The organism is Vreelandella nigrificans (assembly GCF_002374315.1).
GTDB classification, from domain to species: domain Bacteria; phylum Pseudomonadota; class Gammaproteobacteria; order Pseudomonadales; family Halomonadaceae; genus Vreelandella; species Vreelandella nigrificans.
Window position 1 is genome coordinate 1 of sequence record NZ_NWUX01000026.1, and the last position, 57671, is coordinate 57671.

The following is a 57671-nucleotide window of genomic DNA, read 5'->3' on the forward strand; positions in this document are numbered from 1 at the left end:
GCCTACTACGTGATGCGGGTGGGCAAGCTGCCGCTGGTGCCGTATCACATTCCAGGCGACCCCAAACTGGGCGATGCGGTGCGGGGCTTAGCGGGTCAACACAGCGCGGTACTGCTGGCCAACCACGGCCCGGTGGTGGCGGGAAAAAACCTCGAAGCCGCGGTGTATGCCACTGAAGAGCTAGAGGAGACCGCCAAGCTCTATCTGCTGCTGCGGGGCGAGAACCCACGGGGGTTAACCCCGGAGCAGGTCGCCGAGCTGGAAGCGCGCTTTCCGAGAGACTAGCGACGCTTGTGCATTCAATAAACATGCCATCAATAACAAGAGCACCGCGATGATTCGATTAGCCGCCAATCTCAGCATGCTGTTTAACGAACACGCCTTTTTAGACCGCTTTGCCGCCGCGGCGAGCGCAGGTTTTAAAGGCGTTGAGTACCTGTTTCCCTATGCGTTTGACGCTGAAGATATAAAGCATGTCTTGCAAGAGGCGCAGGTAGAGCAGGTGCTGTTTAATCTTCCGCCAGGGGATTGGGAGGCAGGCGAGCGGGGCTTAGCAAGCCTGCCAGGCCGCGAGGGAGAGTTTCGTGACTCGGTCATTGAGGCGCTGCGTTATGCCGAAGTACTCAATTGCCCCCGGGTGCATGCCATGGCGGGTTTGCTACCCGAAGGCGCGGATGCTGCCACCCAGGCCGACCACCATGAGACCTACCTGCGCAACCTGCGTTTTGCAGCAGGAGAGGCGGCCAAGACTGGTCGCGACATATTGATTGAACCGATTAATACCCGTGATATGCCCGGTTTTTTCCTATCCCGCCAAGCGCAAGCTATGGCGATCATTGAGGTCATTGGAGCAGACAACCTAAAGCTCCAGTTTGACCTCTACCACTGCCAAATTATGGATGGAGACTTGATTCGCCACCTTGAGCGCCAGTTCGACGCCATTGGCCATATTCAAGTGGCGGGCGTGCCCGAGCGACACGAACCCAATGTAGGTGAAGTGCATTACCCCGCTATTTTTGAGCGGTTAAGGGCGCTGGGGTATACCGGCTGGATCGGCTGCGAGTATCGCCCAAGGGCAGAGACTCGTGCAGGTTTGGTATGGGGCGAACCCTGGGGGCTGACCGCTCAGGGCTAAACAAAGAAACAAAGAAACAAAAATAACAGCGCACAGGAGCACAACAATGCATATCGCGATTACCGGCGCGGCGGGTTTTCTAGGCCAGCGATTGGTGCAACAACTACTGGCTAGAGGTGAGCTTCGCCAGCAGCCAATTACTCGGCTAACGATGCTTGATCAGGTAGAGGCGCCGTTACCTGAGGCGGGGGACGTCTCTCTAGCAGCGCTGGCCCTGGATATTACCGCGCCAGGCGCACTGGATAGCGTGCTGGATCAGCGTCCCGACGTTATTTATCACCTGGCAGCGGTGGTGAGCTCAGCAGCAGAAGCTGACTTGGAGCTCGGCATGCGGGTTAATTTCGATGCCACTCGGGCGCTGCTGGAAGGCTGCCGAGCGAAGGAGTTAACGCAAACACGTTTGATTATGGCCAGCTCGGTTGCGGCCTATGGTGGTGCGCTGCCAGCGGTGCTGGACGATATGACGGCCCTGCATCCACAAAACTCCTATGGCGCCCAAAAAGCCATGTGTGAGCTATTAATCAATGATTACAGCCGACGAGGGATTATCGATGGCCTGGTACTGCGCCTGCCGACGATTGTGATTCGCCCTGGTCGACCCAACGCCGCCGCCTCCAGCTTTGCCTCCAGTATCCTGCGTGAACCCTTAAACGGTGAAGAGGCCATTTGCCCGGTGCCTGTTGAGCTGCCGATGTTTGTTATGTCGCCGGGCAAAGTGGTGGAAGCCCTGATTCATGGTGCTGAGGTGCCAAGCAAATCGTTAGCACCGTTTAGAGCTTTTATGCTGCCAGGGATCACCGTCACGGTGGCTGAAATGCTTGAGGCGCTGCGTGAAACGGCAGGAGAGAAGGCGCTTTCGCTGGTGCGCCATGAGCCTGATTCGCGCATCGAAGCCATTGTAGCTGGCTGGCCCGCGCGCTTTGAAACCGCAAAAGCCAAGCAGCTGGGTTTTACGGGCGATGACAGCTTTAAGCAGATTATTGATGCCTTCGTTACTGAACAACAGTGAGTTCCCGTCCTGCCATTCGCGGCAGGTAACTGCCTGGGCGAACCCCAATGAAGGGTAAATCGCTCCAATATCCACCCTCACAACAATATAAAGAGGGCTTTACTATGAACAAACCCTTTACTCGCCAAGCACTGGTAACCGCCATTAGCGCTATTGCGACGGCAGGCTTTGCAGTTCAGGCGCACGCCGCAACAGAAGTTAGCCTAGGCCACACGCTCTCTTCCACATCCCACTACTCGGTTGGCGCAGACGCCTTTAAGGAGACGCTAGAGCGACTGTCGGGCGGCGAGTTTACGGTGACCGAGCATACCTCTGGGTCCCTCGGCGGTGAGCGTGAGATGATCGAAGGCCTTCAGATTGGCACCGTGGATGTGGTGATTACTTCGACGGGCCCGCTGGGTAACTTCGTGCCTGAAACCTATGTTCTCGACCTGCCGTTCCTGTTTGAGAACTACGACCAAGCCCGCTGTGTGCTGGACAGCGAGCTGGGCGATGAGCTGTTGGAAAAAATGAGCGATCACGATTTGGTTGGTTTGGCATGGACCGAAAACGGTTTTCGCCACTTGACTAACAGCCGCCGTGAAATTGCTACGCCTGCAGATGCTGAGGGACTGCGCGTACGTACCATGGAAAACGCCGTGCATCAGGAGGCGTTCCGACAAATGGGCGCGCGGCCAACACCGATGGCCTTCCCCGAGCTATTCACCGCGCTTCAGCAGGGCACCGTGGATGGTCAGGAAAACCCCATCACCGTGATTGTGGCCACCAATTTTTGGGAAGTGCAGGACTACCTCTCCCTCACTGGTCACGTCTACTCTCCGGCCATTGTGCTTGGCTCGCCTATTCTGTTGGATGGGCTAAACGAAGAGGAACGTGATTGGTTTATGCAGGCTGCTGCAGCGTCAGCAGAAGCCACCCGTGAAGAGGTGTCACGCTTGGAGCGTGAAGGGGTCGCACTACTGGAAGAGAACGGTATGACGGTCAAAACCGATATCGATATTGCACCCTTCCAGCAAGCGGTGGAGCCAGCCTACGAGATATTTACTTCGCAGTACGGTACCGAAATGTTGGAGCGCATTCAGGATAAAGCCAGCAGCTGTTAAGTAACGCTTCTCCCACCTTGGCCTCCGGTATGGCCGGAGGCCGCTTTGGCATGGTGACCTCTTATGCTAGCGGTATTTCTTCGTGTGGAGCATCAGTTAACCCGGCTTGCGATGCTGATTGCAGTGTTGATGCTGGTGATATCGGTGACGCTCAGTTTCTATCAGGTGCTCACGCGGTTCGTATTTAACGCACCTTCCACCTGGACAGAAGTGGCTTCCCGCGCGGCAATGATCTGGTGTGTGTTTATGGCCGCTGCCGCCACCTTTCGGGGTGGTTACATGATGGCGGTGGAAGTTGTTTATAAAGTCGTGCCCACGCGCTTTTTGCGGCTATTAGAAATAGCGATTGTGATGTGCTGCCTGCTGGTGTTGGGGGTGCTGATCCATTACGGCATTCAAATGACCATGCGGGTGAGCAATCAAACCATGTCGGGTATGAATATCTCAATGTCGTGGGCGTATGCGGCGATTCCTACCGGGGCCAGTTTTGCCATCGTTGCTGTCGTTGCGCGGTTATTGGCCCAGCTGAGTGGGCGGGAGCAGGTCGGCCCAGAGAATAGCGAGATTAGTCCTGAGGCAGAACTGCTAGACACAGAACTTCAAGGCACGGAACTTCAAGACACGGAACCTCAAGACACGGAACCTCAAGACAATACGCAGCTACCGAAAGGGGGCCCACAGTCATGAATATGGTTATTGGCCTATCGCTGATTATTCTGTTTACCTTCGGCGTACCGATTGCTATCTCTATCGTCCTGGCATCGATTATCGGTATTGAGTTCTTTACTCGCCTGCCGCTGCTGCTAGTTCCCCAGCAGATGTTTATCGGTATCGACAAGTTCCCATTAATGGCCATCCCGTTTTTTATTCTTGCCGGTAACTTAATGGCAGCGGGGGGGATTTCCCAGCGCTTGGTCGATTTAGCCAAGTCCATCGTGGGGCGAGTGCAGGGCGGGTTGGCGATGTCCTGTGTCCTCACCTGCATGATGTTCGCGGCGGTCTCAGGGTCTAGCGTGGCCACTACCTTTGCTATTGGTGCCATCCTGATTCCGGCGATGGTCAAGCATGGCTATCCCAAACCGTTAGCGGCTTCCATCCAGGCATCATCCGCTGAACTTGGTGTGTTGATTCCCCCCTCTATTCCGCTGATTTTGTATGGGGTGAGTACCGATACCTCTATTGGGCAGCTCTTCATGGCAGGCATCGGGCCTGGTGTGTTGATTGGCTCGGCGCTGATCGTCTTTCTCTATATTTTCTGCAAGCTGCGTGGTTACGGTAAAGACGACTACAAAGATAGCACCGGCTTTATGATCTCAGTAAAGCGCGCCTGGGTCGCCATGTTGATGCCGGTGGTGGTGATTGGCGGCATCTATGGCGGTGTTTTTACACCCACAGAAGCATCCGCAGTCGCGGTATTTTTTGCGCTCTTCGCCGGTGGTTTCTACTACCGCGAGCTAAAAATGGCGGATATGTGGCCCATTTTACGTCAAAGCGTTATCTCCACTGCGGCGGTCATGCTCATTATTGCTGCGGCATCGCTATTTAGCTTTCTGCTCAGCCGTACAGGCTTACCCGCGCAAATCGCCACCCTGGTCACCAATACCATCGATAACCCGATGATGTTCCTGCTGGTTGTGAACGCGTTGCTGTTGATCGTCGGTATGTTTATTGAAACTTCCGCTGCGATCCTGGTGTTGGCGCCTATCCTGACACCCATAGCCATTCAGTTTGGTATTCACCCCGTCCATTTTGGTTTGGTAATGGTGGTGAATTTGGCGCTGGGTATGATTACGCCGCCACTGGGCGTGAATCTATTTGCTGCCTGTGCGGTGGCCAAAATCTCGATTGATCAAATGCTGCCCTGGCTGGTGCGCTTTGTACTGGTGGTGTTGGCGTGCTTGATGGCTATCACCTATATGCCATGGATCTCGATGGGATTGGTGAACATCTTCTACGGTTAGACAAGCTGTGTCTGGCGAAAAAACAGTCACAAAACAAGCATAATAAAAGGAGTGTTAGATGTCACATACGATGACCCTGCCGCCCCAGCAGGCGCTGATAGGCGGGCAGTGGGTAAACACAGCGACGACGATACAGGTCGAAGCCCCCGCTACTGGCGAGCTACTGGCGCGCATTGCCCGCTGCCAGGCTGACGATGTCGAGGCAGCGGTACAGGCAGCACGGCAAGCATTTGCCGGTCAGTCGGGCGAGTGGGCTAGCTGGTCTGCCCGGCAGCGCAGTGAATGGTTGCTGCGCTTTGCCGATGTGATTGAGGTGCACCACGAGCAGTTGGCGGAGCTTGAGTGCGCAGATACCGGTAAGCCGATGACCCAAGCCAAAGGTGATATTGCCGCCTGCGCTCGCTATTTTCGCTTTTACGGTGGTGCGGCGGACAAGCTGCACGGTGAAACTATCCCTTTTGAAACCGACTTCGCCGTGATGACCCTGCGTGAGCCCTATGGGGTGTGTGCCCAGATTATTCCCTGGAATTACCCTGCCCAGATCTTTGGCCGCTGCGTGGCAGCGGCGCTAGCCGCAGGCAATACCGTGGTGCTTAAACCTGCTGAAGATGCCTGCTTAAGCGTGCTGCGCTTGGCGGAACTGGCGGTCAGCCATAGCCTGCCCGCCGGAGCGCTTAACGTAGTGCCAGGGTTTGGCTATGAGGCGGGGGCTGCCCTGGCTTCACACCCTTTTATTGACCACCTCTCTTTTACCGGCTCGCCGGAGACCGGCACCCAGGTTGCCCAGGCTGCCGCTCAGCATCATGTGCCGGTTACTCTAGAGCTGGGCGGTAAATCACCCCAGTTGGTGTTTGCCGATGCGGATCTTGATGCGGCACTTCCAGCCGTAGTACGCGGCATTATTCAGAATGCTGGGCAGACCTGTTCGGCAGGCAGCCGATTATTGGTACAGCGTGACATCGCCGATAGCGTGGTCGCCAATTTGTGTGAGCGCTTTGCTGCTCTGCGCTGTGATACAGGCGAAGCCGATGCCGACTGTGGCCCACTGATCAATGCGCGTCAAAAAGCCAAGCTAGAAGTACGGTTGGCGGCTGCTGAAGCGGATGGTATTCGTGTCGCTGCTAAAGGGCAGCTAGCGGTAAGCGCATCGGCGGGCGGTCACTTTGTGTTGCCTCAACTGCTGACCGATATTCCAGAGGGGCATGAAGTGCTGCGAGAAGAGCTGTTTGGCCCGGTGCTGGTGGTGCAGGTGTTTGAGGATGAAGCCGAAGCGCTTGCCCTTGCTAATTCAACAGATTTTGGCTTGTGCGCAGGTATCTGGACCCGTGATGGTGGTCGTCAGCTGCGCCTGGCTAAAGGTATTCGTAGTGGCCAGGTATTTATCAACAATTACGGCGCCGCCGGTGGTGTTGAACTACCTTTTGGTGGCGTTGGTCGCTCCGGCCATGGCCGTGAGAAAGGCTTTGAAGGGCTGCGCAGCTATACCCGGATTAAGACGATCGCGATTAAACATTAACGGACGCTTCACTCTTAAAGGAGATAACAATGACAATATCTCGCCAGGTAGGCATCGTCGGTGTAGGGTTGATGGGCCATGGGATTGCCAGCAGTCTGTTACGGGCAGGCCATCAGGTTAGTTTTCTCGAGCATCCGGGTAATCAGCCGGTGGAAGATCTTTTAGCCGCTGGTGCCACTGCGCTAGGCTCGGGCCGGGAAGTGGCTCAGAGCGCTGAGGTGGTGATTCTGTGTGTGACCGGTTCGCCCCAGGTGGAAGCGGTGCTGTTTGAACCCAATGGCGTATTAGAGGGGCTAACGCCCGGTTGCGCTGTGGTGGACTGCTCCACGGCACTGCCCAGCTCTACTGAACGTGTGGCTGCCAGAGTAACTGAGGTGGGGGGGCGCTTTATGGATGCAGCAATGACGCGCACGCCCAAGGAAGCGGCTGAGGGGCGGCTTAACTTAATTGTCGGTGCGCCTAAGCCGTTATTTGATGAAACGCTGCCGTTACTACAGAGTTTTGCTGAAAATATTGCCCATGCAGGCGAGGTTGGCGCTGGGCATACCCTTAAGTTGCTGCATAACTTTGTCTCTTTAGGATTTTCAGCAGTGCTAGCCGAGGCTACTGCTGCTTCTCGCAAAGCGGGAATAAGTGATACCGCCTTACTAGAGGTGCTCGGGGCTGGCGGCGGAGGCGGAGTGGTGCTGGAACGGTTACGCCCTTATATCGCTAATAACGACCCCTCTGGTTTTAAGTTTAGCGTCGCCAATGCCAGTAAAGACCTGGGCTATTATCACACCATGACGACTGAACTGGGGGTGGAGGGTTGCGTTGCGGGTGCTGTTAGCCACCTTTATCACTCAGTTGAGGACCAAAGCCTGTCGATTCCAGAGCTAGTTGGTGTACTGGAGCGGCGCTAATGTTGTTTTCCCATAGGCTGCTAAAAACACATCCACGGCACTACTGATCTGGCGATGAAGCTCTTTATCACTAGGGGGCTGGCGAACGCCCATGCGTACTTCTGTGACCAGCATGCCTTGCCACATGCTGCATAGCTGCTCGGCAGCCAGTGTGTGAGCGTCGAGCGTTAAATGGCCAGCGTCGGATAGCCCTTCCAGTTTTTCCTTCAACCACTGCTTAGTGGCCCAGGGGCCTGCCTCGAAAAAGGCCCTTAGTAGCTCTGGGTGCTGTATGCCTTGTGCAGTCATCACGCGCTCAACCGCTAGCACATGGGGCTCTAATAAAAAGTGTACTAGGCTAGTACCGACCTCAATCAGCGATTGACGAACCGCCTCGTGAGTATCGGGAAGTTTGTCTAACCCACGACGAATAGTGTTGGTCTCGCGACGGATCACGCTGCCAAATAACGCCTCTTTGGTCGCAAAGTGGCCATACACCGTGACTTTGGAAACGTTTGCCTCGCGAGCCACGGCTTCCATTGTGACTCCTTCCAGGCCATTGCGAAAAAACAAGCACGCCGCCGCGTCCAGCATCGCGTTGTGCTTCGTCATATCTTTAGGACGGCCTGCGCTACGTTTTTTTTCAGGCGGGTTACTTTGAAAGTCAGTCATCCGGTGAAATCCGTATCAATCGAATAAATAAATATTGAACGCTGGCGTACAAATATTATAGTGAACGGTATCGTTCAAGAATAAACCATTTTGAGGCCACTATGGGCACGCCTTTAAAAACTTCCTGGAATCACCGGCTACGCGGCATGTTAGTAGCGCTACTGATGGTAGGTGTCACCCTTGGGGTGGTCGCTTTCCTGACTAGCCAGCACAGTAGCGCTCAAGGGGCGCGCCAACAGGAGGGTGATAATTCTCTACTACAGATAGCGAGCCTAACACTTGAGCAGGTTGAGCAGCTTCAGCGTGATGTGCGCTTAACAGGACGCGTGGTTGCGCACCAGTCGGTGTCGTTAGCATTCGAGCCAGCAGGGCGTGTCAGTACCGTGTTAGCAGATAGAGGTGATGCGGTTGAAGAGGGGGACGTATTAGCCACACTGGATACTCGTCGCTTGGAGAGCCGCTTAGCTGAAGTGGCGGCGCGCAGTGATGAAGCCCGTGCCAGCCTAGCGCTTGCTCAGCGCCAGGAAGAGCGCGAATCACAGCTAAACCAGAGTAACTTTGCCAGCCGTACTGCGCTTGATCAGGCCCGTACTGATCGGCTGACGCTTCAGGCACGCCTTTCGGCGCTGGCTGCTGAGCGTGACAGCCTTAGCGCAGATTTAGATGACAGTACATTAACAGCGCCTTTTGAGGGGCGGGTGATTGAGCGACATATCAGCGTCGGAAGTCTCGTAGGTAGCGGTACCGCCGCCTTTGATCTTATTGATGCCGGTAAGCTAGAAGCACACCTTGGCTTGCCTGCTCGGCTGGCCGCGACGTTCGTTCCCGGAGAGCCGGTAACGCTCAACGTTAATGGTCACATCGCTAGCGGAGAAGTGCGCGCACGGCTACCACAGGTGGATAATGACAGCCGCACGCAGACGCTGGTGGTGTCGCTGGAACCTTCAACCAGTGCTGTTCCTGGCGATTTGGTAGAGCTGCGCTATGCGATTACAGAGCCAGCCAGGGGGTATTGGGTGCCGTTGGATGCCTTGATCGCTGCTGATCGTGGCTTGTGGAACGTGCTGGTTGCCGAGCCGTTGGAAAATGGTCACTACCGCGTGGCACGGGCAAGCGTGGAGTTACTGCATACGTCTGCCGATCAAGCTTTTGTGCGTGGCACACTGGCGCCCGGTATGCGGCTGATAACCAGCGGTACCCACCGCATTATCCCAGGTCAGCAGGTCACGCTCAGTGAGGAAATAGCTCATGCAGCGCATTGAGTGGCTATTTAACCGGCGCCTAGTGGCGCTCGTCTTGGGGCTGCTTGTCGTTGCTGGTTTATCGGCGATTCAAACACTGCCCCGTGCAGAAGATCCGCATCTTATTGCACGTATGGCAACGGTGCTTGCCCCGTATCCAGGCGCAACCCCTGAACAGATAGAAGCCTTGGTCGCGCGGCCTATTGAGGATGAGCTGCGTACTATTGCTGAAATTAAAGTACTGGAAACCACGTCGCGGCAAGGCATCGCTGTCATCAGTATCGAGTTAGAAGATGAGGTGATCGATGTAACGTCAGTGTGGAGCCGCGTGCGAGACAAGCTGGGTGATGTGGCCCCAACGTTGCCAAGCGGCGTGCATGCTCCTGAGTTACTGGATGACCGGGGCTATGCATTTAGCATTGTCGCCGCACTACATTGGACCCTGGATGCTCCACCTAATCCGCAACTGCTAGAGCGCTACGCCGAGCGCTTGGAAGATCAGCTGCGGCGGGTTACCGGCACAGAATATACCCATCGCTTTGGCGTCGCAGGCGAGCAGGTTGAGGTCATGGTTGACCCTCTAGAACTCAATGCCCTAGGGCTTTCCGTGGGGCAACTTGCCACGCTTATTGAAGCCAGTGATGGCCGTCGTACTGCAGGCGAAGTGGTCTCCGATGGACACCGGCTAACGGTGGGGCTAAGCGGTGAGTTTGGCGCGTTAGACAGGTTGCGCGATATCGACGTAGCGACCCAGCAGGGGCAAACAGTAACACTTGGTGAGCTGGCCGAGCTACGCCGTGGTGTGCAAGATCCGCCAGCCGCGGTGGCCTTACTTAACGGCCAGCGAGCGGTGTTTGTGGGCGCCCGCATGGCCCCAGGCCAGCGCATCGATACATGGGTAGCACGGGCACAGCAACAACTGGCGGCGTTTGCCGATGAGTTGCCCATTGGTATTGAAGTAGAGGAAGTATTTGAGCAGGCCAGCTACACCAACCAGCGCTTAAGTGATGTGGCAGGCAGTCTGCTGCTGGGCTTGGTGCTGGTGGTGGCGATTCTATTTTTGACCATGGGCTGGCGCTCAGCGGTGACAGTGGGGCTGGCCATTCCAGCTACCGCACTACTTACCCTGGCTTTCTTCAAGCCTCTCGGCATTGATATTCACCAAATGAGCATTACCGGCATCATTGTGGCGCTGGGGCTAATGGTGGATAACGCCATTGTGATGACTAACGCCCTTCGCGAGCGCTTCTTGAAGGGGGATTCGGCAATTGCCGCTACCCGGGATGCTCTGCGCCACTTAGCGGTGCCGCTACTTGCCAGCACCTTAACCACCATTCTGGCATTTATGCCGATTGTATTGATGCCCGGCCCCGCGGGGGAGTTCGTAGGGCCACTAGCCATGGCGGTGATGGTTGCATTGGTCAGTTCATATCTCGTGTCGCTGTTACTAGTGCCTGCGCTTTCCCCCATGCTGTTAGCCAAGGTAGTCGCTAAACCGCCAGCATCTAGAGATAGCGCAGCGAGCATAGTAAAGCGAGGCTTTCGCCGTACTATACATAGTGCGCTGCGTCATCCGGTGGCAGCCATGGTCGTTACGTTGTGTGTACCCGTGGGGGGGATTGCGTTGATGCCAACGCTGGACGTGGCGTTTTTCCCTCCGGCGGATCGCGATCAGTTTCATATTGAAGTGCGTCTCCCAACGGCAAGTAGCATGGCCAACACCGAGGAGCTGGCACTTGAGGTAGAAGCGATGATCCGTGAGTTGCCGGGCATTACTCGTGTGTCAGCATTTATCGGCGAGAGCGCGCCAATGATGTACTACAACGTGTTGACCAATGAAGATAATAATCCGGCGTTTATGCATGTCATTGTGGATACAGTGTCATTGGACGTGACTAACCAGCGGGTTCCCGAGCTACAGAGGGCGCTTGATCAACGCTTTCCCCAGGCACAGAGTGTGGTGCGCAAGTATGAGCAGGGACCACCGTTTAAGGCGCCCATTGAACTGCGTGTTCATGGTGACGATTTAGCCGTATTGTCATCGCTGGGGCTGGAACTGGCGGGCTTGATGCACCAACTGCCCCAGGTAACACACGTACGGGCTGGTATGCAGCGCGACCTGCCCAGGTTAACCCTGGATATCGACCATACAGCACTTGGCGATGTGGGCTTAACACCACAAAACCTGGCCGAACAGGTGGGGGCGGCACTATCCGGCCAGCCTGCTGGCCGGGTACTGGAGGACACCCAGCAGTTACCGGTGCTGGTGCGCTATGTGGATGGCTGGCGTACCAGTGCCGAACAGCTTGAAGCACTACGCCTAGTTAGCGATCACGCCGCTGAGGGGCTGCCATTAGCGGCGGTGGCAGAGGTATCGCTTACTCCTGCCTGGAGCGTGATCACCCGCCGCAATGCCGAACGGGTGCAACTCGTGCAGGGCTATTTAGTTGCTGATGCACTGCCAGCGGTCTCCATGGCTCAGCTAGATGCCAAGCTCCAGGCCGCGCTAGATAGGGGAGAGGTTCGTCTTCCTGCTGGCTACCGTATTGAAACCGGTGGTGAAGCTGCCGAGCGTGATCAGGCCGTGGGTAATCTGCTTGCCTCAGTGGTGCTACTGGTGATTGCCATGGTGGCCACCGTGGTGTTGGCGTTTAACTCGTTTCGCCGCGCCGCCATTGTGTTTATTGCCGGTGCTCAGGCCATGGGAATGGGCATTGTGGCGCTGCTGCTCAGCGGTCATGCATTTGGGTTTGTCATTATCGTTGGCATCATGGGGCTGGTGGGGGTAGCCATTAATGCCACCATTATTATCATTGCCGCCTTCGATGATGACGCCGCCGCTAGGCAGGGGGATATTGACGCTATGCTAGCGGTCATCAGCGGCCCTACTAGCCGGCATATTATCTCGACGACGATTACCACCTTTGCCGGGTTAATTCCGCTGATGGTGGCTGCAGGCGGCCTGTGGCCACCTTTTGCGCAAACCGTTGGGTTTGGTTTGCTGTTGGCAACGTTAGTGTCGTTTTTCTTTACCCCAGCGCTTTATCGGCTGTGGGTAGCAAGTGTGCGGTAAGGAATAAACCAATTTGTTGGGTTAACCAAGCACCTTTGGCTCGAAGTGCCAAAGGTGCTGGTGCCATTTTAAGAAAGCCACTTACTTGAAAAAGTCTGCGTTTAAGCCGGATCGCGATCGATGGCAAATGCTGACCAAGCCTGGCGTACCGGCATAATTTCCAGACGGTTAATGTTGATGTGCGGTGGCAGTGTCGCAAGATAAAAAAGTTGCTCGGCAATATCTTCCGCTTGTAGCGGTGTTGTGCCGCGATAAAGTGCTTCAGACGCTTCTTGATTGCCTTTGGTTCTGACCAAGGTGAACTCGGTTTCCGCCATGCCGGGGGCCAGATCGGTGACACGAACACCCGTGCCTAACAGGTCGCAGCGCAGGTTATAGCTGAACTGCTGAACAAAGGCTTTCGATGCCCCATATACATGCCCGCCCGGGTAAGGCCACTGGCCCGCCACTGAACCAAGATTGAGAATACTCGCGCCTTCGCTGTTTTTGAGCAGGAGCGGCAGTGTCGCATGGGTGACGTTAACTAACCCGGTGATATTGGTATCGATCATCGTATGCCAATCTTCCAGCGCGACTTTTTGCGATGGTTCTGGTGCGAGCGCCAAGCCAGCATTGTTAATTAGGCACGTCAGCGGTAGAAACGCTTCCGGTAGGCCGCTTATAGCGGCTGTCACCGCGTCACTGTCGCGTACATCCAACGCGATTGTCAGCACAGGCACTTGTTGGCTTAACTCTTTCTCCAGCGCATCTAAACGCTCCTGACGGCGACCGGTGAGTATCAATGACCAACCTGCTTTGGCAAACCGCTGGGCCGCCGCTTTCCCAAATCCTGAGGTGGCTCCAGTGATAAGTACACTAGGCATTACGGTATCTCCGTATTAGTTAACGTTTTTAAACAAAAGAAGGGATGTGGGAGTCCCTCCTTGTTGATCTCATCGTCAAGCGGCGCAGTGCGTTACGTCGACCGTGCGGCGGTGACTACTTCTGATGCTGCCCCTTGTTCCTGAACGGCATCTGCCAATAGCTCAGCGGTAATTGCGGACAGTGTCCAGCCTAAGTGACCATGGCCAGTGTTATAGAATACTGTGGGCAGTTTGCCTGGGCCAACTTTGGGCAGCATATTGGGCAGCATCGGCCGGAGGCCCGCCCAGGGTACCACGCGGCGGGTACTCACGCCTGGGAAGCACTCCTCCACCCAGCGAACCAGTGGGCGGATGCGGTCGTTACGTATATCACGATTCGAACCGTTAAATTCAGCGGTGCCGGCCACTCGGAAGCGGTCGTGCCCCAGGCGGCTGGTGACTAGTTTGGTTTCATCGTCGAGTAGGCTGACCGTTGGCGCAGCCTGTTGAGATGCATCGTCATCTAGCTGCACGGTAATTGAATAGCCCTTCACCGGGTAAATATTGACCCGGTCACCTAGTTTAGCTGCAATCGCCCGGCTGCCAATGCCTGCGCACACCACCACGCTATCGAAGCTCTGGCGAATGGTTTCACTGTCCACTGTGGCGCTTACCCATGCCCCACTCTCATCAGCGCCAATGTCATTAATTTGATGGCCATAATTAAGTGTTACTCCACGCTTGGCCGCTGCTTGCGCTAAGCCATTAGTGTACTTATGGATATCGCCTGTGGCGTCACTTTCGGTATAAAAACCGCCGTGGTAACTGCCCGCTAGTGTTGGCTCGATGGCGCGCATCTCATCGGGGGTGACCGCCCGGCGCTCTAAACCGCCTTTGCTGAGCAGTTGTGATACCTTAGCAGCGTGGTCATAGCCTGCCTTGTCGCGGTAGATATGCAGAATGCCTTTCTGCTTGAGGTCGAAATCGATTTGCTCATCTTTTGCCCACTGGAATAAGTGCTCGCGGGCAGCAATGGCGAGGCGGGTGGTTTCCGTGGTGTTATCGGCGTAACGGGGAATGGCAGCAATAAACTCGGCAAACCAACTTAGCTTGTGCCAGCTAGGGCGGGGGTTGACCAGTAGCGGTGCGTCGCTTTTCAGCATCCAGCGCAAGCCTTTGATCACCGTTGGCCAGTGGTTCCATACCTCGGCATTTGAAGCTGATAGCTGTCCGCCATTGGCGAAGGACGTCTCCATCGCCGCGTAGCGATGCTTTTCAAAGACGGTGACATCAAAGCCACGTTTAGCAAGGGCGTAGGCGCTGGTAATACCGGTGATACCACCACCAATAACGGCAATGCGTTGCATAACTCTCTCCAGATTGTATGAGCGTCGGGCGATATGCCCAGCCATTCAATGGCAAGGCATACCCCTTCCGTCATGGAACCTGAGAGATTCACGCATCAATTGAAGCGCTTGCTCCTTCGGTGGGCTGAGTGACGCAGTCATCAACCGCTCTTCGGAAAGTGATGGTGATAGCGGTCCTGTTGCCTGAGAGTTTCCGGGGCTGTTGCTCCTTCGGCGCTGGCGTCATCCTTGTGAGATGCGCCAAGCTCTCCCGCTATTACGCTAGTTGACGTTGTAACGCGTTATCCAGTGTAAAGGAATAGGGCGAACGTCTTAGCGTACTGACAGCATTATTTTGCTAGTGGTGTGATTTTGGTCGAAAATGCCCCAAACTTTATAGCGACGGATAAAACATATGCAGATAAACGGATTTTTTAATGAAGCGGGCCAAGTGATTGGCGATGTCATTCGCACGGTCGTCGAGTTTTTGTTGGCGATATTTACCAATTTTTTCGGTGCGCTTGAAGAGTTTGTAAATGGGTTGAGTCGGTCGTTAGGCTTTAACGCCTCTTTCTTCAGCATTCTGGTGCTGGTAATAGGCCTGTGGATACTGTGGGGCGGGGTTAGAGCGCTGCTACGAGGCTCTCTGTTAGGAGCCATCGTACGAATTGTGCTGGCGCTGGTGATCTTGTCGTGGCTGATAATGTAGCCATATTCGATAGCCTTTTTAGGACTAAGGGCTACTACTGTTTTAAAGGCAGTCTAGGGTCACGACCTTCAAATACAAGAATAGGAGTAACATGTGAAGCAATATGCATTGGTTGCCTACGACTACACTGATGATGGCGCCTTGAACCGTCGTTTGGCTTGCCGGGAAGCGCACCTAGACGGCCTGCGCAGCCTCTATCGGTCGGGTAATTTTGCCAGTGGCGGAGTACTTCTGAACGATGAAGGCAAAATGATCGGCTCAAATGCCCATTTTAAATTTGCCAGCCGAGAAGAGTTAGAGGATTGGCTGGCGCAAGAGCCTTATATGACAGGGAATGTCTGGGAGCGTGTTGATATACGTGAAGTCAAACTATTTGACCCTTCCGTTTAGCTCTTCTAGCTAGCCCTTCTAATCAGTATGACGACTGAGCCTAGGGATTGTTTATAAAATAATAATGGCTCACCCTTTTTCTAGCCTTGATTAACGCTGCTATGCGCTGTTGATGATTAATTGTTTTTCTCTTGAGCCGGTTTCATCCGGAAAGTGATCGATTGTCATTTGCTTATTTGGTGCATTTTGTCATCATTTGCACTTATTTTGTGCAAAGCGAGTGTAATGAAAACTTATCTTGGCAAAATGCGTGGGCAGCGCATTAAACGCGCTCGGGTAGGCTGGCAGGATGCGCTGTGGTCATGGATTGGGGCCTTCACTGGCATGGCGGTTATTTGCTGGTTAAGCTCGGCGTGGTTGTCACAGCAACTTCTTATCGTAGGCTCCTTCGGCGCAACATCGGTGCTCATCTACGCGGCCCCTGAAAGCCCTTTTGCCCAGCCAAGTCATGTGCTGTTTGGCAGTATGCTATCGGCGAGCATTGGTGTTGCGTGTTACCAGCTGTTGGGGGCGTCACCGCTCTCAATGTCACTGGCGGTATCACTATCGGTATTGGGTATGCAGTTGACCCACACCGTTCATCCGCCGGGAGCAGCGGCGGCACTAATTGCCGTGGCAGGTGGCGGCAGTATTCACCAGTTGGGCTGGTGGTACCCGCTATTACCGATCGGTGCAGGCAGTGTCGTGATGTTGGTAATCGCCATACTGGTCAACAACCTTGCTCGGCATCGCCGTTACCCACGCTATTGGTGATGTTAAAAACGCCCCAGCTGCTTTTCCAGCGCGAAAATATGCATATCTTCCACACCTAGTTCACGTAGGGCGCTAGCAAGATTGAGTAAGTACTCTTTATTGGAGCCGCTTGGGCCATGTGATAGAGCAATCTGATGTGCCATCTCTGATAAAGGCGCCTCACCCAAAAATGCTGGGTTATCCTCGGTAGCGAGATAGATCAGCCCCTGCGTTTGTCCCGCGTCGTGGCCTTGGCTATCAAGGAAAGTGAGGGGTGTGACCTCACGTAAATAGCCATTTTTCTCACGTACATCGAGTGGTGCCAGCACCTCCGGTGTAATACGGTAGGCCATGCCGTGGCAAATTGAATCCTTAGCACGAATCAGCGTTGCCACCCGCCCTGGTGCTTCAGGGGTGCCGCGGTGGTCATGGGAGCCTTGCCAAAATCGGCGCTCCCAGCCTTGAATATAAGCAGGGCGGCGCTCTAAGTAAGTAAAGTCGGCTTTCCAAATCAGCGAGCCGTAACCAAACAGCCAAATTTCATCGTGGCCGTCGAAATAGGTCATCTGCTGGTTGAGCTGTGTGGTATCAAACATAGCTATCAAGCATCATGGGCATAGTGCCATTGGGTTAGAGCACCCATCCTACCATGTCACTGGTGATGACTTCCTTGACCTCTTTGGAGAATAGGCAATGCGCGCTATTTTTCTTGTCGATAACGGCTCACTACGGCCTCAGGCAACCCGCAACCTGCGCCGCGTGGCGCTTGCGCTCAGCGAACTGATAGGCGAAAGCGTGCAGGCGGCCTCGTTGCTGCACTCCAATAAGATTCCCGCGGAAGAGGTTGGTGGTGTTCCCGCGACCACCCTTGGCCCGGCCGCGGAACGCAGTGCTGAACAGGGGGCAACGGAGATTATCGTGTTGCCGTTCTTCTTCGGACCCAGCAAAGCACTAACTGGTTACCTGCCAGAGCGCATGGCAGCGCTGCAGGCGCGTTTCCCCCAGGTATGCGTTCGTGTGGCCCAACCGCTGGTGGATGAGCGGGGCAATAACGACCTGCGCTTAGCCAAACTGCTGGCCGACAACGTGCGCGACAAGCGCCAGGCTGGGACGACGCCACTCGTGGCACTAGTGGATCATGGTAGCCCGATTCCTGAGGTGACGGCTGTGCGCAACCGCCTGGCTGGGCAGTTAAGTGTGCTATTGGCAGATGAGGTGCGCTGCGTAGCGGCGGCATCCATGGAGCGCCGTGAAGGCGATGAATATCGCTTTAACGAACCGCTGTTGGAGCACTTGCTGGATACACCGGAGTTCCAAACAGGCCCGGTGATCTTAGCAATGTTGTTTCTCTCGCCGGGGCGTCATGCAGGTGAAGGTGGTGATATTGCTGAGATTTGCTCTGCTGCTGAGCAGCGTCACCCTGGCTTGAACACCAGGATTACCGGATTGGTTGGAGAGCATCCTGGTGTGGTTGATATTCTCCATACGCGGCTTCGTCAAGCGCTTGATGGAGAACGCTTTCTGCTGGAATTACCTGCTTTGCAAAGCCACTCTCATTAGGCGGGAGGTGTAACGTTGTCCAAAGGCGCGTAGAATCGCGGGCCTTTGCAAGTGCAATTACACCGTTAACCAGGGCTGAAATCTTGATCGCAACCGCCAACATCACCATGCAGTTTGGGGCTAAGCCCCTGTTTGAAAATGTTTCCGTCAAATTTAATAACGGCAATCGCTACGGTTTGATTGGCGCCAATGGTTGCGGTAAGTCCACCTTTATGAAAATTCTGGGTGGTGAGCTTGAGCCCTCTTCCGGCCAGGTAATGCTCGATAGCAGTACGCGGTTGGGTAAGCTGCGCCAGGACCAGTTCGCTTATGAGAACGAGCGCGTCATCGACACGGTCATTATGGGTAATGCCGAGCTATGGAAGGTTGCCGCCGAGCGCGAGCGCATCTACTCTCTGGCCGAAATGAGTGAAGCCGATGGCATGGCGGTGGCGGACCTTGAGGTGCGTTTTGCCGAGTTAGACGGCTATACCGCTGAATCTCGCGCCGGTGAGTTATTGCTGGGGCTTGGTATTCCTATTGAGCAGCATACCGGCCCGATGAGTGAAGTAGCCCCAGGCTGGAAGTTGCGCGTACTGCTGGCTCAGGCGCTATTTTCTGACCCTGATGTACTGCTACTCGACGAGCCCACCAACCACCTGGATATTAATACTATCCGTTGGCTGGAAGATATTCTCAAAGCGCGCAGCAGCACGATGATTATCATCTCTCACGATCGCCACTTTTTGAATAGCGTGTGTACGCATATGGCGGATCTGGATTACGGTGAAATTACTCTGTTCCCTGGCAATTACGACGACTACATGACAGCGGCCACTGCTGCCCGTGAGCGCCAGCATTCGGATAATGCCAAGAAGAAAGCCCAAATTGCTGAGCTACAGCAGTTTGTTAGCCGCTTTTCGGCCAACGCTTCTAAGGCCAAACAAGCCACCTCACGGGCGCGTCAGATTGATAAGATCAAGCTAGAGGATATCAAGCCTTCCAGCCGTATCAGTCCGTTTATCCGCTTTGAGCAGAACAAAAAGATCCACCGCAATGCCGTGAACGTTGATTCGGTCACTAAAGGCTACGACGATGAGAAGCCGCTTTTTGAGCGTTTCTCGATGACGGTGGAAGCGGGCGAGCGCATAGCCATTATCGGCCCCAACGGCATTGGCAAAACCACGCTGCTGAAAACTCTGGCAGGTGATTTGCGTCCGGATGTTGGTGAGGTGAAGTGGACCGATGCCGCTGAAATTGGCATGTTTGCTCAAGACCATACCGATGACTTTGCCGTAGATGCCACGCTGTTTGAGTGGATGGGGCAGTGGACCAAAGGTGGCGAGCAGGTAGTGCGCGGCGCCCTGGGGCGGATGCTGTTTTCCAGCGACGATATTGGCAAGTCAGTAAAAGTTATTTCCGGTGGTGAACAGGGGCGGATGCTGTTTGGCAAGCTAACACTCACCAACCCTAACGTGCTGTTAATGGATGAGCCGACCAACCACTTGGATATGGAGTCTATTGAGGCACTCAACTTAGCGCTGGAAAACTACCCTGGCACGCTGATGTTTGTGAGCCACGACCGAGAGTTTGTTTCATCGCTAGCCACGCGCATTATCGATATGCAGCCCGATGGCATTGTTGACTTCAGTGGTAGCTACGATGACTACCTGCGTAGCCAGGGAGTTGTGTAAACGGCTAGTCAACAATCTGCGCGTAGGTTTCTGCAGTGGCTGATTGGTGCTTGGTATCCAATACATTGGCATTGAAGAGTGTTGCTGCTTCTTTGGCAAGCTCAACAAAAATAACCATTTGCTGGTTGCGGCGTTTACGCAGTGGCGGCTTGACGATTAGGCTAATACCTTTGATCGTTTCGCTGCCATGTTCATCTCTGAATAGATCAGGCAATTCGCCGGGTAAAAACGCATTGGCAATAGTAATGGGGTTGGCAGGTTGCTCCCCATCAATTAAGTATATTTTTTTAAGTGGGTCGTAGTGGGCGTTTTTTTCACGCAACCACTCAGTAAGGCGCTCGTCTGAACTGTTACTTGGCTGATCAAAAATAATAAAGAGTGAGTGCTGTTTCACATTGTTAGTGCGCTTGACCGGTGAGGATGGTTCGGGTTGCTCCGGAGGGCGGTCTACTTTTATCGTTTTGGGAGCTGCGGCTTTCACTTTTGCTGCGCGCCGTCGCTTTTGCCAGGGCACAATCACATAAATAAATATAGCGGTTGCCATGGCGCCTAATATCAGTGATGCGAAGGCTAGCAATATGATGGTGGTGGTGCGGTCCATATTCTCAAAACCCTTTGTTTTTAATCAGCGCTCAGGCCTGGAGGGCGCCATGCAGAGGCGTTCAGCCATATTAAGTGCGCCGTGCTGCAATGACTATCAGCAAGTAAAGTATGCCCCATGCAATAGGAAAAGCGATATCTGCCGGTGCCCATGAGGGCTTGCACAGCTCGCGGTACCAGCCGCCATCAGGGCGAAAGCGCGCACCGATGGAAACCGTAATGCCAACAAGCAGCAGCGATACCAAAAGTGCAAAGAGCGAACCGAGCATGGCCCACCCATATGTAAAAATGGAAGAATCAATAGCCTAGCAGTGAATGTTCACTGGGCCTATGCTACTTGCCCTGCAAGGGGTGTACCGAGATATGTAATCAAAGTTTACCGTACAGCCTCAACGCAGTATCGTGTAATCAACAGCCTAAATAAAGCGCTCCTCATGAGATACGGTTCTTCAACAGCTGATGTTGACTGTGCTTTCCTTGCTAATGCAAGTAGCGCTGCTTGGCACCGACATCTTGCCAGCCTAGTGTACTCTACGGGCCAGCGAGATTTTCCCGCTCGGCTGGAGCAGGTGCTACGCGCGGTAACGGGATTCGATACGATTCTTATCAATACCTATAAAGGGCGTAACAGACCGCTACTGATACACGATGACTACCCAGCGGAAAATCGCCAACAGGCGATCGACCGTTATCTCAGCGGGGCCTATTTACTGGATCCATTTTTTACGGCTATAAGCGATGGGGTCGATAATGGGGTGCATCGCTTGCGGGAGCTGGCGCCAGACCGTTTTGAGTCTAGTGATTATTACGCGCACTACTATCGTTCGTTAGGGTTGGTCGATGAGGTAGGTCTCTTTGTGCGTATCGGAGAAGATGTCTTGATGGTGGTGTCATTAGGGTTTCAGGCCGATGCTCCTCTTAAGCGTCGCTCTCTGCAAATATTGAGAAATGTGGCACCGCTGGTCGAGGTCTTGCTAATAGAGTTTTGGAAATGGCAGGGCGCGATTTTCCAGAAAACTCTGGAAAAAGACGCCCCGGTGGAAGCTGCCTTTGCAAGTTTTGGCCGTGAGCTACTAACGGCGCGTGAGCAAGAGATTGTACGCCTGCTGTTAGCGGGGCACTCCACCAAGTCAGCGGCTCGAGAGCTTGATATCAGTGACGGAACCGTAAAGGTACATCGCAAACATATTTATCAGCGTTTGGATATTTCCAGCCAATCGCAGCTTTTTCAGCTGTTTCTTGAGCACGTGGCGTTGATTTCCCGGCAATTGAGAGGTTAGCGCCACCGTTTCCTTATGTTTGTAGCGACATCCAGATGGTTTTGATCTCGGTATACTCATCAAGCGAATGAAGCGACTTATCCCGCCCGTTGCCTGATTGCTTAACACCACCGAATGGTACTGTCATATCCGGCCCCGCCCAGTTGTTTACGTACACTTGCCCAGACTGGAGCTTGCGTGAAACGCGCATCACACGGTCAATATCCTGACTCCAAACCCCCGCTGCCAAGCCGAAGTCACTATCGTTAGCGAGCGCAAGCGCTTCGTCTTCGTTATCGAAGCCAAATACCGCTAGCACCGGGCCGAAGACTTCCTCACGACCGACCGCCATATCAGGCGTAACGTCATCGAAAATCGTGGGTGGGATAAATAGCCCAGGGCCGCTAAGCGGTTCTCCACCGGCTCTTAGCGTAGCTCCCTCTTTCTGGCCCTGGTGTATATAGTCGAGCACTCGGCGGTATTGGGTCTCGTCCACCATGGCACCCATAAAGCTTTCTGGGTCTAGTGGATCTCCCGGCTGCATTTGCTCGGCGGCTTTTACCACTCGGGCCACAAAATCTTTACGGATACTGTTTTCTACCAACAAACGAGAGCCTGCAATACAGACCTCGCCCTGATTGTGGAAGATAGCCGTTGCGGCATGCTGGGCAGCTTTGTCGAGATTCTGGCAGTCCGCAAAGATGATGTTGGGGCTTTTGCCTCCGCACTCTAAATAGACGCGCTTCAGATTTGACTGCCCTGCGTACTGCATCAGCTGTTTGCCGACCTGTGTTGAGCCGGTAAAAGCGAGGCAGTCGACTTGCATGGAGAGCGCCAGCGCTTTACCTACCGTATGACCATAGCCGGGCAGCACCTGAAAAACACCCATGGGCAGGCCCGCTTGCTGGGATAAACTAGCAAGGCGCAGCGCGGACAGCGGTGATTTTTCTGATGGTTTAAGGATGACGCTATTACCTGCTGCTAAGGCAGGGGCGATTTTCCAGGCGGTCATCATTAGCGGGAAGTTCCACGGCACTATTGCCGCAACGACACCCAAGGGTTCACGAACGATAAGCCCTAAATTGTTATCACCCGTGGGGGCAACTTCACCATAAAGTTTGTCGATGCTTTCCGCGGTATAGCGCAAACAGCTGATGGCTCCGTCGATATCACCCAAAGCGCTTGAAATAGGCTTGCCCATATCGAGCGTATCGAGCAGTGCCAGTTCATGCTTGTGGTCCTGCATTAAGTCAGCAAGCTTAAGAAGAGTGACTTTACGCTGTGTCGGTGAGCGCTGCGCCCAATCGCCCCGTTGGAAAGCTTCTCGGGCGGCTTGAGCCGCGAGTGCAGCGTCAGCGTCGTCACAGCTTGCCACCTCGGCTAACACCTTTCCGGTAGCTGGGTTAATCGTGGTAAGCGTGTTGCCACTCTGGGCATCCATAAAGCGGTCGTTGATATACGCACGGGTTTCGAAATCGAGCTTTTCTGCCAACGCTTGCCACTCGGCCTGGTTGGTTGGGGGGGTCATGCGTTAACCTCCAGGCTGTTGGCGTTTGCGATAAGGGCATCACAGAGCGTTTGTGCGCCGAGCGCGCAGTGCTCCGGTGTGGAATACTCCGCCTCGTTATGGCTAATACCATCACGACAGGGAATAAACAGCATCGCAGTGGGGGCTACCCGAGAAACGTAGACAGCATCGTGACCTGCGCCACTCATCATACGGCGGTAGGGAATGTCCTGGCATTTGGCTGCTTTTTCAAGCGCGGCAACACATTGCTTGTCAAATTCAACCACGGGAGATGCCCAGGTACGCTCCAGATCCACGGCTACACCAAACGTATTGGTAATGTCTGCTAACTCGCTATGAAGACGCTCTTCGAGTGTGTCTAATTGCGCTTCCACGACATGGCGAAGGTCAACGGTCAGGCTGACCTTGGCAGGGATCACGTTGCGGGAAGGCGTATCTATTTCAAGGCAGCCAAAAGTTACCTTGGTATCGCCGCTGGTATCGTATGCCGCATGGGTGTACAGGCGGTCAATTAACCTCGCGGCGGCGGCTAGTGCGTCATGGCGATAAGACATTGGGGTAGTGCCCGCATGGGCTGCACTACCTTGGATCGTCAGATCAAACCAGCGCATACCCTGTACGCCTGTGACAATCCCAATTGCCAGCTCCTCTTCTTCAAGCACTGGGCCTTGCTCAATATGTAGCTCAAAAAAGCTGGCTAGTTGCGGCTCTCCAATAGGCAGGTTGCCTTTAAAGCCCGTCTCTTCAAGCGCTTGCCCAAAGGTAACACCATTGGCATCCTGCCTAGCTAAAGTTTCCTCAACTGCGAAAACACCCGCATAGGTACCAGACGCTACCATGGCCGGTGCAAAGCGACTGCCTTCCTCATTGGTCCAGACGATAAGTTCAAGCGGACGTTCGGTGACTACATTGTGATCGTGCAGGGTGCGCAGCACTTCTAAGCCGGCCAGCACGCCCAGAACACCATCGAAGCGCCCGCCTTTGGGTTGAGTATCTAGATGGCTGCCTGTCGCCACAGGTTTAAGGTCGTTACGCTTACCCGGTCGGCGGATAAAAAGATTGCCGACGCCATCAACACGAACTTGGCAGCCAATTTCTTCACACCACTCAATCAATAGGTGCCTACCGGCGGCATCCTCCTGGGTGAGCGCCAAACGGTTACTGCCGCCGTTGGGGGTAGCGCCGATCTCTGCCATCGCCATTAAACTTGACCAAAGTCGCTGACCATCAATAGCAATCTGCATGGAATCCTCTTCTTATGCTTATAGGGTGATCTAAAGACTTTCACCTTAGGTGCCTAGTCGATAAGTCGATATACCCCAATGGGGATATATTCCTGGCATTGCCTACCCCGCTAGCCTGTGAACTCGCCTCAACAACGGCTTCCTAAATAAGCGAGGACAAGACGATGACAAATAACAAGACTTCGGTAACCTACGACGCACAAGATCTTTGGCAAAAAGATAGAAATCACTTTATCCATCCTTTTACGGACTTCAGCCTCTTCCATGAAAAAGGCTGTGATTTGATTACCAACAGCGAAGGGATCTATGTAGAGGATGTCCGTGGGAATCGCTTTATCGATGGCATCGCTGGATTGTGGTGTGTCAATGTAGGACATGGTCGTGCTGAGATAGGGCAAGCAATGGCTGACCAAGCGACCCGAATGGCTTATTTCTCAACCTTTAACAACCTCTCTAACGCACCTGCCACTGAGCTTGCCGCCAAACTGGCTGAACTTGCTCCTTCCCACTTGAACCATGTGTTCTACAGTTGTGGTGGATCAACGGCTAACGATGCCACTATCCGTTTAGTGCATTACTACTTCAACCGCTTGGGCAAGCCAACCAAAAAGCACATTCTGTCACGTAATAACGCCTATCATGGCACCACCTATATGGCGGCAAGCCTTACCGGCATTGCGAGTAACAACTGGGAATTCGATACGCTCGATCACTTGGTAACGCATCTTAGCGAGGCTAACTGCTACCGCCGCCCTGAGGCAATGACGGAAGCCGAGTACTGTGACCATCTCGTTGATGAGCTGGAAAGTGCGATTGAGCGCATTGGCTCGGACAATATTGCAGCGTTTATCGCAGAACCCATTATGGGGGCTGGCGGTGTACTGATGGCTCCTCAGGGGTATCATGCGCGTATGCAGGCGGTATGTCGTGCCAACCATATTCTTTACATAGCAGATGAGGTGGTCACCGGTTTTGGCCGATTAGGGCATTTCTTTGCCTCTGAGGCAGTGTTTGATACCCAGCCTGACATTATCAACGTAGCGAAAGGTCTCTCTTCTGGCTACGCTCCGCTTGGCGCCACGCTGATATCTGATGAGTTATATGCTGTCCTGAGTACTCCCCAGGGTCTTGGCGGGGTGCTGAGCACTGGCTTCACCTACTCAGGACATCCGGTCAGTTGTGCGGCAGCGCTTAAAAATATTGAGATTATTGAGCGTGAAGGAATTTGTGAAAACGTACGTGATGTTGGACCCTACCTTGAACGCAAACTCAAAACGTTAGCGGTCCACGAAACAGTTGGTGATATTCGTGGCAGTCATTTCATGATGGCGATTGAAAACGTCGCTGATAAAACCACCAAAGAGCTGCTACCCGTTGAAGCACGTGTGGGTGACCGCGTGGCTGCCGAGGCACAAAAGCGTGGTTTAATTATCCGCCCAGTTGGTCACCTCAGCATTATCTCCCCGCCCCTAATTTGGTCTCGCCAGGTAGTCGATGAGGTTGTGGCCATTCTCGATGAGGCGTTTGCCGCGACCACGCTCTCTCTTAAAGCAGATGGTTACCTGTGACGATAAGTGTCAAGGCGGGTACGATTACGCCCGCTTCGAGTCTTAATACAACGATAAAGAGACGCGGCCAATGGAAGATTATGGAGTTTTAAGCCTAATACCTACCCTGGTTGTCTTGGTAATGGCGATTGTCACCAGGCGTACTATCGAGTCACTCCTTGCGGGTGCCATTGTCGGGCTATTGATGTATCAGCCTCTTGATATTGTCACTCAAGGCTCGGATATCCTATTGGATGTACTGGGCAATGAAACAGTAACCTGGATTATTCTAGTCTGTGGGCTTTTCGGTAGTTTAATTGCACTGCTAGTGAAAATGGGGGGTGTTTTAAGCTTTGGTAATACGATCACGAAGCGCATTCATAGTCGACGCCAGAGCCTTTTAGCAACTTGGGTATTGGGCCTGATCATCTTTGTCGATGATTACTTGAATGCCTTAACTATCAGTGCCTCTATGAAAAAGGTGACAGACCGCTTTAATGTGTCGCGGGAAAAGTTAGCGTATATCGTCGATTCTACGGCAGCGCCAATCTGTATTCTGGTGCCTTTTTCAACCTGGGCTGTTTTCTTTGCGGGTTTGCTTGAAGACAACAATGCTGCTGGCAATGGTATGGGGCTGTATATCGAGGCAATACCCTTTATGTTCTATGCGTGGGTGGCAGCTGCACTGGTGCCCCTTGTTGCAATGGGCTGGATTCCCAACCTGGGGCCGATGCGTGCCGCCGAGGCCCGAGCTGCGGGCGGTCAGCCTCAGCCAGAAGGGGTAGAAGAGAATGCCCTTGAAGTGGGCAATGAGTGCACTAAACACCCTCACTTAATCAACTTCTTACTCCCCATCGCGACGCTGATTTTCTTTACCTGGTACTTTGAAATCGATATTTTACGGGGTGTTATTGTAGCGCTTGTTATCACCTTATTATTAATAGCAATTCAGAAGCTTTTAAGTTTTAACGATACATTCGATACAGCCCTTGATGGTTTTAAAGCGATGATTATGCCACTGGGAACCTTGGTAGCGGGATTCGTTTTGAAAGAAGTGAACGATCTGCTGGGGTTGACTGACTTTGTCATTGCCTCTGTGCAGCCCTTAATGACAGCCAATATGTTGCCTGCAGTTGTATTTATCACTATGGCATTTCTTGCCTTTGCCACCGGTTCCTTCTGGGGAATATTTATTATTGCAATGCCCATTGTGCTGCCGCTAGCCAGTGGCATGGACGCCCATATGCCGCTGGTGGTGGGGGCTTTAATATCTGCTAGTGCGTTTGGTAGCCATGCCTGTTTCTATGGCGACTCAACAGTACTTTCTGCTCAAGGAGCAGGCTGTACACCAATGGCACACGCACTGACTCAGCTCCCCTATGTGCTTATTGCGGCTACGATTGCAGCAGGCATTTTTATGTTGGTAGGTCACCTATGAAACACGCTACGACACAACCTAAGTATGGTTCTGCTCAAATGAATACGCTGTTAACTCCTGCCTCCCTTGGCTACTCGATGCCTGCCGAATTTGCACCCCATGAAGCGTGTTGGATGCTGTGGCCGCAGCGCCCAGATACGTGGCGTTATGGTGCAAAGCCAGCTCAGAGAGCATTTGTTGACGTTGCAATTGCCATTGCAGAAAGCGAAACAGTCCTCGTGGGTGTCAACGATGAGCAGTATGAAAATGCCCGTAACCAACTTCCTGCCCATATTCGTGTCGTCGAGTTATCCAGTAACGATGCCTGGATGCGTGATGTAGGACCTACCTTTGTGACTCACCCTGACGGGCATCTTGCTCTGATTGATTGGGAATTTAATGCCTGGGGCGGCTTGAAAGAAGGGCTCTATTTTCCCTGGGACAAGGATCGCCGTATCCGTTGCAAGATCAGCGAAATGCTTGGCATCCAGCGTTTTGAAGCTCCCCTTGTTCTGGAGGGGGGAGCAATACATGTAGATGGTGAAGGAACCCTGATCACGACAGAAGAGTGTTTGCTGAATCCTAACCGCAACCCTGATATGAGTCGCGAAACAATTGAACGCTGGCTTCAGGAGTATTTGGGGATTAGTAAAGTTATTTGGCTCCCCCGTGGGTGTTATCTAGATGAGACCGATGGCCACGTAGACAACCTGTGCTGTTTTGTTGCGCCTGGGCAAGTAGCGTTGACATGGTGTGATGATGAGCAGGATCCCCAAGGGATAATCTCAAGAGAAGCGTTAAGCGTGCTGGAAAATGCAACGGATGCCAAAGGCCGAAAGCTAACGGTTCACAAGTTGCCGATACCGGGGCCACTCTATATTGCCGAGGATGAAGCCAGTGGTTTAGACCGTCTCAACAGTTCACACCCTAGGCTGCCAGGAGACCGAATGGCGGGGTCTTATGTGAACTTTTATATAGGCAATTCCGTTGTGGTGATGCCGTTGTTAGACCCTCGTCACGATGGCGAAGCTGAGAACATACTCTCGACACTCTTTCCTACTAAGAGAGTCATCGGAGTGCCTGCCCGTGAAATACTGCTTGGCGGAGGCAACATACACTGTATTACCCAGCAGCAGCCACGCGTATAGCTATGCTCCCCCCAGCAAATCAGCTGGGGGGAGCACAAATCCGTTACCCAATGCGATCGTAGCCGTTATCCATAAACGGATAATCGGTGTAGCCCTTTTCATTACCGCCGTAGAACGTTTCATGGTTCGGCTCGGTGAGTGGTGCATTCACTCGGAAGCGTTCCGGTAAGTCAGGGTTGGCGATATAAGGACGGCCAAAGGCCACGGCATCGGTGGTATTTTGGTTAATGCGCGTTTCCGCGCGTTCTGCGTCGTAGTTGCCGCAGTAAATCAGACTGCCGTTAAAGCGCTCACGCATTTGCTCCCGAAAGCCATCAGGGAAGGTAATGTCACCACCAATCCAGTTAGGCTCGTTTAAGTGTAGGTAGGCTAGGCCGCGTTTTGATAACTGCTCCGCTAGGTAGAAAGCCATGGCTTCTGGCTCATCATCCGTTAGGCCGAACAGTTCGATAAACGGTGTCAAGCGAATGCCCACACGCCCTGCACCGAACACCTCAACCACCGCATCGACCACTTCCAGTGGGAAGCGGGCGCGGTTTTCCAGCGAGCCGCCATACTGGTCGGTGCGCTTGTTGGTGCCAGTAGCCAAAAACTGATTAAGTAGGTAAGCGTTGGCCGCATGCACTTCTACCATATCGAAGCCTGCGCGTTTGGCGCGAGCGGCCGCTTGGCGGTAATCATCGACAATGCCGGGGATCTCTTCAGTTTCCAGTGCGCGGGGCGTGCTGGTAGGGTGCTGGCCAGCCGTCCCGTCTTCAAATTCAACAAAGCACTGAGCGCCTTCTCCTTTTAACGCGCTAGGTGCAACAGGCCGTTGCCCATCCGGTTGCACCATTTCATGGGACACGCGCCCAACGTGCCACAGCTGCAGCGCGATACGACCACCTTTGGCATGTACCGCATCGACAACGCCTTTCCAGCCCGCTTCTTGTTCATCTGTCCAAATGCCTGGCGTATACACATAACCCTTGGCTGTGGGGGAGATGTTGGTTGCTTCACTAATAATCAGACCTGCGCCTGCCCGCTGGCCGTAATAGGCTTCTTGCATGGTGCCTGGCACGCTGTTGGGTGTGCGCGAGCGCGTTAGAGGCGCCATGATGACGCGGTTAGGGATTGAAAGGCTACCTAGCTGAATGGGGGTGAAAAGCGTGTCATACGCCATGAGCAAACTCCTTTTAGGAACGGTCAATTAAATCGCGGCGATCAGAATAGACCAGTTTACTATAAATCATCAACCATTATGCTCTGTACAGGTTATGAGGTTATTGAAGCCAAAACAGAACCCCGCCTATGAAATGAGGCGGGGTATAAGGTGGGAGTTAAATTCGCTGCCAAGGCCAGCGGCGCTTGGCGGGGGTGTCGATCTGCTGCAGCGCAGAAGTAAGCGGCAACATAATGGCACCTAATTGGCGATAGCAGACCGCACTGTTGAGCACTCCTGGGCACTGTTTGAGTAGCAGGTCGCACTGCTGGGAGGCGATATAGAGCTGTTCGGTGACGGTTGGGGCAAACAGCGGCTTGGACTGTTGGCTGCAGCGAGTGAGCTCCCGCGACAACATGGAAAGCATGCTGGTATCCATCCAGCAGGGCAGCGGGTCTTCCAAGCGGCCAGCAATAGAGTGCTGAACCGCTTCAAAAGAGGTGCGCAAAAATATGACCGTTTGGCGAAGTTGCCGCTGCTCGCTAGTCATCCCACTAGTCCCTCACGCCTGACTGTCTATTTAATAAATAAAGATAGTGTTTCTCATTTGCATCTATAGTGACGATAGCGCTACTCAATAGATGTGTCAATGCAGGGACTATGAGAGGGGCTATATAGGGGGCTATACGAGAGGCTATGAGCGCGCCTCAAACAGCTGCCAGTCGTTATTGGTCAGCGGTTTTGCTCCGTTTTCAGTCACCACCACAGTGTCGCTTATGCCAACGCCCCACTGGCCGGGCACACGTAGGCAGAGCGGCAGGTGAAAAACCATATTGGTTTCAAAAGTACGGGCCTGCCCTTTGGCGATAAAGCCGGTGCCCTCTACCCAGCTAGGCGGAAACTGCGCTCCCACGGCATAGCCAAAGACACCGGAGAAAAAATACTGATCACGCTGGGGGGCGAGTAGGGCATCAGCCGCCTGGGCGGCAGCATCAAAGGTATTGCCTGGACGCATAGCATCGCAAAGCGTTTCAAACAGTGAGCGGCAAAGATCCCGAGTGGCGGAGAGAGCCGGGCTTGGAGCGCCTGTCACGGCAGTGCGCATCATGGGTGCCGTATAGCGTTGATAAGCGGAACCGAACTCTAAGAAGACCGGTTCGTTAGGCTGTATTACACGCCGCTTATGATTGACGTGAATCACGCCAATACGGTGCCCGCTGGTCACAATTGGCTGCAGGCTCATGAACTCGCTGCCATTTTCGAGCAGCGCTTTGGCGCCCACGGCGGCAATATCGTTATCGGTCACGCCGGGGCGGATGCTCTGTATTGCGGTCTCTAACCCGAGTGCGGTGATTCGTGCGCTCTGTTGCAGCATCTCAAGTTCAGCGGGGCTTTTTATAAGTCGAATCGCATCGACCACTGCGCCAGCTTCGCTAAAGCGTTCACGACCAATGGTCTGCATCAGCGTATCGATCACCCCAAAGCGCAGCCCACTGCTCCAGCCATCAATACCAATTTTCGAGCAAGGAGAAAGCAGGTCTGCCAGCGGCGTTATGATTTCATCCAAGTTTTCCCAGCAGTAACCGATGATCTCATCAACCCGGGCGGTGACTACCGCCGCACCGGTTTCAATCGAGGCGACTTGTAGCACTAGCCGCGCTTGGGTGCAGACTAGGCAAGCGTGCACCGAAACTTCAAAGGTATGGTAGCCAGAGAGGTAATTAATATCGGCGGGGTCGGTAAGCAGTAGCGCATCTAGCCCGCGCAGTGCCATTGCATGGCGCACCTTGTTTAGACGCATTTGATATTCATCAGGTGCAAAGGGCAGCTCGCTTTGTGCGAGCGTTCCGCTAAGAGCGGTGCGGTAGTGTTGATAATCCATAGTGGTCTCCAGTGGGGACTACGGTGAGTATAGGCAGGAGCTAGCGTTACGCCTCTGCCTTTATCAACGCTGGTAGTAGAAGTGAGTGATGTCTCAATTGTGCTTGGTAAGGCGCCGTCATCAGTTCGTGCAAGAACTCGCATTTTATAGGGGGCATAAGACAGTGTGTTGACTCTTTCCAGTGCAATGATTGCGAGTTTAATGTGTGCCTGTTGCTTTTTTAATAACACTTTCCTCTCGATAAAAATGCTTTCTTCCCATAAAAGGCTGGTGGTTGCAGTTCCTTGCGAATTGGTACGCCGGCCTATATGATCAGGTTGGTTAAAATAATCAACAATAGGAGGGTGGCGAATGCAACCTCAAGCGTCTTCTGGTCATGTTGCCTCTTACTACGCGGCATCGGCCAACTCTGGGCCACAAAGGCCGCCGCTTAGTGGCGATGTGGAATGTGACATCTGTGTGGTGGGGGCCGGATTTACCGGTATTTCGGCGGCACTGCATCTGGCTGAACGCGGTCACCGTGTAGTGGTGTTGGAGAGTGTGGCGATTGGCTTCGGAGCGTCTGGGCGCAACGGGGGGCAGATCGTTAACAGTTATAGCCGTGATATAGATGTTATCGAGCAGCAGAACGGCGCTGAGACCGCTCGAGCGCTGGGTGCCATGGCGTTTGAGGGTAACCAGATTATCCGTCAACGTATCGCCCAATATGATATCAACTGCGACCTAAAGGAAGGCAATCTGTTTGCTGCTTGTAATAAGAAGCAGTGGGAAGGCTTAAAGGAACAAAAAGCTTTGTGGGAACGCTACGGCCATCAGGAGTTAGAGCTGTTAGAAGGCGATGAGGTCCAGCGAGAGATAGGTAGCGAACGCTATGTAGGCGCGTTGGTGGATCACTCCGGTGGGCACTTACATCCCCTCAATCTGGTGTTGGGGCAGGCCGCTGCATTAGAGGCTCTGGGCGGCAAGATTTTTGAACACTCTCCCGTGACGCGGTTGGAGCACGGTGAGCCGGTGACGTTACATACGCCCCAGGGGCGAGTGACTGCCCTGCGCGTCGTTATGGCAGGTAATGCCTATATGCAAGGGTTGTTACCCAAGCTTGAAGGCAAATCGATGCCGTGTGGCACCCAGATCATTACGACTGAACCTCTGTCTGCAGAGTTAGCGACGCGACTACTGCCTAATGACAAAGCAGTGGAGGATTGTAATTATCTGTTGGATTACTATCGTCTAACCGCTGATAACCGTTTGCTGTATGGCGGAGGAGTGAACTATGGCGGGCAGGAATCCGCTAGCATTGAAGCGGCCATTCGGCCAAAAATGCTGACGACTTTTCCTGAGCTAAAAGATGTCCGCGTTGATTACGCCTGGAGCGGTAATTTTCTGCTGACGCTCAACCGTTTGCCGCAATTTGGGCGTATTAATAGCAATGTCTACTATGCGCAGGGATACTCTGGCCACGGGGTAACGTGTTCGCATCTGGCAGGCAAGTTAGTGGCAGAAACCATTAGTGGCGAAGAGGCGCGTTTTGAAGCCTTTGCGCAGATTTCCCATTTGCCAATGCCTGGTGGGCGGCTGTTACGCGTGCCGCTTTCTGCTATGGGAGCGTGGTTCTATGCCATGCGGGATCGGCTGGCGGTTTAGCACCGATTAGTTTGATGATTGCTTGGAAGCGGGCTGGCGAATAAGTTTGTCAGCCCTTTTTTATTTGCCATGGACGCTCACGGATAACACGGAATAAAAAGCGAATAGAAGGACGGGACAGTAGGGCAAGATAGCAGGGCAAGGCAGGCAGAAGTAACAAGAGAGAGGCGGCAAGCACCTCTCTCGTTTCTAACAACTCATACGTTTCTAACAGTTCATACGTTTCTAACAAAGCTCATACGTGGCGCAGGTACCAGTCGTATTCCATCGTGCTAACCTCACGCATGGCTTCGGCGCGTTCGGCGTGGCGGTTGGCGATAAATACATGGATGAAATCCTTACCAAACAGTTCTCCGAATATGTGGTTGGTGCTCAGCAGGTGCAGCGCCTTAGTCCAGCTATTAGTCAGCTGGGCGGGGATCTGTTCATAGGCATTGCCAGTAATTGGCTCAGGGGGCTGGCGCTGCTGGGTCAGGCCGTAATGAATTGATGCCAGCACGGTGGAGAGGAGCAGGTAGGGGTTTACATCGGCGCCGGCTACACGGTGTTCAATGCGCCGTGCATCTTTTGAACCAGCAGGAACACGGACTGCCACTGAGCGGTTGTCATACCCCCAAGTGGGCGCCATGGGCACGTAGTACCCTTCCTGGAAACGACGGTACGAATTGAGGTTTGGGGCCAATAGCGCCATGGAGTCCGGCATTAATTCTAGTAATCCGCCCACTGCGTGTTGCAGCGCTTTATTGTCCAACGGGTCATCGCCGTTTTCAGCAAAGATATTTTTCCCATTTTCATCCAGCAGACTGATATGAACATGGGTGCCACTACCGGCTTCCTGGCCGTAAGGCTTAGCCATAAAGGTGGCTTCAAAGCCGTGCTGCAATGCCACTCCCTTGATTAGCCGTTTAAGCAGCACTGCATAGTCACAAGCGAGCAGTACATCATCAGTGTGAATCAAATTAGCTTCAAACTGACCGGGAGCACACTCTTTCAGCACAGTATCCAGTGGCAGGCCCTGGACTTGAGCGGCACTTTGCAGGTCATCGATAAACTCGGCGTACTCATCCAGCTCCAGCACGGAGTATAGCTGGCTTTGGGCGGCCCGTTCACCGCTGCAGGGTGATTTCGGTGGCTGGATCAGATTGCGTGTGCAGCGCTGCCGATCGACGAGATAAAACTCCAGCTCAAGCGCAACCACTGGTGTTAAGCCAAGGCTCGAAAGTTGCCCCAGAATACGCCGTAAGATCTGGCGAGGATCGGCGAAGAAAGGTGTGCCGTCCATTTCTTCCATGGTCAGTAATAGCTGGCCGTAGTGCTTGTTATTTATCCAGGGAACTGAGTGAAGCGTGCCGGGGATGGCGCGACACAGGCGGTCACCATCGCCACTGGAAAGCCCCAGCCCCGTTTCTTCCACAGTGTTGCCGTTGATATCCAGTGCAAACACAGAGGCAGGCAAATAGATGCCTTTTTCGAACACCTTGCCGAGGTTATCGGTAGGAATACGCTTGCCACGGATGACGCCATTGAGGTCACTGATCAACAGGTCAATACTGGTGATATCCGGATGGCGCTCCAGAAAAGCTGAGGCTTCGTTGTAAGTATGATGGGCAGTAGACATACGTTAACCCTTGTTTTTGTGCTGTGTTAGTTGTGACTGGGTGGTAGTGATTTCGCTAACAGTATCCTTGCCCTGGTTGCATCTCGTGTCAATTATTTAATAACAAAAATAATGATAACTTTCCCTCTCGGATGTTTGTTTTTACTTTATGCCTTTATTTATCAGTTATTTATAACTTTTTTGCACAAAAATAACGATTTGTTGTTGGAAAATAAAACAAGGCGCGCTATGTTTGGGTGATCGTTGAATAAAACATAACAACCGGCAAAGCGTATCTACTTATGCAAGTAACTCATTCCCCGCGCCCTTTGGTGGGTGTTATCGCCTGCTGCCGAGAGGTGGAAGGCCACTCAGCTCAGATAGTGACCGATAAGTATCTGCAGGCGCTTTATCACTATGGCATCACACCTGTGATCCTACCTGTACTGGCTGCTGATATGTTGACGCCTGAGCAACGTGCCGAGCAGGCCGTTGCGCTATTGGGCAGCTTGGATGGCTTGGTGTTAACCGGCAGCTATACCAATGTTTCTCCAGGTCGCTATGGCGCTGAGCTAGCCCCGGAAAATACTCGCAGCGACGCACGGCGCGATGAAGAAGCGCTTGATTGGGTGCATGAGGCAGTCCGACAGGCGTTACCCCTGTTTGGTATTTGTCGTGGGTTTCAAGAAATGAACGTGGCTTTTGGGGGCACGCTGCACCAGGCCGTACAAACACTGCCGGGTATGCTCGATCACCGCGAGCCGCCTGCTGACGATATGGCCGGTCACTATGCGGCCTCTCACCGGGTGAAGATTCGCCCTGGTGGTGTTTTGGAGGCGCTCTATAGCGGTGAGCATACTGAGGTGAATTCACTGCACCAGCAGGGGATTGACCAGCTTGCGCCGGGTTTGGAAGCAGAAGCCTGGGCACCGGATGGGTTAGTTGAGGCGGTTTCCGTGCGCGATGCCGCTGCGTTCGCGCTGGCTGTCCAGTGGCACCCGGAGTGGCGCTCCAAAGAACACCCCTTTTATGACGCACTGTTTCAGGGGTTTGCTACGGCATGTCGTCAGCATCGTAACCAACGTGACGCCCAACTTGCTGCCTGCTGAGCGCTTGTTGCAATGATTTGATCAGGAGCCTACCTATGCAGACCCAAGATTACCAAGCGCTGGATCGCCAACACCACCTTCACCCGTTTACTGATTTTAAATCACTTGGTGAAGAAGGCACCCGTATCATCACCCACGCCGATGGGGTTTACATTTATGACAGCCAGGGTAACCGTATTCTTGATGGTATGGCGGGCCTTTGGTGTGTGAACCTTGGTTATGGGCGCCAGGAACTAGTTGATGCTGCCACTGAGCAAATGCAACAACTGCCGTACTACAACAATTTCTTCAAAACCACCCACCCTCCCGCAGTGAAGTTAGCTGCCAAGCTAAGTGAGCTGGCACCTGAGCATATCAATCATGTGTTCTTCACCGGCTCAGGCTCTGAATCTAACGATACCGTGTTGCGCATGGTGCGCCGGTATTGGGCACTCAAAGGCAAACCAGAAAAGCAATGGATCATCTCGCGTAAAAATGGTTATCACGGCTCTACAGTAGCGGGAATGAGCCTTGGGGGTATGGCGCCGATGCATGACCAGGGTGGCCCTTGTGTGCCAGGGATTACGCATATTTGCCAGCCTTACTGGTTTGGCGAAGGGCGCGACATGAGCCAGGAGGAGTTTGGCAAACAGTGTGCTCAAGCGCTTGAAGATCAAATTCTGGCATTAGGTGAAGATAAAGTAGCGGCCTTTATTGCAGAACCTGTGCAGGGGGCGGGTGGAGCGATCATTCCACCGGATAGTTACTGGCCTGCGGTGAAAGAGGTGTTGGCCAAGTACGACATTCTATTGATTGCTGACGAAGTCATCTGTGGTTTTGGTCGTTTAGGTGAGTGGTTTGGCAGTACTCACTATGGGCTCAAGCCTGACCTGATGCCAATCGCCAAGGGCTTGTCGTCGGGCTACCTACCCATTGGTGCTGTGCTGGTAGGAGATCGTGTGGCCGACACGCTAATCGACGAAGGCGGCGAATTCTTCCACGGCTTTACCTACTCCGGCCACCCAGTCTGCGCTGCTGTGGCATTGAAAAACCTTGAGTTGCTGGAAAGCGAGCGAGTGGTAGAAAAAGTTCGTGATGAACTGGGGCCTTACTTAGCTAAACGTTGGCAGGAACTAGCGGAACACCCTCTGGTAGGTGACGCCCGCTCGCTGGGTTTGATTGGCTCACTGGAACTGGTGGCCGACAAGCAAACCGGCGAGCGTTTCGATAAATCTCTTTCTGTCGGCAACTTGTGTCGTGATTTCTGTTTTGACAGTGGGTTAGTTATGCGCTCTGTGGGTGACACCATGGTGATTTCACCGCCGTTAATTATCACGCGCAGTGAAATCGATGAACTGGTGAGCAAGGCACGCTTAGCTCTCGATAAAACCGCTGCAAAGCTAGCGATTACATACCCAATGGAGAGTGCATGATGGTAACTGATAGCCCCAAAACATTAGCTGACTGGCAGGCGTTAGCAGCGACACTGAACTTGGAGACACGTGCCTTTATTGATGGTGAATTTGTGCCTGCCGTGAGTGGCAGCACTCTGACCAGCATCAATCCCGCCACGGGTGAAACGCTGGCAGAAGTAGCCAGCTGTGATACGGCAGATGCTGAACGTGCCACCCAGGTGGCTCGTGCTGCTTTTGAAAGTGGCGCTTGGTCGCGCTGTGATCCAGGTAAGCGTAAACGTGTGCTGCTACGTTTGGCAGAGTTGGTGAACGCTCACCGTGACGAATTAGCGTTGCTGGATACGCTGGATATGGGTAAACCAATTTCCAGCTCCCAGGGTGATGTGGCGGGTACCGTTGCCTGCTTGCGTTACCAGGCAGAATGTATCGACAAGCTTTACGGTGAAGTAGCTCCGACCGGCGATGGCGCGCTGGGGCTGGTACTGCGCGAGCCGATGGGTGTAGTGGCCGCTATTGTGCCGTGGAATTTTCCACTGATGATGACCTCTTGGAAGATTGCTCCTGCACTGGCGGCGGGCAACAGTGTCATTCTCAAGCCATCAGAAAAATCACCGCTTTCGGCATTGCGCTTGGCGCAGTTAGTCCAGGAAGCCGGCATCCCTCCAGGTGTCTTCCAAGTGTTGCCAGGTTATGGCCACACAGTGGGCAAAGCGCTGGCGCTTTCCATGGAAGTGGATTGCCTAGCCTTTACCGGCTCTACAGGTGTGGGTAAGCAACTAATGCAGTACGCCGGGCAGTCCAACCTTAAGCGCGTTTTTCTGGAGTGTGGTGGCAAAAGCCCTAACATTGTTTTCGCCGACTGCCAGCAACTTGATGCGGTGGCTCAAAGCGCTGCGGCCGCAATCTTCCACAACCAGGGAGAAGTGTGTATCGCGGGGTCACGTCTGCTGGTAGAAAACAGTATCCGTGAAGATTTTGTAGCCCGTGTGGTAAAAGCCGCCGAGCAGATGCAGCCGGGAGACCCCCTCGACCCGAACAGCTTTATGGGCGCCATGGTCGATGAAGCGCAGTATCAGCGAGTACTTGACTATATACGTCTGGGGGTAAGCGAAGGCGCGGCACTGAAACTGGGTGGAGAAGCTAGCGCTTCCAAGGGCTATTTCTTGCCTCCTACCATCTTTGACAACGTCACCCCCGAAATGCGTATCGGCCGAGAGGAGATTTTTGGGCCGGTACTGAGTGTTTTCGGCTTTGATAGTGAAGAGCAGGCAATTGCGCTGGCCAACGACAGTGATTATGGCCTTGCGGCTGGGGTCTGGAGCCAGGATATCGACCGTATCATGCGGGTGTCCCGGCGACTGCAATCTGGCCAAGTGTATGTGAACAACTGGGCCGGCGTCGATCAGACAGTCCCCTTCGGTGGTGTCAAACAATCGGGAAATGGGCGTGATAAATCGCTGCACGCGCAGGAGAAATACTGCGAAGTGAAAACAGTGTGGATGTCGCTGAGCGTTTGACGTACCTGAGTGTTTGATGTACCTGAGCGTTCGACGTACCTGATTTAGGGGCGAAGCTAAATTTAACATCCCCCTTTTTGATTGATTCAGCAGAAACGCTAAGTGTCACAGCAAACGCGGTGACACTTAGTAGCGGGTTCCCCTTGCCTAAAAACTGTCGAGAAACACGTGTAACAGTGAGGTGAGTGGCGATCGCTGCGTAGCAATGATTTCTAAATGGTAATAACAACATTAATAAAAACATTAACAACATCAATAACAAGCAAATATTAGTGAGGACACTATGTCGACCAATAGTACCACTAAGGAAGACCAGGAAACGCAGGACATCCCCAGGCCTAGCCTAACAGCAGCCATGATACCGATTGTGTTTATGGCAGCATCGTTGGGGCTTCTAATCGGTTATTTCGAAACCGATCCGCATTTACCACTGTTCCTAAGTGCTGTAGTGGCAGCCGCTGTAGCACTGGCGACGGGCTGTCGCTGGAAGCAGCTCGAAGTCGGCATTATGCGTTCCATTGGCTTAACCACTCAGGCAATTGTGATTCTGCTGATTATTGGCACGATTATTGGCTACTGGATTGCAGGTGGGGTAGTGCCCACTATGATCTATTACGGCCTAAGCATTTTGGCACCGGACTACTTTCTAGTCGCAGCCTGTTTGATCTGCTGCGTTGTGTCTTTGGCGGGCGGCAACGCCTGGACAGCGGCGGGTACTATCGGTATTGCGCTGATGGGGGTGGGAGAAGGGCTGGGCATCAACCCCGCTATGGTGGCTGGAGCCGTGATTTCTGGCGTTTATTTTGGCGATAAGATTTCTCCGCTTTCTGAGACTACTAATATGGCGTCTGGTGTTGTGGGCGTGGATCTGTTTGAGCATATTCGCTATATGCTTTACACCACCGTTCCTGCAATCTCTGTTGCGCTGGTGTTGTACACCATTATTGGCTTGAGTATGACGCCTTCTGGTGATGGAGCCACGCAGGTGATTGAGTTGCAGCAGAGCTTGAACGAGCTATTTATTATCAGCCCCTGGCTGCTGCTGGTACCGGCGTTGGTGATTGTGATGATGGTCAAGAAAGTACCCGCGATTCCTGCACTTTCAATCGGCTCATTGATGGGATTTATCTGTGCGATTGTGATTCAAGGAGTGCCGCTGGGTGATAGTTTTACTATTTTTGTGGAAGGTTACGCGGTAGACACGGGCAATGAAGCGGTGGATGAGCTGCTGACTAACGGCGGTGTTGACTCCATGATGTGGACTGTTTCGTTGATCATTATTGCCATGAGTTTTGGTGGGATTCTTGAGTCGGCAGGTTTCTTCCGCACCATCGTAGAAAGTTTACTTAAACTGGCCAAAACCACTGGCAGCCTGATCGCCACGACTGTGGCTACATCGATGACTGCTAACGTGGTGGGATGTGATCAGTATTTAAGTATTATTTTACCTGCCCGTATGTATGCCAGCGAGTATAAGCGCCGTGCGCTTAAACTTAAAAACCTGTCTCGCACGGTAGAAGATGCCGGTACCATGACCTCACCATTAGTACCTTGGAATACCTGTGGTGCCTTTATGTTTGCCACGCTAGGGGTCAGCGCCTTCAGCTATGCGCCTTATGCATTTTTGGCGCTGCTAAGCCCGGTGTTTGCCATTATTTATGGCTTTACTGGTTTCAAAATTGCCTACGAGAATGAGTCTGCACGCGATGAGCCAGCTAGCGAGCGAGCTGCTTCAGGAGCTTGACGAGTACTCTTTGTGTGAAAATGCATTTATTGACAGCTTGTGTTGAGTGTTTGTGTTTAAAGCTTGCCCCACCATGGTGGGGCTTTTTTTGCGCTATGATAGGCACCATTTTATCGATAAGTTGCAATACCGACGCATAGCGTCATAGACAAGCCAACAGGTAGGCAAACCAACAGGGAGTGAATCAGGCATGACAGATGACGTAGGTGAGCGGCTGCGCTCCTTGCGCAAGCTGCGCGGGATTTCGCAGCGTGAGCTGGCAAAGCAGTGTGGGGTGACCCACTCCAGTTTGTCGCTGATTGAGCAGGGAAAAGTGAGCCCGTCTGTCAGCTCTCTAAAGAAAATTCTCAACGCCTTTGCCATAAGCGTTGGAGATTTTTTCACGATGGATCTTGATAATCAGGAGCAAATTTTCTATTCGCCTGACGACTTGGTGGATATTGGCTCAGATAATATTACGTTAAAGCTGGTGGGGGCCAACCGGCCTAATCGAGGGCTGGCGTTTATGATTGAGCACTATCCGCCGGGAACCGATACTGGTCAGGAAATGATTGCCCACCACGGTGAGGAAGCGGGTGTTGTTCTGGAGGGTGAAATCGAGCTGACGGTAGGCTCCTCGGTGCGTCGATTAGGGCCCGGCGAGTCGTATTATTTTAAAACCAACGTACCACACCGTTTTCGTAACATTGGCGATGTAGGCTGCAAAATTGTTAGCTGCGCAACACCTGGTCAGGCATTTTAAGATGGTTTTGATATCGTGGGGTTGGTTACCGTTGCGGTAATACTAGCGGGTTAATAAGAATATGCCTTGCAGGAAGTAAAAAACGCCAATACCGGTAATGATCCAACGAGTCCAGGTACGAAAGTTGGCATCGGTTAGGCGCTGCAAAATGCGGTGGCCGGTATGGGTGCCGAAAATTGCGAACGGTGCGGCCAGTATAACAATGCTCCACTCTCCAGCACTTAGCGCCAGTGCTGAGCCAAGATAAAAGATAATCTTGATGCTGTGAGCAACCACCTGGATCATCGCCTTAGTGGCGACAACCTGTCGGCGATCCATCTGGGAGCGCACAAAGGAGAGGTCAATCAGCGGCCCGGAAACTCCGGCGGCAATGGTCAACCCGCCCGCTGCTATACCACAACATAGCGCATGGCTGGTGCGGTTGGCATCCAGATGAAACCAGCCCTTGGGCATCCATACCAAAATCGGCATTAAACCAATCAACAACGATACGGTAGTGACATTGGCGCTGTAGCTAAATAGCAGCAACAGCCCCGCAGCGCTCAGCACACCTAGCGTCATCAAGGCAACGATACGCCAGATGATAAAGCGCCGCGAAAGCCACGCCCGTGACCCATTTGCGGTGAGCTGAATAACGCCATGTACCGCCATTGCAGTACCAGCAGGAAATATCAGTAGCAGAAACCACAGCAGTACTAGGCCGCCAGCCATGCCGAATACACCAGAGAGTGCCGATGTGAAAAACACCACACTAACCAGGGCCGCTCCAATCAATAGTGGCATTGGTGGTGTCCTTAGCTACGACAAAATGGCCCAAATTGATAAAAGCGACGACACTGGAACTCTGCTTCACAGCTATTGAGCTGGGCTTGGTAGCGGTTGGCTCGCGCTGATACCTGACTAGCTGCGCGTAGTACATGGGGTTTATTACGGTAGGTGCCACGTTGGTAGCCGCCTGCACCTTCATGGTAGGCGTAGTAAAGGTGCTCCGGGTTACTCAGCGAGATACCCGCCTGCTGCTGCGAGCGACGGTTATACCAGCCAATAAAGTCGGTGGCATACTTCATATGAGTACGCCTTGCAAAGGTGCTGCCAGCTTGATCGCGATACTCGGCCCAAACAGGGTCTTGCGCCTGAGCGTAGCCTCTGGCGGAGGAGGGACGAGGGCCAGGGATAAAGCCTAAGTAGCGTTTTCGATCAGGGCGAACGTGGCTACGAAACGAAGATTCCTGCTGGATAAACGATATCTGGGTAGCAATCGGAGTGCCCCACTTGTCTTCTGATTCTCTTGCGTAGTCGTACCAACTGGGCTGTTCGCGAAAGATTTCGCAGATATTACTCTGATCCGCAGGTGGGTTTGGTGAAAAAGTGGCGCAGCCAGAAAGTAGCAGTACAAAGCTTAAAATTACCCATAAACGCCATGTCTCTGGAGCGGACGAGTAACGTGTAGCAAAACTATCAACAGGGCAGTACATGGCAAAGTCCTTGTGAGTAAGTCCTTGTGGGTAAGTCCTTGTGAGCAAGTTCTTATAAGTGAGATCTGGTAAATCAATTGTTATCAATACACTTGGCGTGGCGCTCAACATCCCCTCTATGGAAATTCCCCCTAGCGTAGCAGGCTCTCTAAGCAGCGGCGTAGCCGCTGGGCTTCACGTACTAAGGTTTCACCTGACAGCATTCCTACGCCCATCACCAAACCGACTCGCGGATCTGTTTTAGCGCACACGGGACTGAGTGGACGAACAATTAAGTGCTCCTTCATCAGTGCCTGGGCGAGCGCAATGTCATTCACTCCCGGTTCAAACTCAATGCATAGGCTTATCGCACTGCAGGGAGGCGATACATAGCGCACCCTGGGCAGTGAACGTAGCTGGTCATGCAGCACTTGCTGGCGGCCTAAATAATCCCGCTGAATACGGCGGCACCAAGCGTCTAGGTCGCCGTCAAACATGAATTGTGCCAGCACGGCTTGTTCCAGCATGCGCCCTTCGCGGAATAGTTCGCTACGCAGGCGATTCATTGGGCCTGACAAGTGGTGCGGTACGACTAAATAACCAAGCCTTAGCCCAGGAAACATCATCTTGGAGAACGAGCCTGCTAGCAAGTGACGCTCGGAGGTGGCTTCAAAGAGTAGGTTGGTGTGGTCATCGCGGGTGAACTCATAGTCGTCTTCGACAATATACGTAGGCGCTAAGGCCTCGCATAAACGCTGCTTATCGACAGCACTGGTGGGCACGCTGAGCGGGTAGTGGTGGGAGCCGGTTAAGTAGGCAAGGGCGATATTGTTGGTGATCTTCGGTAATACGTGTCCCTTATCGGGTAGCCACGCCAGCATTTCAATATTCAGCCCCGCACCGGTAAACACATTTCTCGCTCCCCAGTAGCAAGGAGACTCCATAGCCACCGTATCGCCCACATCAGTCAGTGCCATTGCGCATAGTTCAATACCGTTATGGGTGCCGTCGGTAATGATGATCTGTTCAGTATCACAGCTGATGTTGCGCCAGCGAGCCAGAAAGTCACGAATAGCACGTTTAAGCGGCCCGTATCCACCGGTGGAGTATGAGAGCAGTAGCGCATTTTGCGGCACGGTGACGCTCGCATAAAGCTGTCGCCACTTACGCATTGGGAACTGTGCGATATCAGGAATGCCGGGTACAAAAGCTCCACTTTGTACCCGGCTTGCCCCCGGCCCCTCGAGCACCCTTTGGGCACGCCGGGAAAGCTGGGTATTGGTGGACGCCAATGCCATTGGGGCTGCTGGTTTACAAGTCCAGGTGCCCTGACCGTGGGCGGTTTTTAAAAGTTGTTCGCTTAGCAGCGTAGCTACCGCTAGCGCCAGCGTTTGGCGTGCCACATTGATCGACTCCGCCAGTACCCGGTGGGAGGGCAGCCGCAGCCCGGTGGGCCACTGCTCGGTGATGGCTTGGCGTAGTGCCTGTTCGATTCGTACCTGTTTACTCAGGCGCTCTGGTTGCAGTGCATAAAGTTGTACAAATTGGTGCAAGACTTGCTTGCGATCCATGTTGGGCCTCTACTTTTTGTGTTAAGCCCGCGATGGCGGGGCACGTGGACAAAAGTATTATATAAAAGCCGCACCTCTTTGGTGCGTTTGAAAAGTGGTCTAGTTGAACATAAAAGTGGTGCATTCGTATTCTGCGCGCTGCCTGCTAGCGTGTCGCTATTCCGTTAGCCGGAATCAGGATACTGCGCCTCAGAGCGCCAACGACAACATCCAATAACTTGCAGGACTTCGTGCTATGACCACACCCTCTTCTGAACAGGATAAGCTTGTCCGGGTACTCGCCCGCGGTGACGTATTAGCCCTTGCCTTTGGTGCGATGATTGGCTGGGGCTGGATAGTTCTCACCGGCACTGCCATTCAATCTGCTGGCAGCCTAGGGGCTGTTATAGCGTTTATTATTGGTGGTTTGGCGATCATCATGGTGGGACTTACCTACGCGGAGCTGGCATCTGCCATGCCCAAAGTAGGCGGAGAGCATGTCTATAGCTATCGTGCCCTTGGTCACTTGTCCTCTTTTTTATGCACCTGGGCAATTATTTTAGGCTATCTGAGCGTCGTGGCATTTGAGGCCGTTGCGCTGCCCACCGTGATTGAACACCTCGCGCCGAATTATGCGGTCGGCCACCTGTGGACTATTGCCGGTTGGGAAGTAAAGGCCACCTGGGTCGCTGTTGGTGTCGGTGGTTCACTCGCCATGATGATCATCAACTACTTTGGGGTCACCACCGCTGCGCTACTGCAAAAAGTAGTTACTGGCATGATTTTGCTGGTTGGCGTGATGTTTGTCACTGGGGCGTTGTTCGAAGGCGAAACCATCAACATGATGCCGCTGTTCACACAAGCGGATACTGGTGTGCTAGCAGGTATCGTAGCGGTGCTTGTCATGGTGCCGTTTTTGTTCGTAGGATTTGATGTTATTCCCCAGGCCGCCGAAGAGATCAATTTGCCTTACAAGGCGATCGGCAAAGTGTTGATGATGTCGGTCATTCTGGCAGTGGTGTGGTATGCGTTGATCATTTTGGCCACTAGTCTCGCGTTAAATAGCGCAGAGCTCTCAGCCAGTACACTTAGCGTAGCCGATGCAATGGGTAGCCTGTTTAACGCCCCTTGGGCCAGCAACCTAATGGTATTGGCGGGCATTGCGGGCATTATCACCAGTTGGAATGCCTTCTATATCGGCGGCTCACGGGCTATTTACGCCCTGGCTAAAGCCGGCATGCTGCCCGCGCCATTCGCTAAGCTTCACCCGCGCTATAAAACACCCACCAACGCCATTTTTCTGATGGGGATTCTCTCCTGTATCGCGCCCTTCTTTGGTCGTCCGGCTCTTGTGTGGATTGTCAACGCTGGTGGCCTGGGCATTGTAATTGCCTACCTGTTTGTGGCGATTTCCTTTGTGGTGTTGCGGGTGCGTGAGCCAGATATGCCTCGCCCATTCCGTATTCGCCACGGCAAGTTGTGTGGAACGCTGGCGGTGGTGCTTTCCTTTGGCATGGCCTGCCTTTATCTGCCGGGTAGCCCTGCCGCGCTGAGTGGCGCGGAGTGGTCAATCTTTGCTGGCTGGTCACTGCTGGGCGTTGGTTTATACATCCATGCGCTGCGCACCTATGGTCGTGCCTACAGCGATAAACACATGCTAGCGGATTTCTAAGCCACCCAATACCTTCAAGGAGCATGCTATGAGCTTTATCGAACAGTGGTTGCACGATGCCGTCCCAGCCTTGGTTGGGGAAGAGTGGCGTTCAGGCAAACAAACCTTCGCCGTAGATAACCCCGCTACAGGCGAGACGATTGCCCGAGTTGCCGATTTAGGCGCCGATGATACTCGCGACGCGGTAGCCGCAGCGTATGCCGCAGGGCCTGCCTGGCGAGCAACGCCAGTGAAGCAGCGCTCAGCACTGCTACGCCGCTGGTTTGAGTTGATTAACGAACACGCCGACGACTTGGCCCGCCTGATGACATTAGAGCAGGGTAAGCCCCTGGCGGAAGCCAAAGGTGAAGTAACCTACGGCGCGTCGTTTATTGAGTTTTTTGCCGAAGAAGCCAAGCGCATGGCCGGGGAAACGTTGCCCAGCCACGGCACGGATAAACGCCTGTTGGTACTGCGCGAGCCGGTGGGTGTTGTCGCGGCAATTACCCCCTGGAACTTTCCGCTGGCGATGATTACCCGCAAGTGCGCACCGGCTTTGGCTGCTGGCTGCACCGTGGTCATCAAACCTGCTGAAGCCACACCGTTAACCGCGCTTGCCGCCGCGTATCTTGCGCTGGAAGCGGGCCTCCCCGCGGGCACCATTAACGTAGTGACCGCATCAAAACCAGCAGCAGTAGGTGAAGTGCTCACCACAGACCCACGGGTACGCAAAGTATCGTTTACCGGCTCGACCCCTGTGGGCAAACATCTGCTCGCCCAGTGCGCCAGCACAGTGAAGAAAACCGCCATGGAGCTAGGTGGCAACGCGCCCTTTATCGTGTTTGACGACGCTGATGTGGATGCTGCGGTTAATGGCGCCATCGCCTCCAAATTCCGCAATGCCGGGCAAACCTGCGTATGCACTAACCGCTTTCTAGTGCAGGACGGTATTTACGATACGTTCGTCAGCAAGCTCACCGAGCGTGTTAAGGCGCTGACGGTGGGGGATGGCTTAGCCGAGGGCAGCGTTATCGGCCCGCTGATCAACCAAGCGGCGGTAGATAAAGTACAGCGCCATGTGGACGACGCGGTCAATCAAGGTGCGCGGCTGCTGTGCGGTGGCAAGCCCCATGAGGCGGGCGAACGCTTCTTTACCCCCACAGTGCTGGCGGATGTCACCACCAAAATGGCGGTGGCCGACGAAGAGACCTTCGGCCCGGTAGCGCCGGTGTTCCGTTTCCAGCGCGACGAAGAGGCCATCCAGATGGCCAACGATACACCGTTTGGTTTAGCGGCCTACTTCTATGCCACTGACTATCGTCGCATTTGGCACACCATGGAGCAGTTGGAGTACGGCATGGTCGGCGTTAACGAAGGGATGATCTCCACCGAGCTGGCGCCGTTTGGCGGTGTGAAAGAGTCTGGGCTGGGCCGTGAAGGCTCTCACCACGGTCTTGATGAATTTACTGAACTGAAATACGTCTGCGTTGGCGGCCTTTAAAGGGAATGATGATGAATAACCAAGAATTGAACGAACTGAAAAATCGCTATGTGGCCAACGGTGCCGCCACGCCAACAACCCAGTTTGCCGAGCGCGCTGAAAATGCCGAGTTGTGGGATGCCGATGGCAACCGTTGGATCGATTTTGCCGGGGGGATTGGCGTATTAAACCTAGGCCACCGCCACCCAAAAATTGTCGCGGCAGTAGAAGCGCAGCTTAAAAAAGTGATGCACACCAGCGCGGCGGTGATCTCCTACGCCCCTTACGTGCAGCTGTGTCAAAAGCTCTGCGAATTAACTCCGGTACGTGGCCCTGAGCGTAAAGCGATGCTGGTCAATACTGGTGCCGAAGCGCTGGAAAACGCCGTGAAGATCGCCCGTGCCGCTACTGGCCGCAGTGGCATTATTACCTTCGATGGCGCCTTCCATGGCCGCACCATGATGACCTTGGCCATGACTGGCAAGGTGCTGCCCTACAAGAATGACTTTGGCCCGATGCCGGGCGACGTGTTCCGCGCGCCGTTCCCCAACCCGCTGCACGGTATCAGCGAAGAGGCGTCGCTAAACGCTATTCGCACGCTGTTCAAAACCGATATTGCCCCGCACCGCACGGCGGCTATCGTGATTGAGCCGGTACAGGGCGAAGGCGGTTTCTACATAGCTTCACCGGATTATCTGAAAGCGCTGCGGGCGCTGTGTGACGAACACGGCATTCTGCTGATCGCTGATGAAGTACAGTCGGGCTTCGCCCGCACCGGTAAGCTGTTTGCCCTCGAACACAGCGGGATTGAGGCGGATATTCTGACCACCGCCAAGAGTCTGGCCAACGGCATGCCGCTCTCAGCCGTCGTCGGTACTGCCAAGGTAATGGACGCCTCTGGCCCTAACTCCCTGGGTGGCACCTACAGCGGCAACCCGCTCTCCTGCGCCGCAGCGCTGGCGGTGATCGAGGTGATTGAAGAGGAAGATATCCTGGCCCGCAGCGAGCAGATGGGCAAAATGCTGGCGGAGCGTTTTGCGGCATGGGAAGAGCGTTTTCCTGCTGTTGCCCACGGCCGCCAGCTAGGTGCCATGGCAGCCTTTGAGCTGCTCGATAGCGAAGGGAAGCCTGATACAGCGCTCACCGGCTCGCTCTGTGCCAAAGCCCGCGAGAAAGGCCTGATCCTGCTTTCTTGTGGCTTCTACGGCAACAGCATCCGCATTTTGGTACCGCTGACGGTTTCTTCTGCAGTGCTGGAAGAGGGCCTGGGCATTATTGAGCAGTCCCTGGTCGAACTTAGTTAATACATACTGCTAGCAATCCTCTAACCCACCCTCGTCAAACAGCACAAACTGTTGGCGATGGGCGGGTTTTTAAATAAATAATTTATTAACTAAGACGTACTGGCGTGTCGGTTTGAATGGGCAAGCCAAAGAAAGCTGATGCTGGCGAGTGCCAAAACAGACAATAAACTAAAAACACTTGGATAGTTACCGAGCCAAGAGTGCAATGAGGCGAACAGAGGCAAGCCGAATAACACACCACTGTAGGTAAACACCAGGCAGCCTGCCGCTGCATCTGCAACACGGTTTTGGGGAGAGAGTTGTGCAACCTCTGCCATAAATACACCGTTCCAGCCTAGGCTGGCAAAGCCTGTTAAGCACAGAATAGTAACGACCAGAATGTTTGGCCAAGACGCTGACATAGAGGCAATCAGCATACAGCCTAGAGCCGTCGTGGCTGCAATGATCAGAAGCGTCAGAAAACGGTTTCCCTGCCAATCACCTAGCCACCCCCAACTAATGCGTCCCAACACTCCACTTACCTGAAGCGCTGACATTACCAGCCCCGCATCTACTAAGCTAAACGCTAAGTCTTCTACCAATAAGGCGACGGTAAATGCGGATATTGAAAGCTGGATAGTCGCGAAACAAAGGCTCAAGAGAGCCACATAGCGTAACGAAGGATGCTGCCATACTAACGCGACCCCAGTGAATGGTCGTGATAGCCAAGGTGTTCCTGGTGTTCGCTGGTCATCCCAATGGGATAGGTTGGGTTGTAGCAACAAAATGCCAGCCACAGCCAACGCACCATAAAGCCAGAGACCTGCCTGCCAGCCCAGTGTGACAGCTATTAGCGGTGCTGTTGCACCTGCCAACACTCCCCCTAAGGGAACGCCTGTCTGTTTGATGGAAAAGATAAGCCCGCGGTACTGGCTTGGTGTGAAGCGCACAAGTAACAATGAGGCGGCTGGGTTAGTCAGCCCGTAGCCAAGGCCGGCAACAAGCGAAGCGATAGCAAACGAAGGTAGTGTTGGTACCGAGAGTAATAGTGCGCCGCTGCCTAATAGGGCAAGTGAGAGCTGGCTTGTTCGGCAAGGTCCCAAGCGTCTTGTTAAGGGCCCACCGATCAGCGATGACAAAATGGCACCACCGAAAACAAGGCTAAGCTGAAGCCCGACTGCCGAAGACGATACTCCCAGAGATTGAGCCAATTCGGGAGCGATGGCAGCCGGATAAAGCGCTATCAATGAGGCGTAAGCTAGAACCAGGGTGGTGGAAAACACCACCGCAAAAGGGTGGTGTGCTATCTCTCCAGGGGTCTTCACATTACTAACACCTCATTCAGATTGAGCTTCTCTCTGTCCGCTAAAATAGCAGAGGTGTCGGTAATGTCATGCCTATCAATTTAACGAACAGCAGCCATACCACGATGCCTACCAGCGGAGGAACTGTCGCGAGTGTTTTTAGTGATGCATTAGGCGCTAATACAGCAACCAGTATTGCGTTAAACACCACGGTTGAAACAACCAGCCCAATGTTAAGCACAGAGAGGAAGTAAAACACCGCACCTATTAACATCACCGACACCGACATCCCGACGGCTACTAGGTCATGTTGTTCGGCATTGGGCGTTCCCAGGTTGGCTAGCCGCTTACGGGCGGTAAAGATGCCGATGGCGCCCAATATCCACACGCCCGACGCAATCAAGAAGTAATAAGCGGTTTGCGGCATGATATAGGAGGGGACCAAAGGGGCTGGCCTCCAGGCGCCCAGCTGTATATGGATTAGCCCTGCGATCCCAAGAGATAAAACAACCACCGCGGCCAGTAGCTCTTTAACGAGAGTATGGTTCATTTTTTAGCCCTCAGTGCCAACGTGAAGAGCAGAATCAAAACGAAAGCAGCTATATAAAAGCCAATCGCAATCGGGCTCTTCACTAACACCCACCAATCGCCGCCTCCCATAATCATTGACTGGCGAAGCGCTCGCTCTGCACCAGGGCCGATAATAAAGCCGAGTACCAAAGGCGCTAAAGGAAAGCTCAATAGCTTCAGAGTAATGCCCAGCAAGCCGGCAAAGAGTAATACCCAAACATCCATGGTCGAGTTATTGGCTGCGTATGTGCCAATAATCGCTAAAATAAAGACAGCGGGTATCATATAGCCAGGCTGGATCATGGCTATGCGCGAGTAGTAGGGCAGCAGCAGTTTACCGAGCACCAGGTTGACCAGGTTAGCAAAAATCAACGTGAAGAATAGTGCATAAATAATCTCGGTATTATCGCTTAACAAGCTTGGCCCTGGTGTCATACCCATCAATATAAAGGCGGCACCGAAGAGCGCAGCTGTTGCACTACCTGGAATCCCAAAGGCAAAAAGAGGAATAAAGGTAGAGCCTGCGGTAGCGCTGTTGCCTGATTCTGCACTGGCGATCCCTTCTAAAGAGCCTTTACCAAAATCTTCAGGACGCTTGGAGAAGCGCTGGGCAAGACCATAGCTCATGAAAGCCGCGAGTGATTGACCAGCGCCAGGGAGCGCGCCAATAAAGGTGCCAACCGCCGCTCCGATGTAGGTCGCCTTTAACGTGAACTTAAACTCAGCCCAGGTCAGTTTATCTTTGCTTATGTCATAGCCTTGCAGCAGGCTGGCCTGATTGGCGACATCATCCATTATTTTGTCGACTTTACGCCGCCATAACTTAGCACCTTGAAAAACCACTTCCGAAATTGCAAAGATACCGATCAGTACAGGAATCAGGCTTAGCCCGCCTGCCAGCCCTGGAATACCAAACGTCATACGCACAGCGCCGGTGATGGGGTCGCGCCCGATCATGGCCAATAAAATACCGATGGCTGCAACGGCAAGACCCTTCGCGACCACACCCTGGCTAAGAGCAGCAATAAGAATTAATGAAAACGCATAAAGAGCAAAAAACTCAATGGGGCCAAAGGTCAGAGCAATAGCGGCTAGTGGTACAGCTATAAAAATTAATACCAAATCACTGGTGGTATCACCAATGACTGAAGAGTACAGCGCGGTATGCAATGCTTTACTGGGCTTGCCTTTGAGCTTGGCTTGATAGCCATCAATACTCGTTGCAGCTGCGCCTGGTGTACCTGGTACACCAAAGGAAATAGCTGAAATTGAGCCACCAAATAGGCCTCCTTTGTAAATACCTACTAGCAGGCCCATCGCCATGGCAGGTTCTAAGAAAAAGACAAAAGGCAGCAGGAGTGCGATGGCCATATCGCCTGAAAGGCCGGGTATCGCGCCTAGGGTGATGCCAAGCAGAACGCCTAGAAAAACATACATCAACACGTAAGGGTGAAAGGCCAACTGACTGGCCTGAATAATAAGATCAAGCATCAGCGCTCTCCGGCGAAGCTCTAATATAATGAAATAACCCCGGTAGGTTACCGGGGTTAGAAGCAGAGTTATTCTTCGTTAATAGCGGCTAATACTTCACTTACGCGTGCTGTTGTGTCGCGATAGATAGCCTGAGCGCTTTCCAGCCCTTGCACGTTATTTAAACCAGCGGAAGCTTGTGCACTCATGGTTTGTGCGGTGTCGGTCTCAAGCCCTTTCATGATGCATTCAGAAAGTTCTTGTTGAATGGATTCAGGGACTGACGAGTAGGTGTAAACCAGCAGTGGTGCTTCAAAAGAGACGTCGTAACCCGCTTCTTTAAAGGTGGGAACGTCAGGTAGTACGTCTGAGCGCTCTTCTGCAAACACACCTATTGCGGTAACTTCACCAGAATTTACATTAGAAACAATCGAAGGTGGGAGCGTCATGCCTAAATCAATGTGCCCACCGAGAATCATCGTGCGCGTTTCACCCCCTCCAGTTGTGGGTAAATGCACATTTTGAATGCCGGTTTCCATCTCGAGCATTACTAAGGGTAAGTGAACTAAACTAAGTGGATCCGCATGACCAAATACTAATGAGTTGGGCTGAGCTTCAGCGAGTTCAATCCACTCTTCTATGCTCTGGATTTCGTGGTCGGCTTTGACGTAAACCGTCGGTTTCCAATCGGTAAGATGGACAATCGGTGACCAGTCTTCGACCTCCCAATCTGTCTCTTCTGTTAGCGTTTGGGTAATGGTGGCTGAGTAATCCGCCATCAAAATTGTGTGGCCATTGGGCGTTGCATCCGCAACAAACTGCAAGCCTTCCATACCTCCGGCTCCCGGCATGCTGACTACATCAATACGGGTGCCACAATGCTCTGCCGCATTGGCGGCAATAATGCGGGCAGTGATGTCTGTACTACCACCGGCACCATAGGGCATCACAATACGAATAGGGTCATTTCCAAGGCTTGGGCTACTATCAGCAGTAGCAAGACCAGCGGCACATGTCAGAAAGGCAGCGCTTACAGCAGTGGCAATCTTGGCTCTTTTAATTTGCATATTAGTTTCCCTGCTTTTTTTGATTTGTCATTGTGTTGCGATTAATAAATTTGTTGGGTTGTCGATTTAAAAGCAACACTTGCTCAACAACCATAGAAGTTCGTCAAGCCAACGTTTTGTCAATTTCGATGGTTTTAATGTCAATATCAATGTTTCTTGAGTTTGTGTTTTTTGATAAATATCAGCAGGTTGTAATATTTGGATATTGTTTTCACTGCATTGGGTGCAATTGAGATGATGATTCTACTGTGCCTTAAGCACTCGGCAGTATTATTTGATATTTTTGTAGTGTGAGAACTAAAGGGGCTGAGTGCTTATTTGTTTAACGGGCTAACTAAGTTGCTGCTCTTATTTTATTATTAGTTTCATTGGTATTAGTTTCGTTGGTATTAGTTTCGATTGTCATCGTCAAACAGCGCAATCTGCTGGAGAGGGGGGAGCATTTGCGCGGAAGTGCTATACATTTCGGGAGGTATATATACAAACTCCAGGCCTTTTGGGCCCGGAGTGTAAGGTAGTGCTAGAGAGTGTAAGGTAGTGCTAGAGGTGGGTGATACGTTCATAGCCTAGCATTCTGCAGTGCTTGCTCTTCGATGTCTCGGTCTACTGACGAAACATAGTACTCGTCATCAAAAGCGCCCTCAGGCTCCTTGAGCCATACAAGGCAGATAAGCCAGCTGATAAATGCGCCGGTGGCGATGATGTAAAAAAACTGCGCCGGTGTGACAAACGTAAAGATGGTTAAGTAGACCACGGCGCCAACATTGCCGTAGGCACCCGCCATACCCGAGATCTGTCCGGTGATACGGCGCTTGATGGACGGAATGATACCGAAGGTCGCCCCCTCAGCCCCTTGCACGAAAATCGAGGTGCCGATAGTCACGGCAATCGCCAGAATCAACGGCCAGCTCGAATTGAGCATGCCCATTAACAAGAAGCCAATGCTAATGCCAAACATGTAGCACAGCATGACGAAACGCCGGTTGCCCATACGGTCAGAAACCATACCACCCATGGGGCGTGCTACCAGGTTAACGAAGGCAAACGAGGCTGCAATCATGCCAGCAGTGGCGGCATTCAGCCCCCAGGTTTCTTCAAAGAACATGGGCAGCATCGACACCACGGCCAGCTCAGCGCCAAAGTTGGCAAAGTAGGTACTGTTAAGTGCTGCTACGCTGTTGAAGGAGTACTTATCGTCCTCAGGTACCCCCTTGCGCAGGATCGGTAGATTGACTCGCAGGATCTGCACAATCTGATAGATGACAATCGCGGCAATGACAAGATAGGCGATAATGGCATTAGTGACCGATAAATAGCCCATATACTGAATACGCCAGACCAGGATAGCGAGCACGCCGACCAGCGGGATCGTCCAAATGATCAACTTGATCATGTCGCCCCAGGAGCTCACTTCCATGGCGGCGGTTTTGCGTGGTTTGCGGTGGGAGTTGATATCTGGACCATCAGTGATCGCAAACCAGTAGTAGACACCGTAAGCCGCCATCACGATAGCGCTCTGGGCGATGGCCCAGCGCCAGCCATCGGGGCCGCCATACATGCTAAGCGCAATGGTCGGCAGCGACATGGCCGCTACAGCAGAGCCGAAGTTACCCCAGCCAGCGTAGAAGCCCTCTGCGAAGCCAATATCCTTGGGCTTGAACCACAGCGCCGTCATGTGGATACCCACCACGAAGCTGGCTCCAATCGAGCTTAATACCAGGCGTGCCACTAGCAGTTGCGTCATGCTGTTGCCGAAAGCGAACGCCAACGCTGGTATCGACATCGTCACCATCAGCACTGAGAACACCCGACGTGGGCCGAAGCGATCTAGCGCCATGCCAACAATAATACGGGCAGGTATCGTCAATGCCACGTTACATATGGCGAATAGTTTGAGGTCTTCTGGCGTTAGCCAATCGACACTCTTGAGCATGCTTGACGCCAAGGGCGCCATATTGAACCACACGTAGAACGTGATGAAAAAGGCAATCCAGGTCAGGTGCAAAGCCCGAATTTCAGGGCTGCGGAACTTGAATACAGCGGAAACTTTCATGGTCGTATCATCCTGTGTCCCAAAAGGTTATTAAGTGAGCTGGTTAAGGGCTGGGGAGGATCAGTAAGGGACACTCTGCTCGCCGGGCTAAGAACGAGCTGACACTGCCGAAGGTCATGTAATCGAGTTCATCGACGAAGTAAGTCAGTGATTTGGCGATGATACCTCCGTCCGGTTGATGGCTATGGCGAGCAATCACCAGCAGATCTGGCGAGATTTTTCGAGTTGCTTGAAGCAGCATCTTGCGGGCATCACCCTCTGCCAATAGCAGCTCGGTGTGAAACCCTTCGCCGGTAGCAAACGCCACACCCTCTTGGAGGTATTGCTTTAACTCATCATGCTCTTGCTGAAACAGTGCTTCGTTGTTATCGGTAGCGTCGAGTGGGTTCTCCACTACACCAACGAGTACCAGTAGGGGTTGGTTGCAACGAAACATATCCACGACCTGAGCAAGGGCCAGCTTGGCGTTTCGCGAACCGTCATAGGCGATCATGATTTTCATGGTGTCCTCCCGCACGGGGGTAGGGGGCAAGACCCGGAGGCTCAGCTCCGGGGATAAAAAGGTTGGTTGTGTTCAGGGATTCTTAACGTAGGCGTTTTTGCGCAGGTAGAACCACCAGTTGATAACAAGACAGATGGCGTAGAAGATGGCGAAGCCGTACATGGCAAGTTCTGGTGTGCCGGCTTGAATTTGCTCGCCCATCACCCGCGGAGCGATGAAGGCGCCATAGGCAGCGACGGCAGACGTCCAGCCAAGCACTGGGCCTTTCTGCTGCTGGTCAAAGATCACGCCGATACTGCGAAACGTAGAGCCGTTACCGATACCACTGGCGGCGAATAACACAATGAACAGCAGTAGGAATAGCCAAAAGAATTGATTGGGGTCGGTGGCGTTATAGGCTTGCATCATCACATAGCCGGTGGCGATCGAGGCGACCACCATGATGGCGGAGATTATTTGGGTGACGATAGAACCACCCACTTTGTCGGAGATCCAGCCGCCTAACGGACGGATGAGGGCTCCAACGAAGGGGCCTATCCAGGCCCAGGTTAAGGCGCTGGGTGCTTCCGGATTGGCCACGCGAATCAGCGTGCCATCGGCAGTCGCTTCCATCATATTGCCGAAGATAACGTTGATGGAGAGCGGTAAGGCAGCAGAGAAGCCGATAAAGGAGCCGAAGGTCAGAATGTAGAGGATAGTCATTGACCAAGTGTGTTTATTGGAAAATATCGCGAACTGCTTCTGGATATTGGGCTTGATGTCGCCGGGAATCAGGCGCAACAACACTAGGGTCAGCACGATCGTTAGCGGCAAAGCAATCCACATATTGAGCCAGCTGAGTGCTAGCACACCGATGATAGTAGTGACGATGCCGATGCTGTAGAGGCCTAGAATCTTGCTGAAAGCCGCCAGTGGTGTACCAGGGTTGGGCGTAATAGTGCGTAGATTGTTCATGCCGAACCAACCGGCGAACGCTAATGGGATCAAAAATACGAGCCAGATAAAGCCGGCATTCTGAATCCAGGTATCGGTACCTGCTTCGATACGACCGATCAAGGTACCGCTGGCGCTTTGCAACTCCATCGGAGAACCGGCAATAGCACCGAAAATACCGACGGTCATTACCAGTGGTATCACAATCTGCATCGTGGTGACGCCGAAATTGCCGAGGCCCGCGTTCATGCCTAAGGCATAACCTTGCTGCTTGCTGGGGTAGAAGGTGGAAATGTTGCTCATTGAGCAAGCAAAGTTACCTCCGCCGATACCCGAAAGTAGTGCCAAAGCCTGGAATACCCAGAACGGTGTGCCTGGATTCATTAAGGCAATACCAGTACCTGCTGCGGGGATCATCAGCAGTGCAGTAGTCAGGAAGATAGTGTTACGCCCGCCAGCGATGCGGATCATAAACGATGCCGGGATACGTAACGTGGCACCCGCTAGGCCAGCAAGCGCCGTCAGGGAGAAGAGTTGGCTAACCGTGAATGCAAAACCCAGGTTTTGCATTTGGGTGGCGATCATTCCCCACATCATCCAGACGGCAAAGCCCATCAGCAGGCTGGGAATGGATATCCATAGGTTACGGTTAGCTACCTGTTTGCCTTGCTGTTCCCAGAATTGGGGGTCTTCTATATCCCACTGCTCAATGTCAGCATTTCTTTTGCTCATGGCGGTTTCCCCTTGGCATTAATCCTTTCTGCGTTTAGCAGTTAGAAGGCAAGATACGCTTGGGAAGATAATTGAGAAACCGCGAGAAATAGCTGGGAAATCAGCGGCATACCCCTTGAGAGGTAGTCGCTGATAAGGTGAAGCTAATTGATTTTAAAAACAAAAAAATAGAACGGGGTAAGGTTAAGTCACTGAAAAAGTACCCTGCGAGTCTTTGGAGGTAACCACACAGAGTTGGCTAGCGATCGATGCCTTCCTGCACTGCC

The 57671-nt window shown here is 53.2% G+C and carries 51 protein-coding genes and 1 riboswitch (1 of these 52 running past the window's edge); of the genes, 28 read left to right on the forward strand and 23 right to left on the reverse strand.

The window, feature by feature from the left end; translation table 11 throughout:
• The 8 genes from CPA45_RS19555 to CPA45_RS19590 all read left to right on the forward strand — a co-directional run.
• Positions 1-285: class II aldolase/adducin family protein (locus CPA45_RS19555; protein WP_208858501.1), on the forward strand; the 285-nt coding region annotated here is incomplete at its 5' end.
• 49 nt (positions 286-334) lie between these two features.
• The gene (gene otnI / locus CPA45_RS19560) at positions 335-1135 is read left to right on the forward strand and encodes a 2-oxo-tetronate isomerase (protein ID WP_096654483.1); all 801 of its coding nucleotides are present in this window, start codon (positions 335-337) and stop codon (positions 1133-1135) included.
• Positions 1136-1181: 46 nt separating this feature from the next.
• Positions 1182-2144 (forward strand): D-erythronate dehydrogenase, encoded by a 963-nt coding sequence (gene denD, locus CPA45_RS19565; RefSeq protein ID WP_096654485.1) that lies wholly within the window; start codon positions 1182-1184, stop codon positions 2142-2144.
• Positions 2145-2248: 104 nt separating this feature from the next.
• A complete protein-coding gene (locus CPA45_RS19570; protein ID WP_096654487.1) occupies positions 2249-3247 on the forward strand; it encodes a TRAP transporter substrate-binding protein in 999 nt (332 codons plus the stop codon).
• Positions 3248-3310: 63 nt separating this feature from the next.
• Positions 3311-3934, forward strand: a complete 624-nt coding sequence (locus tag CPA45_RS19575) for a TRAP transporter small permease (RefSeq protein WP_244287662.1) — start codon at positions 3311-3313, stop codon at positions 3932-3934.
• The gene (locus tag CPA45_RS19580; protein ID WP_096654489.1) at positions 3931-5208 is read left to right on the forward strand and encodes a TRAP transporter large permease; all 1278 of its coding nucleotides are present in this window, start codon (positions 3931-3933) and stop codon (positions 5206-5208) included. Before CPA45_RS19575 ends, CPA45_RS19580 begins: the two co-directional genes overlap by 4 nt.
• A 58-nt stretch (positions 5209-5266) precedes the next feature.
• Entirely contained in the window at positions 5267-6724 is a 1458-nt protein-coding gene (locus CPA45_RS19585; protein ID WP_096654491.1) for an aldehyde dehydrogenase family protein, read from the forward strand.
• Positions 6725-6753: 29 nt separating this feature from the next.
• A complete protein-coding gene (locus tag CPA45_RS19590) occupies positions 6754-7626 on the forward strand; it encodes an NAD(P)-dependent oxidoreductase (protein WP_096654493.1) in 873 nt (290 codons plus the stop codon).
• Here CPA45_RS19590 and CPA45_RS19595 read toward each other — a convergent pair.
• Positions 7600-8277, reverse strand: a complete 678-nt coding sequence (locus tag CPA45_RS19595; protein WP_096654495.1) for a TetR/AcrR family transcriptional regulator — start codon at positions 8275-8277, stop codon at positions 7600-7602. The two genes, CPA45_RS19590 and CPA45_RS19595, sit on opposite strands and share 27 nt — an antisense overlap.
• A 101-nt stretch (positions 8278-8378) precedes the next feature.
• Between CPA45_RS19595 and CPA45_RS19600 the strand changes: the two genes are divergently transcribed.
• Together CPA45_RS19600 and CPA45_RS19605 are read left to right on the forward strand one after the other, a co-directional pair.
• Positions 8379-9539, forward strand: coding sequence for an efflux RND transporter periplasmic adaptor subunit (locus tag CPA45_RS19600; protein WP_096654497.1), 1161 nt, complete (start codon positions 8379-8381; stop codon positions 9537-9539).
• A complete protein-coding gene (locus CPA45_RS19605) occupies positions 9526-12591 on the forward strand; it encodes an efflux RND transporter permease subunit (protein WP_096654499.1) in 3066 nt (1021 codons plus the stop codon). Before CPA45_RS19600 ends, CPA45_RS19605 begins: the two co-directional genes overlap by 14 nt.
• 101 nt (positions 12592-12692) lie before the next feature.
• Here the strand turns inward: CPA45_RS19605 and CPA45_RS19610 are convergent, their stop codons facing one another.
• Together CPA45_RS19610 and CPA45_RS19615 are read right to left on the reverse strand one after the other, a co-directional pair.
• Entirely contained in the window at positions 12693-13454 is a 762-nt protein-coding gene (locus CPA45_RS19610; protein ID WP_096654501.1) for an SDR family NAD(P)-dependent oxidoreductase, read from the reverse strand.
• Between the two features lie 92 nt (positions 13455-13546).
• A complete protein-coding gene (locus CPA45_RS19615) occupies positions 13547-14800 on the reverse strand; it encodes a D-amino acid dehydrogenase (protein WP_096654503.1) in 1254 nt (417 codons plus the stop codon).
• Between the two features lie 161 nt (positions 14801-14961).
• A riboswitch (glycine riboswitch) is annotated at positions 14962-15063 on the reverse strand.
• A 131-nt stretch (positions 15064-15194) separates the two neighbouring features.
• Between CPA45_RS19615 and CPA45_RS19620 the strand changes: the two genes are divergently transcribed.
• The 3 genes from CPA45_RS19620 to CPA45_RS19630 all read left to right on the forward strand — a co-directional run bounded on the left by CPA45_RS19620 (position 15195) and on the right by CPA45_RS19630 (position 16631).
• On the forward strand, positions 15195-15488 hold the full coding sequence (locus CPA45_RS19620; protein ID WP_096654505.1) for a hypothetical protein: 294 nt from the start codon (positions 15195-15197) through the stop codon (positions 15486-15488).
• Positions 15489-15581: 93 nt separating this feature from the next.
• A complete protein-coding gene (locus CPA45_RS19625) occupies positions 15582-15878 on the forward strand; it encodes a YciI family protein (protein WP_096654507.1) in 297 nt (98 codons plus the stop codon).
• 225 nt (positions 15879-16103) lie between these two features.
• Positions 16104-16631 carry an HPP family protein gene (locus tag CPA45_RS19630; protein WP_096654509.1) on the forward strand — a complete coding sequence of 176 codons (528 nt, stop codon included), beginning with the start codon at positions 16104-16106 and terminating at the stop codon, positions 16629-16631.
• A 2-nt stretch (positions 16632-16633) separates the two neighbouring features.
• Here CPA45_RS19630 and CPA45_RS19635 read toward each other — a convergent pair whose 3' ends face one another.
• Positions 16634-17206, reverse strand: a complete 573-nt coding sequence (locus CPA45_RS19635) for a gamma-glutamylcyclotransferase (RefSeq protein WP_096654511.1) — start codon at positions 17204-17206, stop codon at positions 16634-16636.
• 97 nt (positions 17207-17303) lie between these two features.
• On the opposite strand from CPA45_RS19635, the gene CPA45_RS19640 reads away from it, so the two are divergent.
• Both CPA45_RS19640 and CPA45_RS19645 read left to right on the forward strand, forming a co-directional pair.
• The gene (locus CPA45_RS19640) at positions 17304-18170 is read left to right on the forward strand and encodes a sirohydrochlorin chelatase (protein WP_096654513.1); all 867 of its coding nucleotides are present in this window, start codon (positions 17304-17306) and stop codon (positions 18168-18170) included.
• An 83-nt stretch (positions 18171-18253) separates the two neighbouring features.
• Positions 18254-19843 (forward strand): ABC-F family ATPase, encoded by a 1590-nt coding sequence (locus CPA45_RS19645; protein WP_096654515.1) that lies wholly within the window; start codon positions 18254-18256, stop codon positions 19841-19843.
• Between the two features lie 4 nt (positions 19844-19847).
• On the opposite strand, the gene CPA45_RS19650 is transcribed toward CPA45_RS19645, so the two are convergent.
• Together CPA45_RS19650 and CPA45_RS19655 are read right to left on the reverse strand one after the other, a co-directional pair.
• On the reverse strand, positions 19848-20444 hold the full coding sequence (locus CPA45_RS19650) for a cell division protein ZipA C-terminal FtsZ-binding domain-containing protein (RefSeq protein ID WP_096654517.1): 597 nt from the start codon (positions 20442-20444) through the stop codon (positions 19848-19850).
• A gap of 70 nt (positions 20445-20514) precedes the next feature.
• Positions 20515-20712, reverse strand: a complete 198-nt coding sequence (locus CPA45_RS19655) for a tryptophan-rich sensory protein (protein WP_244287663.1) — start codon at positions 20710-20712, stop codon at positions 20515-20517.
• 165 nt (positions 20713-20877) lie between these two features.
• On the opposite strand from CPA45_RS19655, the gene CPA45_RS19660 reads away from it, so the two are divergent.
• The gene (locus CPA45_RS19660; RefSeq protein ID WP_096654519.1) at positions 20878-21723 is read left to right on the forward strand and encodes a helix-turn-helix transcriptional regulator; all 846 of its coding nucleotides are present in this window, start codon (positions 20878-20880) and stop codon (positions 21721-21723) included.
• A 13-nt stretch (positions 21724-21736) separates the two neighbouring features.
• On the opposite strand, the gene CPA45_RS19665 is transcribed toward CPA45_RS19660, so the two are convergent.
• Together CPA45_RS19665 and CPA45_RS19670 are read right to left on the reverse strand one after the other, a co-directional pair.
• Entirely contained in the window at positions 21737-23230 is a 1494-nt protein-coding gene (locus tag CPA45_RS19665; RefSeq protein ID WP_096654521.1) for an aldehyde dehydrogenase, read from the reverse strand.
• Positions 23227-24474 carry a M20 family metallo-hydrolase gene (locus CPA45_RS19670; RefSeq protein WP_096654523.1) on the reverse strand — a complete coding sequence of 416 codons (1248 nt, stop codon included), beginning with the start codon at positions 24472-24474 and terminating at the stop codon, positions 23227-23229. Before CPA45_RS19670 ends, CPA45_RS19665 begins: the two co-directional genes overlap by 4 nt.
• A gap of 164 nt (positions 24475-24638) precedes the next feature.
• On the opposite strand from CPA45_RS19670, the gene CPA45_RS19675 reads away from it, so the two are divergent.
• The 3 genes from CPA45_RS19675 to aguA all read left to right on the forward strand — a co-directional run bounded on the left by CPA45_RS19675 (position 24639) and on the right by aguA (position 28586).
• Complete coding sequence (locus CPA45_RS19675; protein ID WP_096654525.1) at positions 24639-26042, forward strand: aminotransferase; 1404 nt, start codon at positions 24639-24641, stop codon at positions 26040-26042.
• Between the two features lie 70 nt (positions 26043-26112).
• Positions 26113-27459, forward strand: a complete 1347-nt coding sequence (locus tag CPA45_RS19680) for a Na+/H+ antiporter NhaC family protein (RefSeq protein WP_096654527.1) — start codon at positions 26113-26115, stop codon at positions 27457-27459.
• A gap of 38 nt (positions 27460-27497) precedes the next feature.
• Positions 27498-28586, forward strand: coding sequence for an agmatine deiminase (gene aguA, locus CPA45_RS19685; RefSeq protein ID WP_096654529.1), 1089 nt, complete (start codon positions 27498-27500; stop codon positions 28584-28586).
• Positions 28587-28629: 43 nt separating this feature from the next.
• On the opposite strand, the gene CPA45_RS19690 is transcribed toward aguA, so the two are convergent.
• The 3 genes from CPA45_RS19690 to CPA45_RS19700 form a co-directional block, all read right to left on the reverse strand.
• Positions 28630-29748: an alkene reductase gene (locus tag CPA45_RS19690; protein ID WP_096654531.1), complete on the reverse strand. Its 1119-nt coding sequence runs from the start codon at positions 29746-29748 to the stop codon at positions 28630-28632.
• A gap of 157 nt (positions 29749-29905) precedes the next feature.
• A complete protein-coding gene (locus CPA45_RS19695; RefSeq protein ID WP_096654533.1) occupies positions 29906-30277 on the reverse strand; it encodes a hypothetical protein in 372 nt (123 codons plus the stop codon).
• 144 nt (positions 30278-30421) lie between these two features.
• Entirely contained in the window at positions 30422-31609 is a 1188-nt protein-coding gene (locus tag CPA45_RS19700) for a M24 family metallopeptidase (protein ID WP_096654535.1), read from the reverse strand.
• A gap of 351 nt (positions 31610-31960) precedes the next feature.
• Between CPA45_RS19700 and CPA45_RS19705 the strand changes: the two genes are divergently transcribed.
• Positions 31961-33253, forward strand: coding sequence for an NAD(P)/FAD-dependent oxidoreductase (locus tag CPA45_RS19705; protein ID WP_096654537.1), 1293 nt, complete (start codon positions 31961-31963; stop codon positions 33251-33253).
• A 235-nt stretch (positions 33254-33488) separates the two neighbouring features.
• Here CPA45_RS19705 and CPA45_RS19710 read toward each other — a convergent pair whose 3' ends face one another.
• Positions 33489-34871 (reverse strand): glutamine synthetase family protein, encoded by a 1383-nt coding sequence (locus tag CPA45_RS19710; RefSeq protein ID WP_096654539.1) that lies wholly within the window; start codon positions 34869-34871, stop codon positions 33489-33491.
• A gap of 281 nt (positions 34872-35152) precedes the next feature.
• Between CPA45_RS19710 and CPA45_RS19715 the strand changes: the two genes are divergently transcribed.
• The 5 genes from CPA45_RS19715 (at position 35153) to CPA45_RS19735 (ending at position 41356) form a co-directional block, all read left to right on the forward strand.
• Positions 35153-35959: a gamma-glutamyl-gamma-aminobutyrate hydrolase family protein gene (locus CPA45_RS19715; protein WP_096654541.1), complete on the forward strand. Its 807-nt coding sequence runs from the start codon at positions 35153-35155 to the stop codon at positions 35957-35959.
• 35 nt (positions 35960-35994) lie between these two features.
• Complete coding sequence (locus CPA45_RS19720) at positions 35995-37371, forward strand: aspartate aminotransferase family protein (RefSeq protein ID WP_096654543.1); 1377 nt, start codon at positions 35995-35997, stop codon at positions 37369-37371.
• Positions 37371-38870, forward strand: coding sequence for an aldehyde dehydrogenase (locus CPA45_RS19725; RefSeq protein ID WP_096654576.1), 1500 nt, complete (start codon positions 37371-37373; stop codon positions 38868-38870). The genes CPA45_RS19720 and CPA45_RS19725 overlap by 1 nt, the downstream gene beginning before the upstream one ends.
• A 283-nt stretch (positions 38871-39153) precedes the next feature.
• On the forward strand, positions 39154-40614 hold the full coding sequence (gene nhaC, locus CPA45_RS19730; RefSeq protein ID WP_096654545.1) for a Na+/H+ antiporter NhaC: 1461 nt from the start codon (positions 39154-39156) through the stop codon (positions 40612-40614).
• A 190-nt stretch (positions 40615-40804) separates the two neighbouring features.
• Positions 40805-41356, forward strand: coding sequence for a cupin domain-containing protein (locus CPA45_RS19735; protein ID WP_096654547.1), 552 nt, complete (start codon positions 40805-40807; stop codon positions 41354-41356).
• Positions 41357-41398: 42 nt separating this feature from the next.
• Here the strand turns inward: CPA45_RS19735 and CPA45_RS19740 are convergent, their stop codons facing one another.
• The 3 genes from CPA45_RS19740 to CPA45_RS19750 all read right to left on the reverse strand — a co-directional run bounded on the left by CPA45_RS19740 (position 41399) and on the right by CPA45_RS19750 (position 44381).
• The gene (locus tag CPA45_RS19740) at positions 41399-42139 is read right to left on the reverse strand and encodes a TSUP family transporter (RefSeq protein ID WP_096654549.1); all 741 of its coding nucleotides are present in this window, start codon (positions 42137-42139) and stop codon (positions 41399-41401) included.
• An 11-nt stretch (positions 42140-42150) separates the two neighbouring features.
• Positions 42151-42831 carry a transglycosylase SLT domain-containing protein gene (locus CPA45_RS19745; protein ID WP_096654551.1) on the reverse strand — a complete coding sequence of 227 codons (681 nt, stop codon included), beginning with the start codon at positions 42829-42831 and terminating at the stop codon, positions 42151-42153.
• Positions 42832-42962: 131 nt separating this feature from the next.
• Positions 42963-44381, reverse strand: a complete 1419-nt coding sequence (locus tag CPA45_RS19750; protein WP_096654553.1) for an aminotransferase-like domain-containing protein — start codon at positions 44379-44381, stop codon at positions 42963-42965.
• A gap of 235 nt (positions 44382-44616) precedes the next feature.
• Here CPA45_RS19750 and CPA45_RS19755 point away from each other — a divergent pair, with 235 nt between their 5' ends.
• The 3 genes from CPA45_RS19755 to gabT are packed head-to-tail and all read left to right on the forward strand — an operon-like array spanning position 44617 to position 48795.
• Positions 44617-46032, forward strand: a complete 1416-nt coding sequence (locus tag CPA45_RS19755; protein WP_078089015.1) for an APC family permease — start codon at positions 44617-44619, stop codon at positions 46030-46032.
• 28 nt (positions 46033-46060) lie between these two features.
• Entirely contained in the window at positions 46061-47512 is a 1452-nt protein-coding gene (locus CPA45_RS19760) for an NAD-dependent succinate-semialdehyde dehydrogenase (protein WP_096654555.1), read from the forward strand.
• 11 nt (positions 47513-47523) lie between these two features.
• Positions 47524-48795 (forward strand): 4-aminobutyrate--2-oxoglutarate transaminase, encoded by a 1272-nt coding sequence (gabT, locus tag CPA45_RS19765; protein WP_096654557.1) that lies wholly within the window; start codon positions 47524-47526, stop codon positions 48793-48795.
• An 89-nt stretch (positions 48796-48884) separates the two neighbouring features.
• Here the strand turns inward: gabT and CPA45_RS19770 are convergent, their stop codons facing one another.
• The 8 genes from CPA45_RS19770 to narL form a co-directional block, all read right to left on the reverse strand.
• Positions 48885-50099: an MFS transporter gene (locus CPA45_RS19770; protein WP_096654559.1), complete on the reverse strand. Its 1215-nt coding sequence runs from the start codon at positions 50097-50099 to the stop codon at positions 48885-48887.
• Positions 50100-50139: 40 nt separating this feature from the next.
• Positions 50140-50628, reverse strand: a complete 489-nt coding sequence (locus CPA45_RS19775) for a hypothetical protein (RefSeq protein ID WP_096654561.1) — start codon at positions 50626-50628, stop codon at positions 50140-50142.
• Positions 50625-52139: a tripartite tricarboxylate transporter permease gene (locus tag CPA45_RS19780; RefSeq protein WP_096654563.1), complete on the reverse strand. Its 1515-nt coding sequence runs from the start codon at positions 52137-52139 to the stop codon at positions 50625-50627. Before CPA45_RS19780 ends, CPA45_RS19775 begins: the two co-directional genes overlap by 4 nt.
• 68 nt (positions 52140-52207) lie before the next feature.
• On the reverse strand, positions 52208-53185 hold the full coding sequence (locus CPA45_RS19785; protein ID WP_096654565.1) for a Bug family tripartite tricarboxylate transporter substrate binding protein: 978 nt from the start codon (positions 53183-53185) through the stop codon (positions 52208-52210).
• Between the two features lie 559 nt (positions 53186-53744).
• Positions 53745-55238: an MFS transporter gene (locus CPA45_RS19790; RefSeq protein WP_096654567.1), complete on the reverse strand. Its 1494-nt coding sequence runs from the start codon at positions 55236-55238 to the stop codon at positions 53745-53747.
• Between the two features lie 43 nt (positions 55239-55281).
• The gene (locus tag CPA45_RS19795; protein ID WP_096654569.1) at positions 55282-55740 is read right to left on the reverse strand and encodes a universal stress protein; all 459 of its coding nucleotides are present in this window, start codon (positions 55738-55740) and stop codon (positions 55282-55284) included.
• Positions 55741-55812: 72 nt separating this feature from the next.
• Positions 55813-57405 (reverse strand): MFS transporter, encoded by a 1593-nt coding sequence (locus CPA45_RS19800; RefSeq protein WP_096654571.1) that lies wholly within the window; start codon positions 57403-57405, stop codon positions 55813-55815.
• Between the two features lie 238 nt (positions 57406-57643).
• On the reverse strand, positions 57644-57671 hold the final stretch of the coding sequence (gene narL, locus CPA45_RS19805) for a two-component system response regulator NarL (RefSeq protein ID WP_096654574.1). Its footprint extends 641 nt past the window's final position; only the last 28 of its 669 coding nucleotides appear in the window; the start codon falls outside the window, past its right edge — the gene reads right to left on this strand; it ends in the stop codon at positions 57644-57646.

Bases quoted from the DNA above. Each gene is read 5' to 3' on its own strand.
- otnI (WP_096654483.1), top strand. From the start codon at position 335: ATGATTCGATTAGCCGCCAATCTCAGCATGCTGTTTAACGAACACGCC.
- denD (WP_096654485.1), top strand. From the start codon at position 1,182: ATGCATATCGCGATTACCGGCGCGGCGGGTTTTCTAGGCCAGCGATTG.
- CPA45_RS19570 (WP_096654487.1), top strand. From the start codon at position 2,249: ATGAACAAACCCTTTACTCGCCAAGCACTGGTAACCGCCATTAGCGCT.
- CPA45_RS19575 (WP_244287662.1), top strand. From the start codon at position 3,311: ATGCTAGCGGTATTTCTTCGTGTGGAGCATCAGTTAACCCGGCTTGCG.
- CPA45_RS19580 (WP_096654489.1), top strand. From the start codon at position 3,931: ATGAATATGGTTATTGGCCTATCGCTGATTATTCTGTTTACCTTCGGC.
- CPA45_RS19585 (WP_096654491.1), top strand. From the start codon at position 5,267: ATGTCACATACGATGACCCTGCCGCCCCAGCAGGCGCTGATAGGCGGG.
- CPA45_RS19590 (WP_096654493.1), top strand. From the start codon at position 6,754: ATGACAATATCTCGCCAGGTAGGCATCGTCGGTGTAGGGTTGATGGGC.
- CPA45_RS19595 (WP_096654495.1), bottom strand. From the start codon at position 8,277: ATGACTGACTTTCAAAGTAACCCGCCTGAAAAAAAACGTAGCGCAGGC.
- CPA45_RS19600 (WP_096654497.1), top strand. From the start codon at position 8,379: ATGGGCACGCCTTTAAAAACTTCCTGGAATCACCGGCTACGCGGCATG.
- CPA45_RS19605 (WP_096654499.1), top strand. From the start codon at position 9,526: ATGCAGCGCATTGAGTGGCTATTTAACCGGCGCCTAGTGGCGCTCGTC.
- CPA45_RS19610 (WP_096654501.1), bottom strand. From the start codon at position 13,454: ATGCCTAGTGTACTTATCACTGGAGCCACCTCAGGATTTGGGAAAGCG.
- CPA45_RS19615 (WP_096654503.1), bottom strand. From the start codon at position 14,800: ATGCAACGCATTGCCGTTATTGGTGGTGGTATCACCGGTATTACCAGC.
- CPA45_RS19620 (WP_096654505.1), top strand. From the start codon at position 15,195: ATGCAGATAAACGGATTTTTTAATGAAGCGGGCCAAGTGATTGGCGAT.
- CPA45_RS19630 (WP_096654509.1), top strand. From the start codon at position 16,104: ATGAAAACTTATCTTGGCAAAATGCGTGGGCAGCGCATTAAACGCGCT.
- CPA45_RS19635 (WP_096654511.1), bottom strand. From the start codon at position 17,206: ATGTTTGATACCACACAGCTCAACCAGCAGATGACCTATTTCGACGGC.
- CPA45_RS19640 (WP_096654513.1), top strand. From the start codon at position 17,304: ATGCGCGCTATTTTTCTTGTCGATAACGGCTCACTACGGCCTCAGGCA.
- CPA45_RS19650 (WP_096654517.1), bottom strand. From the start codon at position 20,444: ATGGACCGCACCACCACCATCATATTGCTAGCCTTCGCATCACTGATA.
- CPA45_RS19655 (WP_244287663.1), bottom strand. From the start codon at position 20,712: ATGCTCGGTTCGCTCTTTGCACTTTTGGTATCGCTGCTGCTTGTTGGC.
- CPA45_RS19660 (WP_096654519.1), top strand. From the start codon at position 20,878: ATGAGATACGGTTCTTCAACAGCTGATGTTGACTGTGCTTTCCTTGCT.
- CPA45_RS19665 (WP_096654521.1), bottom strand. From the start codon at position 23,230: ATGACCCCCCCAACCAACCAGGCCGAGTGGCAAGCGTTGGCAGAAAAG.
- CPA45_RS19670 (WP_096654523.1), bottom strand. From the start codon at position 24,474: ATGCAGATTGCTATTGATGGTCAGCGACTTTGGTCAAGTTTAATGGCG.
- CPA45_RS19675 (WP_096654525.1), top strand. From the start codon at position 24,639: ATGACAAATAACAAGACTTCGGTAACCTACGACGCACAAGATCTTTGG.
- CPA45_RS19680 (WP_096654527.1), top strand. From the start codon at position 26,113: ATGGAAGATTATGGAGTTTTAAGCCTAATACCTACCCTGGTTGTCTTG.
- aguA (WP_096654529.1), top strand. From the start codon at position 27,498: ATGAATACGCTGTTAACTCCTGCCTCCCTTGGCTACTCGATGCCTGCC.
- CPA45_RS19690 (WP_096654531.1), bottom strand. From the start codon at position 29,748: ATGGCGTATGACACGCTTTTCACCCCCATTCAGCTAGGTAGCCTTTCA.
- CPA45_RS19695 (WP_096654533.1), bottom strand. From the start codon at position 30,277: ATGACTAGCGAGCAGCGGCAACTTCGCCAAACGGTCATATTTTTGCGC.
- CPA45_RS19700 (WP_096654535.1), bottom strand. From the start codon at position 31,609: ATGGATTATCAACACTACCGCACCGCTCTTAGCGGAACGCTCGCACAA.
- CPA45_RS19705 (WP_096654537.1), top strand. From the start codon at position 31,961: ATGCAACCTCAAGCGTCTTCTGGTCATGTTGCCTCTTACTACGCGGCA.
- CPA45_RS19710 (WP_096654539.1), bottom strand. From the start codon at position 34,871: ATGTCTACTGCCCATCATACTTACAACGAAGCCTCAGCTTTTCTGGAG.
- CPA45_RS19715 (WP_096654541.1), top strand. From the start codon at position 35,153: ATGCAAGTAACTCATTCCCCGCGCCCTTTGGTGGGTGTTATCGCCTGC.
- CPA45_RS19720 (WP_096654543.1), top strand. From the start codon at position 35,995: ATGCAGACCCAAGATTACCAAGCGCTGGATCGCCAACACCACCTTCAC.
- CPA45_RS19725 (WP_096654576.1), top strand. From the start codon at position 37,371: ATGGTAACTGATAGCCCCAAAACATTAGCTGACTGGCAGGCGTTAGCA.
- nhaC (WP_096654545.1), top strand. From the start codon at position 39,154: ATGTCGACCAATAGTACCACTAAGGAAGACCAGGAAACGCAGGACATC.
- CPA45_RS19735 (WP_096654547.1), top strand. From the start codon at position 40,805: ATGACAGATGACGTAGGTGAGCGGCTGCGCTCCTTGCGCAAGCTGCGC.
- CPA45_RS19740 (WP_096654549.1), bottom strand. From the start codon at position 42,139: ATGCCACTATTGATTGGAGCGGCCCTGGTTAGTGTGGTGTTTTTCACA.
- CPA45_RS19745 (WP_096654551.1), bottom strand. From the start codon at position 42,831: ATGTACTGCCCTGTTGATAGTTTTGCTACACGTTACTCGTCCGCTCCA.
- CPA45_RS19750 (WP_096654553.1), bottom strand. From the start codon at position 44,381: ATGGATCGCAAGCAAGTCTTGCACCAATTTGTACAACTTTATGCACTG.
- CPA45_RS19755 (WP_078089015.1), top strand. From the start codon at position 44,617: ATGACCACACCCTCTTCTGAACAGGATAAGCTTGTCCGGGTACTCGCC.
- CPA45_RS19760 (WP_096654555.1), top strand. From the start codon at position 46,061: ATGAGCTTTATCGAACAGTGGTTGCACGATGCCGTCCCAGCCTTGGTT.
- gabT (WP_096654557.1), top strand. From the start codon at position 47,524: ATGAATAACCAAGAATTGAACGAACTGAAAAATCGCTATGTGGCCAAC.
- CPA45_RS19775 (WP_096654561.1), bottom strand. From the start codon at position 50,628: ATGAACCATACTCTCGTTAAAGAGCTACTGGCCGCGGTGGTTGTTTTA.
- CPA45_RS19780 (WP_096654563.1), bottom strand. From the start codon at position 52,139: ATGCTTGATCTTATTATTCAGGCCAGTCAGTTGGCCTTTCACCCTTAC.
- CPA45_RS19785 (WP_096654565.1), bottom strand. From the start codon at position 53,185: ATGCAAATTAAAAGAGCCAAGATTGCCACTGCTGTAAGCGCTGCCTTT.
- CPA45_RS19790 (WP_096654567.1), bottom strand. From the start codon at position 55,238: ATGAAAGTTTCCGCTGTATTCAAGTTCCGCAGCCCTGAAATTCGGGCT.
- CPA45_RS19795 (WP_096654569.1), bottom strand. From the start codon at position 55,740: ATGAAAATCATGATCGCCTATGACGGTTCGCGAAACGCCAAGCTGGCC.
- CPA45_RS19800 (WP_096654571.1), bottom strand. From the start codon at position 57,405: ATGAGCAAAAGAAATGCTGACATTGAGCAGTGGGATATAGAAGACCCC.